Source organism: Streptomyces bungoensis, from assembly GCF_001514215.1.
Classification (GTDB): domain Bacteria; phylum Actinomycetota; class Actinomycetes; order Streptomycetales; family Streptomycetaceae; genus Streptomyces; species Streptomyces bungoensis.
This window is the reverse complement of the sequence record NZ_KQ948852.1, coordinates 124964-180519: the sequence shown is the minus strand read 5'-3', so window position 1 is coordinate 180519 and position 55556 is coordinate 124964. Positions and strand designations below refer to the sequence as shown.

51 protein-coding genes and 4 pseudogenes (2 of these 55 running past the window's edge) are annotated in these 55556 nt (G+C 75.3%); 31 read left to right on the top strand and 24 right to left on the bottom strand.

What is annotated here, in order from left to right:
- From AQJ66_RS05080 to AQJ66_RS05055, 6 genes and pseudogenes are all read right to left on the bottom strand, one after another.
- On the bottom strand, positions 1-379 hold the start of the coding sequence (locus tag AQJ66_RS05080; RefSeq protein ID WP_061917173.1) for a GntR family transcriptional regulator. It extends 389 nt beyond the left edge of the window; the window shows 379 of its 768 coding nt (coding positions 1-379); the start codon lies at positions 377-379; its stop codon lies beyond the left edge, outside the window.
- 147 nt (positions 380-526) lie between these two features.
- Positions 527-1495: an acetylxylan esterase gene (locus AQJ66_RS05075; protein WP_061917172.1), complete on the bottom strand. Its 969-nt coding sequence runs from the start codon at positions 1493-1495 to the stop codon at positions 527-529.
- A gap of 248 nt (positions 1496-1743) precedes the next feature.
- On the bottom strand, positions 1744-2328 hold the full coding sequence (locus tag AQJ66_RS05070; protein ID WP_061917169.1) for an Rv1733c family protein: 585 nt from the start codon (positions 2326-2328) through the stop codon (positions 1744-1746).
- Between the two features lie 118 nt (positions 2329-2446).
- Entirely contained in the window at positions 2447-3229 is a 783-nt protein-coding gene (locus AQJ66_RS05065) for a ferredoxin reductase (RefSeq protein WP_063804015.1), read from the bottom strand.
- Positions 3222-3827 carry a sulfite oxidase-like oxidoreductase gene (locus tag AQJ66_RS05060; protein ID WP_061917166.1) on the bottom strand — a complete coding sequence of 202 codons (606 nt, stop codon included), beginning with the start codon at positions 3825-3827 and terminating at the stop codon, positions 3222-3224. The genes AQJ66_RS05065 and AQJ66_RS05060 overlap by 8 nt, the downstream gene beginning before the upstream one ends.
- Before the next feature lie 64 nt (positions 3828-3891).
- Positions 3892-4176 (bottom strand): annotated as a pseudogene (locus AQJ66_RS05055) (FAD-dependent monooxygenase); the annotation flags it as partial.
- A gap of 334 nt (positions 4177-4510) precedes the next feature.
- Between AQJ66_RS05055 and AQJ66_RS05050 the strand changes: the two are divergent.
- Entirely contained in the window at positions 4511-5434 is a 924-nt protein-coding gene (locus AQJ66_RS05050) for a quinone oxidoreductase family protein (RefSeq protein WP_061917161.1), read from the top strand.
- Positions 5431-6171, top strand: coding sequence for a GNAT family N-acetyltransferase (locus AQJ66_RS05045; RefSeq protein ID WP_061917159.1), 741 nt, complete (start codon positions 5431-5433; stop codon positions 6169-6171). The genes AQJ66_RS05050 and AQJ66_RS05045 overlap by 4 nt, the downstream gene beginning before the upstream one ends.
- 20 nt (positions 6172-6191) lie before the next feature.
- Here the strand turns inward: AQJ66_RS05045 and AQJ66_RS05040 are convergent, their stop codons facing one another.
- A complete protein-coding gene (locus AQJ66_RS05040) occupies positions 6192-6626 on the bottom strand; it encodes a MarR family winged helix-turn-helix transcriptional regulator (RefSeq protein WP_061917156.1) in 435 nt (144 codons plus the stop codon).
- Between the two features lie 397 nt (positions 6627-7023).
- Between AQJ66_RS05040 and AQJ66_RS05035 the strand changes: the two genes are divergently transcribed.
- Positions 7024-7848 (top strand): putative protein N(5)-glutamine methyltransferase, encoded by an 825-nt coding sequence (locus AQJ66_RS05035; protein ID WP_061918277.1) that lies wholly within the window; start codon positions 7024-7026, stop codon positions 7846-7848.
- On the opposite strand, the gene AQJ66_RS05030 is transcribed toward AQJ66_RS05035, so the two are convergent.
- A complete protein-coding gene (locus AQJ66_RS05030; protein WP_107118875.1) occupies positions 7820-9898 on the bottom strand; it encodes a SpoIIE family protein phosphatase in 2079 nt (692 codons plus the stop codon). The two genes, AQJ66_RS05035 and AQJ66_RS05030, sit on opposite strands and share 29 nt — an antisense overlap.
- Positions 9899-10217: 319 nt before the next feature.
- Between AQJ66_RS05030 and AQJ66_RS05025 the strand changes: the two genes are divergently transcribed.
- The 4 genes from AQJ66_RS05025 (at position 10218) to AQJ66_RS05010 (ending at position 14377) form a co-directional block, all read left to right on the top strand.
- Positions 10218-11102: a hypothetical protein gene (locus AQJ66_RS05025; RefSeq protein ID WP_061917153.1), complete on the top strand. Its 885-nt coding sequence runs from the start codon at positions 10218-10220 to the stop codon at positions 11100-11102.
- A gap of 92 nt (positions 11103-11194) precedes the next feature.
- The gene (locus AQJ66_RS05020; RefSeq protein WP_061917150.1) at positions 11195-11566 is read left to right on the top strand and encodes a hypothetical protein; all 372 of its coding nucleotides are present in this window, start codon (positions 11195-11197) and stop codon (positions 11564-11566) included.
- Between the two features lie 176 nt (positions 11567-11742).
- Positions 11743-13758: an NADPH-dependent 2,4-dienoyl-CoA reductase gene (locus tag AQJ66_RS05015; protein WP_061917148.1), complete on the top strand. Its 2016-nt coding sequence runs from the start codon at positions 11743-11745 to the stop codon at positions 13756-13758.
- A 31-nt stretch (positions 13759-13789) separates the two neighbouring features.
- Entirely contained in the window at positions 13790-14377 is a 588-nt protein-coding gene (locus AQJ66_RS05010) for a PadR family transcriptional regulator (RefSeq protein ID WP_061917145.1), read from the top strand.
- A gap of 41 nt (positions 14378-14418) precedes the next feature.
- On the opposite strand, the gene AQJ66_RS05005 is transcribed toward AQJ66_RS05010, so the two are convergent.
- On the bottom strand, positions 14419-14958 hold the full coding sequence (locus AQJ66_RS05005) for a hypothetical protein (RefSeq protein WP_061917142.1): 540 nt from the start codon (positions 14956-14958) through the stop codon (positions 14419-14421).
- Positions 14959-15902: 944 nt separating this feature from the next.
- Positions 15903-16886, bottom strand: coding sequence for a fibronectin type III domain-containing protein (locus tag AQJ66_RS05000; protein WP_061917140.1), 984 nt, complete (start codon positions 16884-16886; stop codon positions 15903-15905).
- A gap of 417 nt (positions 16887-17303) precedes the next feature.
- On the opposite strand from AQJ66_RS05000, the gene AQJ66_RS04995 reads away from it, so the two are divergent.
- A complete protein-coding gene (locus tag AQJ66_RS04995) occupies positions 17304-18014 on the top strand; it encodes a glycoside hydrolase family 75 protein (protein ID WP_061917137.1) in 711 nt (236 codons plus the stop codon).
- A gap of 30 nt (positions 18015-18044) precedes the next feature.
- Here AQJ66_RS04995 and AQJ66_RS04990 read toward each other — a convergent pair whose 3' ends face one another.
- The 4 genes from AQJ66_RS04990 to AQJ66_RS04975 form a co-directional block, all read right to left on the bottom strand.
- A complete protein-coding gene (locus AQJ66_RS04990) occupies positions 18045-18455 on the bottom strand; it encodes a PTS sugar transporter subunit IIA domain-containing protein (RefSeq protein WP_061917134.1) in 411 nt (136 codons plus the stop codon).
- On the bottom strand, positions 18448-19059 hold the full coding sequence (gene dhaL, locus AQJ66_RS04985) for a dihydroxyacetone kinase subunit DhaL (protein WP_061917131.1): 612 nt from the start codon (positions 19057-19059) through the stop codon (positions 18448-18450). Before dhaL ends, AQJ66_RS04990 begins: the two co-directional genes overlap by 8 nt.
- A 41-nt stretch (positions 19060-19100) precedes the next feature.
- Positions 19101-20093: a dihydroxyacetone kinase subunit DhaK gene (gene dhaK / locus AQJ66_RS04980; protein ID WP_061917128.1), complete on the bottom strand. Its 993-nt coding sequence runs from the start codon at positions 20091-20093 to the stop codon at positions 19101-19103.
- A 172-nt stretch (positions 20094-20265) separates the two neighbouring features.
- Positions 20266-21756 carry an AAA family ATPase gene (locus tag AQJ66_RS04975; RefSeq protein WP_061917125.1) on the bottom strand — a complete coding sequence of 497 codons (1491 nt, stop codon included), beginning with the start codon at positions 21754-21756 and terminating at the stop codon, positions 20266-20268.
- A 314-nt stretch (positions 21757-22070) separates the two neighbouring features.
- Between AQJ66_RS04975 and AQJ66_RS04970 the strand changes: the two genes are divergently transcribed.
- The gene (locus AQJ66_RS04970; protein WP_208611286.1) at positions 22071-22754 is read left to right on the top strand and encodes a CBS domain-containing protein; all 684 of its coding nucleotides are present in this window, start codon (positions 22071-22073) and stop codon (positions 22752-22754) included.
- 27 nt (positions 22755-22781) lie between these two features.
- Here the strand turns inward: AQJ66_RS04970 and AQJ66_RS04965 are convergent, their stop codons facing one another.
- Entirely contained in the window at positions 22782-23060 is a 279-nt protein-coding gene (locus AQJ66_RS04965) for a DUF1876 domain-containing protein (protein ID WP_061917122.1), read from the bottom strand.
- A 231-nt stretch (positions 23061-23291) separates the two neighbouring features.
- On the opposite strand from AQJ66_RS04965, the gene AQJ66_RS04960 reads away from it, so the two are divergent.
- On the top strand, positions 23292-24161 hold the full coding sequence (locus tag AQJ66_RS04960) for a universal stress protein (protein WP_061917119.1): 870 nt from the start codon (positions 23292-23294) through the stop codon (positions 24159-24161).
- 554 nt (positions 24162-24715) lie between these two features.
- Here AQJ66_RS04960 and ftsH read toward each other — a convergent pair.
- Positions 24716-26668, bottom strand: a complete 1953-nt coding sequence (gene ftsH / locus AQJ66_RS04955; RefSeq protein WP_061918271.1) for an ATP-dependent zinc metalloprotease FtsH — start codon at positions 26666-26668, stop codon at positions 24716-24718.
- Between the two features lie 388 nt (positions 26669-27056).
- Here ftsH and AQJ66_RS04950 point away from each other — a divergent pair, with 388 nt between their 5' ends.
- Both AQJ66_RS04950 and AQJ66_RS04945 read left to right on the top strand, forming a co-directional pair.
- Complete coding sequence (locus tag AQJ66_RS04950) at positions 27057-27857, top strand: ribosome hibernation promotion factor (RefSeq protein WP_061917116.1); 801 nt, start codon at positions 27057-27059, stop codon at positions 27855-27857.
- Positions 27858-27862: 5 nt separating this feature from the next.
- On the top strand, positions 27863-28966 hold the full coding sequence (locus AQJ66_RS04945) for a baeRF2 domain-containing protein (protein ID WP_061917113.1): 1104 nt from the start codon (positions 27863-27865) through the stop codon (positions 28964-28966).
- Between the two features lie 16 nt (positions 28967-28982).
- Here AQJ66_RS04945 and AQJ66_RS04940 read toward each other — a convergent pair whose 3' ends face one another.
- Positions 28983-29279 carry a hypothetical protein gene (locus AQJ66_RS04940; protein ID WP_061917109.1) on the bottom strand — a complete coding sequence of 99 codons (297 nt, stop codon included), beginning with the start codon at positions 29277-29279 and terminating at the stop codon, positions 28983-28985.
- 123 nt (positions 29280-29402) lie between these two features.
- Complete coding sequence (locus tag AQJ66_RS04935) at positions 29403-30149, bottom strand: PP2C family protein-serine/threonine phosphatase (protein WP_061918269.1); 747 nt, start codon at positions 30147-30149, stop codon at positions 29403-29405.
- A 182-nt stretch (positions 30150-30331) separates the two neighbouring features.
- On the opposite strand from AQJ66_RS04935, the gene AQJ66_RS04930 reads away from it, so the two are divergent.
- A complete protein-coding gene (locus tag AQJ66_RS04930) occupies positions 30332-30775 on the top strand; it encodes a hypothetical protein (protein ID WP_061917106.1) in 444 nt (147 codons plus the stop codon).
- Positions 30776-30961: 186 nt separating this feature from the next.
- On the opposite strand, the gene AQJ66_RS04925 is transcribed toward AQJ66_RS04930, so the two are convergent.
- The 3 genes from AQJ66_RS04925 to AQJ66_RS39945 all read right to left on the bottom strand — a co-directional run bounded on the left by AQJ66_RS04925 (position 30962) and on the right by AQJ66_RS39945 (position 32351).
- Positions 30962-31525, bottom strand: a complete 564-nt coding sequence (locus tag AQJ66_RS04925; RefSeq protein WP_061917103.1) for a hemerythrin domain-containing protein — start codon at positions 31523-31525, stop codon at positions 30962-30964.
- 100 nt (positions 31526-31625) lie between these two features.
- Entirely contained in the window at positions 31626-31829 is a 204-nt protein-coding gene (locus AQJ66_RS39950; protein ID WP_244162749.1) for a hypothetical protein, read from the bottom strand.
- 162 nt (positions 31830-31991) lie between these two features.
- A complete protein-coding gene (locus tag AQJ66_RS39945; RefSeq protein ID WP_244162748.1) occupies positions 31992-32351 on the bottom strand; it encodes a hypothetical protein in 360 nt (119 codons plus the stop codon).
- Positions 32352-32781: 430 nt separating this feature from the next.
- On the opposite strand from AQJ66_RS39945, the gene AQJ66_RS04915 reads away from it, so the two are divergent.
- The 11 genes and pseudogenes from AQJ66_RS04915 (at position 32782) to AQJ66_RS04860 (ending at position 43373) form a co-directional block, all read left to right on the top strand.
- Positions 32782-33795: an NAD-dependent epimerase/dehydratase family protein gene (locus AQJ66_RS04915; RefSeq protein ID WP_061918267.1), complete on the top strand. Its 1014-nt coding sequence runs from the start codon at positions 32782-32784 to the stop codon at positions 33793-33795.
- A gap of 41 nt (positions 33796-33836) precedes the next feature.
- On the top strand, positions 33837-35471 hold the full coding sequence (locus tag AQJ66_RS04910; protein ID WP_061917100.1) for a carbamoyltransferase family protein: 1635 nt from the start codon (positions 33837-33839) through the stop codon (positions 35469-35471).
- Positions 35468-36463 carry a glycosyltransferase family 2 protein gene (locus tag AQJ66_RS04905; RefSeq protein WP_061917096.1) on the top strand — a complete coding sequence of 332 codons (996 nt, stop codon included), beginning with the start codon at positions 35468-35470 and terminating at the stop codon, positions 36461-36463. The genes AQJ66_RS04910 and AQJ66_RS04905 overlap by 4 nt, the downstream gene beginning before the upstream one ends.
- Complete coding sequence (locus AQJ66_RS40930) at positions 36460-37293, top strand: HAD-IIIA family hydrolase (protein ID WP_425264263.1); 834 nt, start codon at positions 36460-36462, stop codon at positions 37291-37293. Before AQJ66_RS04905 ends, AQJ66_RS40930 begins: the two co-directional genes overlap by 4 nt.
- A gap of 375 nt (positions 37294-37668) precedes the next feature.
- Positions 37669-38680: pseudogene (locus AQJ66_RS04890) on the top strand (glycosyltransferase family 9 protein).
- Positions 38677-39450: pseudogene (locus AQJ66_RS39940) on the top strand (glycosyltransferase); the annotation flags it as partial. The pseudogenes AQJ66_RS04890 and AQJ66_RS39940, both read left to right, overlap by 4 nt.
- Positions 39451-39503: 53 nt before the next feature.
- Positions 39504-40007, top strand: a complete 504-nt coding sequence (locus tag AQJ66_RS39935) for a glycosyltransferase family 9 protein (protein ID WP_341849406.1) — start codon at positions 39504-39506, stop codon at positions 40005-40007.
- A 172-nt stretch (positions 40008-40179) separates the two neighbouring features.
- Positions 40180-40526, top strand: a pseudogene (locus tag AQJ66_RS04875) (glycosyltransferase family 2 protein); the annotation flags it as partial.
- Positions 40527-40658: 132 nt separating this feature from the next.
- Positions 40659-41123 (top strand): STAS domain-containing protein, encoded by a 465-nt coding sequence (locus AQJ66_RS04870; protein ID WP_061917089.1) that lies wholly within the window; start codon positions 40659-40661, stop codon positions 41121-41123.
- 139 nt (positions 41124-41262) lie between these two features.
- Positions 41263-42516, top strand: a complete 1254-nt coding sequence (locus tag AQJ66_RS04865; protein WP_061917086.1) for an ANTAR domain-containing protein — start codon at positions 41263-41265, stop codon at positions 42514-42516.
- Positions 42517-42917: 401 nt separating this feature from the next.
- A complete protein-coding gene (locus AQJ66_RS04860; RefSeq protein WP_061917084.1) occupies positions 42918-43373 on the top strand; it encodes an RpiB/LacA/LacB family sugar-phosphate isomerase in 456 nt (151 codons plus the stop codon).
- A 60-nt stretch (positions 43374-43433) separates the two neighbouring features.
- Here AQJ66_RS04860 and AQJ66_RS04855 read toward each other — a convergent pair whose 3' ends face one another.
- Positions 43434-43799 carry a DUF6479 family protein gene (locus AQJ66_RS04855; protein WP_208611285.1) on the bottom strand — a complete coding sequence of 122 codons (366 nt, stop codon included), beginning with the start codon at positions 43797-43799 and terminating at the stop codon, positions 43434-43436.
- Positions 43800-43941: 142 nt separating this feature from the next.
- Here AQJ66_RS04855 and AQJ66_RS04850 point away from each other — a divergent pair, with 142 nt between their 5' ends.
- The 3 genes from AQJ66_RS04850 (at position 43942) to AQJ66_RS04840 (ending at position 48684) form a co-directional block, all read left to right on the top strand.
- On the top strand, positions 43942-44316 hold the full coding sequence (locus AQJ66_RS04850) for a four-helix bundle copper-binding protein (protein ID WP_061918265.1): 375 nt from the start codon (positions 43942-43944) through the stop codon (positions 44314-44316).
- A 514-nt stretch (positions 44317-44830) separates the two neighbouring features.
- Positions 44831-47053, top strand: coding sequence for a serine/threonine-protein kinase (locus tag AQJ66_RS04845; protein WP_061917078.1), 2223 nt, complete (start codon positions 44831-44833; stop codon positions 47051-47053).
- A gap of 65 nt (positions 47054-47118) precedes the next feature.
- Entirely contained in the window at positions 47119-48684 is a 1566-nt protein-coding gene (locus AQJ66_RS04840; RefSeq protein WP_061917075.1) for a phytoene desaturase family protein, read from the top strand.
- 813 nt (positions 48685-49497) lie between these two features.
- Here AQJ66_RS04840 and AQJ66_RS04830 read toward each other — a convergent pair.
- Positions 49498-49953 (bottom strand): hypothetical protein, encoded by a 456-nt coding sequence (locus AQJ66_RS04830; protein ID WP_159052531.1) that lies wholly within the window; start codon positions 49951-49953, stop codon positions 49498-49500.
- A gap of 507 nt (positions 49954-50460) precedes the next feature.
- Positions 50461-51276, bottom strand: coding sequence for an IPT/TIG domain-containing protein (locus AQJ66_RS04825; protein WP_061917066.1), 816 nt, complete (start codon positions 51274-51276; stop codon positions 50461-50463).
- Positions 51277-51779: 503 nt separating this feature from the next.
- Between AQJ66_RS04825 and AQJ66_RS04820 the strand changes: the two genes are divergently transcribed.
- From AQJ66_RS04820 to AQJ66_RS04805, 4 genes are all read left to right on the top strand, one after another.
- Entirely contained in the window at positions 51780-53276 is a 1497-nt protein-coding gene (locus tag AQJ66_RS04820) for an acyl-CoA synthetase (protein WP_061917063.1), read from the top strand.
- An 88-nt stretch (positions 53277-53364) separates the two neighbouring features.
- Positions 53365-54201: an alpha/beta fold hydrolase gene (locus tag AQJ66_RS04815; protein ID WP_061918263.1), complete on the top strand. Its 837-nt coding sequence runs from the start codon at positions 53365-53367 to the stop codon at positions 54199-54201.
- Positions 54202-54398: 197 nt separating this feature from the next.
- On the top strand, positions 54399-54641 hold the full coding sequence (locus tag AQJ66_RS04810; RefSeq protein ID WP_061917061.1) for a DUF397 domain-containing protein: 243 nt from the start codon (positions 54399-54401) through the stop codon (positions 54639-54641).
- 151 nt (positions 54642-54792) lie between these two features.
- A protein-coding gene (locus AQJ66_RS04805; protein WP_061917058.1) for a universal stress protein crosses the window boundary here: on the top strand, positions 54793-55556 show its 5' portion. It continues 139 nt past the right edge of the window; 764 of the gene's 903 nt are visible here — the first part of the coding sequence; the start codon lies at positions 54793-54795; its stop codon lies off the right edge, out of view.

The following is a 55556-nucleotide window of genomic DNA, read 5'->3' as shown; positions in this document are numbered from 1 at the left end:
CCGGCGGCGGCTCCTCCCAGGTCACCGTCGCCCGGTCCACCGCGCACGGGTCGGCGGGCCGGGCGCCGACCGGGAAGGTGAGCGACACCGGGTCCTCCACCGGGCGGCCGGGCAGCGTGGCGTGGCTGCCCCGCCGGTCGGTCGCGACCAGGCCGTCGCGCCGCAGCAGCTCCAGCGCCTGCCGGACGGTCTCCCGGCTGACCTGGAAGTGCCGGGCCAGGTCCCGCTCGCCCGGCAGCCGCTCGCCGGGCGGAATCGTGCCGGCGCGCAGTTCGCCGAGCAGCAGGGACGCGATCCGCCAGTACAGCGGCCGTTCGTCGGCCTCCGGGGGATCGAGCGGGACGTCGGACGGGGGATCGAGCGGGGTGGTGCGGGCCATGCCGCCCCTCCTGTTGGTCACAAGACGTAGCCGTACGGGCTCATTGCGCGACCACATCTAGCATTGGTCTAAACCACGAGGGAAGAGCGGCCTGCCGGTTCGGCCGAAACCGACCGCCTCCGCGAGGGGGCGGCCGGGTGCCGGGCCTCAGGCGTACGACCGCAGCCAGCGCAGCTTGCGCTCCTCCTGGTACGGCCCGCCGCCCTCGTGGTCGTTGAAGTCGTACACCTCGATCGCCTTGTCCTCGTGCGCCCACGCGTTGAAGGCGGCGAAGACCGTCGAGGGCGGGCACGTCTGGTCCTCCAGGGCCGCCGAGAAGAGGGCCGGGACCCGGCCGCGGGCCGCGAAGTGCACGCCGTCGAAGTAGGACAGGGTGCGCAAGGCGTCCTCCGCACGCCCTCGGTGGGTCTTCAGGAACAGCCCGATCTCCCGGTACGGGTGACGGTCCGTCACCGTGGTGGCGCGCGGGAAGTCGCACAGGAACGGCACGTCCGGCGCGACCGCGACCAGGTCGGGCACCAGGCCGCCGACCGCCAGCGTGATGCCGCCGCCCTGGCTGGTCCCGACCGCCACGGTCCGCGCCGCGTCGGTCAGCGGGTGCGAGCGGGCCGCCTCGACCGCGCGCACCGCGTCCGTGAACACCCGGCGGTAGTAGTAGTTCTCCGGCGCCTCGATGCCCCGCGTCATGAACCCCGGGTACGCGGGCGCGGCCCCCACCGGGTCGGCCGTGCCGCCCCCGCCGCCCCAGTTGCTGCCCTGCCCGCGGGTGTCCATCACGAAGTGCGCCCGGCCCGTCGACGCCCACAGCAGGTCCTCGTGCGGCAGGCCGCGTCCACCGCCGTAGCCGATGAACTCCACCACCAGGGGCAGCGGTTCCGCGGCGCCGGCCGGCAGTCGCAGCCAGCCCTTGACCGGGTGGCCGCCGAACCCGGCGAACGTCACGTCGTACACCCGCACCGTGGACAGCCCCGTGTCCACCGGCTCGAAGCGGGCGTCCAGGTCGTGCTCGCGCGCCTCCTGAAGCGTCTTGCCCCAGAAGGCGTCGAAGTCCTCGGGCGCGCTGGACTCGCTGCGGTACGCGCGGAGTTCGTCGAGGGGGAGGTCGAACAGGGCCATCAACAACCGCCTTCGGGAGGGGGACTGCGTGGGCTCACCGTAGGTGGGTGATCGGACGAATCACCAGGCCCGTATCGGAGGCCGGACGGGACGGTCGCCACTCGGCGGCTGCCGGTGTGCTGGCCCAGGGGGTGAAATCGCTTGCTACGGCGTCCGGGCGGGACCAGCGCGCGGGGAGCAGTGGTCGGGTCACCAGGGGCCGTGTCGGCGGACGGCGGGCGTCGCGGAGTGACGGCGCCGGGGGCGGGTCAGGCCCGGGGCTGGTTCCACCGGGGGCCCGTGCGCGCCCACTCCCGCTCCCACTCGGCCAGCCGGTGCCGCAGCGCGATCCGGCGCACCATCGCGTGCCCGAGCAGGACCGCGAGCGCCGTACCGCCGGCCGCGCACACGCCGACCGTGACGGTGTGCTGCCAGACCGCGACGTCACCGGGCGGCGGGGCGACACTGCGCCCCTGGCCGTCGAACCACACGGTCACCCGGTCACCGGGCCGGGTCCCCGCCGGCACCCGGGCCGGCGCGGTACGCGTCCCCCCGCCCGGCTCGGCCCAGCGGACCTGGGCGCGATAGCGGTGCTCACGGGCGCCCTGCACCACGGGCAGCCGCTCGGGCGTGTTGCCGACGACCACCGCGGGCACCCGGTGCCGCTCGGCCCGCTCCGCCACCGCGGCCGACTGCGCCCGGTCGTGGGCGCGCAGCCCCGCAGCCACCCCGACGAGGGGCGCGACCACCAGCAGCAGGACGGCGACGACCAGCACGGTCCACGCCTCGATGACGTCCGCCCGGCGCCTGAGCGGATTGCGCCGCCAGCGCCAGCCTCGCACCCGGGTAGGCATGAGCACCTCCTCGCCGCGGCACACCGAGCGTCCCCATCGGTCACGTACCCCGTACGGCGCACCTCGCTCACGCCGCCGACCGCTGTTTCAGGCCTCCTGGCGCGTCCCCGAGAGGCGGTCAGCCGAAGCGCTCGATGCGGATGCGGTCCACCGGCTGGCCCGCCGCGACCAGCAGCCGGGAGGCGTGCTCGGCGAACCCGTTGGAGCCGCACACATAGGCCTCCCACCCACCCTCGGGCTGCTCGGCCAGGAGCGGCGCCACATGTGCGGCGGCCATACGACCCACCGGCGCACCCGTCGGCGCGCTGCGCGTGAACACGGCCGTCGTCTCCGCGCCGAGCTCACGCGCGTAGATCAGCTCCTCGGGGCTGCGCGCCGACACGACCATCCGCAGCGGCACGGTGAGACCCCGCGCCCGGTGGTGCCGGACCATCGACATCAGCGGTACCACCCCGGAGCCGGCCCCCAGCAGCAGTGCGGGGCGGTCGCCCGGCCAGGCGAAGAAGCCGCTCAGCGGCCCGCGCATCTCGACCGTGTCGCCGGGCCTGGCCACGGTGTGGAACCAGTCGGAGACCTCGCCGCCCGGGACGTGGTCCAGGGTCAGCTCCAGGTGGCCGGAGTCGTCGGGCGCGGACGCGATCGAGTAGTGGCGCTGGGCCGCGTAGCCGTCCGGCGCGGTCAGCCGCAGCATCACATGCTGCCCGGGCAGGTGGCCCGCCCACCGCGGCACCGCGAACCGGAAGGTCGCCGCGTGCGGCGTCTCGCGCCGGATCCCGGTCAGCGTGGCGGTCTGCCACCGCGCCGCCACCTGCTCGCCGACGGCGATGCGCCCGGGCACCGCGAAGCGCGTGGGCGGCGTGAACGTCGTGGTCGCCGTCTCGGTGGTCGCCGTCTCAGTCACCGGAGTACCGCTGTTCCTCCCACGGGTTGCCCCGCTCGTGGTAGCCGTTGCCCTCCCAGAACCCCGGCTCGTCGTGGTCGAGCAGCGTGAGTCCGGCGATCCACTTGGCGCTCTTCCAGAAGTACAGGTGCGGCACCAGCAGCCGCGCGGGGCCGCCGTGCTCGGGCGCGAGCGGCTCGCCGTCGTACTCCCAGACGATCCAGGCGCGTCCGCCGGTGAGGTCGGCGAGCGGCAGGTTCGTGGTGTAGCCGGTGTGGGAGTAGGCGACCGCGTGGGTGGCGGACGCCCGGGGCCGCACCACGTCCAGGAAGGCGTCCAGCGAGACACCGCCGAACCGCACCCCGAACTTCGACCAGCCGGTCACACAGTGGATGTCGCCCTCGTAGGCCGAGGCGGGCAGGGCCCGCGCCGCCTCCCAGTCCCACGTGCGGGGCCGCTCCACCAGCCCGCCGATGCGGAAGGACCAGTCGGCGGGCCGCAGATCAGGGGTGACCTCGGCGGACAGGACGGGCCACTCGTCCCGGGCGTCGTACTGGCCCGGCGGCAGACCGGGATCGGCGACGCGCGGGCGACCCGTGAAGCCTCGCGTGACGTTCATGGTTCAACGGTACGCGTTGGGTGCGGGTGGTCGGATCACGGGACGGCGTTCCCCTTGCACGCGTTCAGGCGGGCTGGAAGAACGCGAGCATCTTCCGGCCGGCGTCGGGCGACGCCAGGATCTCCTGGACGTGCGCGGACTGCCGGCCGGCGGCGCCGGTGCGTTCGAACATCTCGCGTTCGTACTCCGCGACGGCGGCGGGTAGGTCGTCCGGGCGCGCGGCCAGCGCGAGGCCGAGCAGGGCGCCGTCGAGCAGCGCCATGTTGGCGCCCTGCCCCACCGGCGGCATCAGGTGCGCGGCGTCGCCGAGCAGCGTGACGCCCGGTGTCGCCGGCCAGGTCAGGCCGACGCGCTGGCGGCACGCCGTCGGCGGCGGACTCGAACCGTGCCCCGGCGCACCGCGTGTTCAGGGAGGGAGTCCAGCAGCGGATCGCTCGCCACGGTCGTGGGCGATGGTCCCCACCTGGACGCCGACCAGACCTTCCGGAGCGGCCTCGACTTCCTCCTCGACGGCATCGGGGCCCGCGTCTCAGGCTGACGCGAGGCGAAGACGGAGGCAGCGTCCCGGTCGGGGTGGCCGTACCCCGTCCGGGCCGTGCCGGGAATAGCCGTCTGCCGCTCCTCCTTGCCGCTGAGTGCCGGGTGGTGTGGCCGGTGAGAGCGGACGGAAGTGAGGAGCGAGGATGCCCAAGGCGTACGTCTTCACGCGGGACGGCGGCCCGGAGACCGAGGAACTGGCCGATCTGGAGCGGCCGGTCCCCGCTTCCGGCGAGCTGCTGGTCGCGGTACGGGCGGCGGGGGTGAACCCCGTGGACTGGAAACTGCGGAGCGGGTTCCGCCGCCCCGGCGAGAGCGAGCGCCGGTACCCCGCGGTCATGGGCAGTGAGGCCGCCGGTGTCGTGGTGGAGCTGGGCGAGGGGGTGACCGGGTTCGCGCCCGGCGACGCGGTGTTCGGCAACACCGTCGGCGGCGGGTACGCCGAGTACGCCCTGCTGCGGGCCGACGCCGCCGCGCACAAGCCCGCCGGGCTGTCGTTCACCGACGCGGCGACCCTGCCGGTGGCCGCGGCCACCGCCTACGACGGCCTGCGCCAGCTCGCCCTGCCCGCGGGAGCCACCCTGCTGGTGACGGGCGCGGGCGGCGGGGTCGGCACCGCCGCCGTGCAGATCGCCCGCGCCTTCGGCCTGCGGGTCGTGGGCGTGGCGAGCGAGGGCAAGAAGGACTTCGTCGAGTCGCTGGGCGCCGTGCACGTGGCCGGCGGACCGGACCTGGCCGAGCGGGTGCGGGCCGCGGTTCCCGACGGCGTCGACGCCGTGTACGACCTGGTCGGCGGATCCGTGCTCGCCGGGGCGGCCACCCTGCTCACCGACCGGGCCCGGCTGGTCACGGCCGGGGCGCCGGAGGAGACCGTCGCCGCGCTGGGCGGCTCCCGGGTCGCCCGGGCCCGCACCCGCGCGGTGCTGGACGCGGTGGCGGACCTGGTCGTACGCGGCGACCTGGACCCGCACGTCGTCCGCACCTTCCCGCTCGACCGCGCCGGAGAGGCCCTGCGCCTCGTGGAGGACGGGCACGCCCGGGGCAAGACCGTGATCGAGGTGACCGCGTGAGCGATCCGACCGGGGCCGGGGCGCCGCACGTCCTCGACCATCCCGCTCTCGCCGCCCTGACCGGCCCGCACGCCCACTTCGCCGAGCGGCACGGCCGGGTGCTGCGCTACCCCGTCGACGTCACCCCGTGGGTGGCCCTGCCCGACACACCCGGCCCGCGGGACTGGGCGGACCTGGCCGCCCTGGCCGGACCCGGCGCCGAGGTGCCCCTGCTGGGCTTCGGCGGCCGGGTCCCGGACGGCTGGGAGGTGACCTTCCGGATGGAGGGCGTGCAACTGGCCGGCGAGGACGTCGCCGCCGCCCCCGATCCCGAGGCGGTCCGCCTCGGCCCGGCGGACGTACCCGAGATGCTCGACCTCGTCGCCCGCACCCGGCCCGGCCCCTTCCTGCCCCGCACCATCGAACTCGGCATCTACCTCGGCATCCGCCGCGGCGGCGCCCTGATCGCCATGGCGGGGGAGCGGCTGCACCCGCCGGGCTGGACCGAGATCAGCGCGGTCTGCACCGATCCGGCCCACCGCGGCGAGGGCCTGGCCACCCGGCTGATCCTCGCGGTCGCGCACGGCGTCCAGGAGCGCGGTGAGAGGCCGTTCCTGCACGCCAGTGCCGAGAACACGGGCGCCGTCCGGCTGTACGAGACCCTCGGCTTCCGGTTGCGCCGCCGTACCGCGTTCCTGGCGGCCCGGGTCCCCGAGCGCCTGCCGGAGGACGAGCGGGCCGCCGTACCGGTGCCGTAGCCGGCGCGGACGGCGGCCGCTCAGCCGGCGGCCGTCCGCCCGGCGTTGTACCGCTCCAGGTAGGCCGCGAAGCGGACCAGGTCCTCCTCGGGCCAGTCGGCCAGCCGCTCCCGGAAGGCGGCCCGGCGGCTGCGGGTGACCTGGGCGAGGATCTCCCGGCCCGCCGCGGTCAGGTCCAGCACCTGGACCCGGTGGTCCTCGGGGTCCAGGCGCCGCTCGATCAGCCCGGACCGCTCCAGCGCGGCCACCTGCCGGCTCACCGTCGACTTGTCCAGGGCGTAGTGCGCCGCCAGGTCCGTCGCCCGGCGGCCCCCGCTCTCCTCCAGGTGGCCGAGCAGGGTGTACGACACCAGCGACAGCTCGGGGTGCATCCGCCCGGCCGAGGCCCGGGCCCGGCGGGCGAAGACCGTCATCTCGCGCTGGATCGTCTCCACGGCCGTCTCGGCTGCGCTCACGGGACTACCTCCTCCACCGCTCTGGTTGCACAGTACAACTTGCTTGCCGGTCATGCCGCTGCCCCGGAACCGCGGGCGCGCGCTGCCGCACGGGAGGCCGGGAACCCCGTACGGCGCCTGAGGGGGCGTCAGGCGCGCGCCCTCGCGTCGTCCCGAACTCGCGCCGCACCGCGACCCCGCCGGACGCTCGCCGGACGCTGCGATAGGGTGGCCGTCCGGCCGCGCACGGTGCGCGGCCCCGGGCTGTTCGAGGAGGTGAGACCGATTACCGCTGTGTCGGCTCGGGCGCTCTCTCCTTGTGACGGCCTCCTGTGACAAGCGGCCCACCCTCACCGGTGCCCGCGAGAGCGCCCTTCGGCTTCACCCTCCCGAAAGGCCCTCGGCTCCCATGCCCGCCATGCCCTCCCTGCCTCCGCTCTCCTTCTCCGCCGTCGTCACCGCGCTGCGCGCCGCCGGGTGCGTCTTCGCCGAGGACGAGGCCGAGTTGCTCCTCGCCACTGCCCGTACCCCCGCCGAAGTCGCCGAGATGGTCGACCGGCGCGCCTCCGGCCTCCCGCTCGAGCACGTCCTCGGCTGGGCCGGCTTCCACGGCCTGCGCCTCGCCGTCGAGCCCGGCGTCTTCGTGCCGCGCCGCCGTACCGAGTTCCTCGTCGACCAGGCCCTGGCCCAGGCCCCGGACGCCACGGTCGTCGTCGACCTGTGCTGCGGCTCGGGCGCGCTCGGCGCCGCTCTGGCCGCCGCGCTCGGGCCCGTCGAGGTGCACGCCGCCGACATCGACCCGGCCGCGGTGCGCTGCGCCCGCCGCAACCTCGCTCCCTATGACGGCCGTGTCCACGCCGGCGACCTGTTCGAGGCGCTGCCCCCCGGCCTGCGGGGCCGCGTCGGCATCCTCACGGCGAACGTGCCGTACGTCCCCAGCGGCGAGGTGGCCCTGCTGCCGGCGGAGGCCCGCGACCACGAGCCGACGGCGGCCCTCGACGGCGGCGCGGACGGCCTCGACGTGCTGCGCCGGGTGGCCGCGGCGGCCCCCGGCTGGCTCGCGCCCGGTGGCTGCCTGCTGGCCGAGACCAGCGAGCGCCAGGCCGACGCCGCCGTGGCGGCCTTCGCCGCCGCCGGTCTGACGACCCGTCTGGCCGTGTCGGAGGAGCTGCACGCGCACGTGGTGATCGGCGTGCGCGACGGGGTCGGGAGCGCTACGGAAGCTCCTGGGCCCGGGCGATGAGCAGGGCCACGTCGTCGTGGTTGTCGGGGTGGTGCAGCGTCCGCAGGAGCAGGTCGCAGGTCTCCTCCAGCGGGCGGGCCGGGTCGTCCAGCAGGGACAGCAGGAAGTCCAGGCGTTCGTCCAGCGAGTGGCAGCGGGTCTCGACCAGCCCGTCGGTGTAGAACACCAGCTCGTCGCCGGGCTCGAAGTCGAAGGTGACGGTGGAGAATTCGACCCCGCCGACGCCCAGCGGCACCCCGGTCGGCAGGTCGAGCAGCTCCGGCGGCCGGCCCGGGCGGACCCGGGCGGGCGGCAGGTGGCCGGCGTTGGCGATCCGGCACCGGCGCAGGTGCGGGTCGTGGACGGCGTACACGCACGTCGCGATGGAGTGGTCCAGGGCGGAGGTCGTCTTGTCCAGGTGCTCCAGCAGCAGCGCCGGGTCCAGGCCCAGCGAGGCCAGCGTGGTGGTCGCGGTGCGCAGCCGGCCCATCGTGGCGGCCGCGCTGATGCCGCTGCCCATCACGTCGCCCACCACGAGCGCCGTCCTGCCGCCGTCCAGCGGGATGACGTCGAACCAGTCGCCGCCGACCTCGCTGGTGGCACCCGCCGGCTGGTAGCGGGAGGCCACCTCCAGGCCGGTGGTCACCGGCGGATGGCTGGGCAGCAGGCTGCGCTGGAGGGTGAGGGCGGTGTTGCGGGCGTTCTGGTACCAGCGGGCGTTGTCGATCTGCACGGACGCGCGGGCCGCCAGCTCCCGGGCCAGCAGCACGTCGTCCTCGTCGAACGGCGCCGGGTTGCGGGTGCGCTTGAGGTCGAGGGCGCCCAGCACCTCGCCGCGGGCGATCAGCGGCACCGCGAGGTACGAGTGCAGGCCCGCGCGACCCAGCAGCACGGCCGCCTCGGCTGACCGGGCGATGCGCGGCAGGTCCTCGTCCTTCACCCGCGGCACCAGCACCGCCTCGCCGGTGCGCACACACTCGGTGACCAGCCGGTCGGCCGCGTACAGGGCGATCCGGCCGGGGGAGTCGGCGGCCCGTACGGCGTCCGAGCCGTCCTGCGGACGCACCGCTAGCGCCCGGATGACCGCCGACTCCGCCGGGCCGAGCGTGCTGGGCCGGCCCTCCACCACCGCGTCCAGCAGGTCCACGGCGGCCACGTCGGCCAGCTCCGGCACCGCGACCTCGGCCAGCTCGCAGGCGGTGCGCTCCAGCTCCAGCGTCGTACCGATCCGGGCGGAGGCGTCGGCGATCACCGCGAGCCGGCGCCGCGCGGTCTCCGCCTCGACGGAGGCCTGGTGCTGCGCGGTGATGTCGACCAGGGAGACCGCCGCGCCGAGCACGTTGCCCATCGCGTCCTCGAGGCGGTAAAGCGACAGCGACCAGGTGCGGTCCCGGTCCGGATCGGCCGGGGTGCGGCCCACGAGGGGCTCGTCGATGACCGGGGTGCCGGTGTCCAGGACCCGCCGGGCGGCGGCCGCCAGGGCGTCGGTGTCCAGCAGCGGCAGCACCTCGCCGAGGGTGCGGCCCGCGTGCCCGTCGGCCGGGACGCCGGTGATCCGCTCCAGCGCGGGGTTGACCGTGACGAACCGCAGCCGGGTGTCCAGGACCGCCAGCCCCATCGGCGACTGCTTCACCATCCGCTCGGACAGCGCCACGTCCTGCTCCAGGCGCCGCACGGTCGACTGGTCGGCGGCCAGCCCCAGTGCGAAGACGGCGCCCCGGTCGTCCAGCAGCCGCATGTTGCGGAACTCCACCACCCGGGTGCTGCCGTCCTTGCGGCGGATCGGGAAGCCGCCGGCCCAGCTCTGACCGGTGCGCATCACGTCGGCGAACAGCTCGCCCACCAGCTCCAGGTGCCGTTCGTGCACCATCAGCCGGGCGGCGTACTGGCCGAGGGCCTCCTTGGCGGTGTACCCGAACAACTCCTCGGCCTGGGGGCTCCACAGCACGATCCGGCCCTCGGCGTCCAGCACCACCGACGCCACGCCCAGCACGTCGAGCAGCCCGCCCGGCCGCACCGGCCCGCGCACGGGCTCGCCGCCCTCCGCCGTCGGAGCCCCGGCGTCACTCATGCCACGCACCGCCTTCGCCGTCCGCACGGCACGCCTTCGTCCCTGGTGCCGACTCCCCTTGTTCTACCGCGCTCACACCCGACTCTCCGACGCCTGCGACACCTGTCTCCACCATCTCTCGACACGGCGGCGCGTCCGCCGGCGTCACCGCGCCGGCCGCGCACGCGGTGGCGGGGACGCCTGCCGGGGCCGGGCAGGACCGTCCCCGGAGGCGGCGGAGTTCACTCCCACGTTGCTCCATTGGTCTGTACATGACCACCCGGGCGGGCCAGACTGTCCGCCGACCGAGTGCCTCCACCCCCCGCCAGAGGAGTCGCCCATGCCCGTGTCCACGCCGGCCCGGCAGCGCTGTCACACCGTCCTCGCCGGACTCGTCACGCTGGCCACCGCCGTCGTCGTGTCCCTCGCCGCGCCCGTCCCGGCCTCCGCGGCCGAGACGTGGACCGAGACCGGCTCCGACCGCGCCGACCCGCTGACCGAGAGCCAGGGGCTCACCTCGGTGGAGGTCCCGGCGAACAGCCCCAACCGGTACACCGGCATCGGCACCATCCCCCTCGGCGTCTCCAGCCGCGGCTGGAACCACGTCGGCGATCCCGACGCCTCGTACAACGGCTACTACATCGAGCCCTACCAGCGGGACTCCGGCAACTCGAAGATGTTCCGCGTGCAGGCGCCCGGCGGCGGCTGGTCGGAGTACGTCCACACGCTCAGCTCCGGCGAGGCCCTGAACAACTCCTGGGACGCCGTCTCGCCCGACGGGCAGTGGATGCTCTCGGGGGAGTGGGGCACGATGACCCGCCTGCTGGTCTTCCCTACCCCCGGCGTCAACCCGGGCACCTCGCCCTCCGCGAACCTTCCGCAGGCCTCCACCGTCAACCTCGACCACGCCGTCCGCGACGTGCAGGGCTGCGACTTCTCCGGCCCGACCACCCTGCTGTGCTCCTCGGACGACCCCGACGGCTCCCTGTTCGGCATGGCCAAGCCGCTGCTGAGGGTCGACCTCTCGGCCGCGCCGGGCGGCACGGACGTCTCCGGCCACGTCACCGCCCTGCGCCAGCTGCCGCTGCGCAGCGCCTGCTCGGGCGGCTTCGAGGTGGAGGGCATCGACTACGACCGCCGTACCGGCACCCTGCGGGTCATCGTGGTGTCCCCGGGCTTCTGCGTGCTGACGGACAGCAAGACGTACAAGTTCACACGCGGCTGAGGTGTGCCCGCCGGACGGTGGTGCTTTCCTGAGGATGGACGCGGCTGGGCGGGGTACCCCGTTCCACCGCAGCGGCCACGAAAGGAGCGATCATGCAGAGCACGGAGGGGTCGCACCCGGAGACCGTCTCGGTGGAGATCAGCGGCTACTCCAAGGAGGACGCCCGGCTAGTCTTCGAAGCGCTCGCTCGCTGCTTCGGGACCGACCGGGGGTCCGAAGAGGTCCCGCAGCAGCTCCACGAGACCCGTCCGATGGTGTGGCTCGGCACCTACGACGTGACGGACGCCCACGAGGGGGGCTGCCCGCCGGTCCACCTCGACGCCCCCGTCGACGCCGACGTCCAGGGCGGCTACTGGGCCGTCGACCGGTTCCGCACCACCCTGGACTCGATGTTCACCGTCCACGAGACCTCGGCCTCCGGCGACCAGGAACGAGATCTGCACCTGCGCCTGGAGAGCCGCTGACCGTCGGTTCCGCGACGCCCCGGCCGGCCCACCGCCGGCCGGGGCGTCGCGCGTCCGCGGGCCTGCGTACGTCACGGAGTGGCCGGATTCACGTGCGGACGGTTGTGCAACTAGTTGCATAACGGGGTGCGCGTCCTCTAGAACAAGAGGCGACCGCACCCTGCACGGAGGGCCCGATGAGCCGTTACCCGCACCTGATGTCCCCGCTCGACCTGGGATTCACCACGCTGCCCAACCGCGTGCTGATGGGATCCATGCACGTCGGACTGGAGGAGGCCGAGCGCGGGTTCGAGCGGATGGCCGCCTTCTACGCAGCCCGCGCCCGTGGCGGAGTGGGCCTCATCGTCACCGGCGGCATCGCCCCCAACGAGGAGGGGCGGCCGTACGAGGGCGGCGCCAAGCTCACCACGGAGGCGGAGGCCGAGCGGCACCGGACCGTCACCGAGGCCGTGCACCGCGAGGGCGGCCGGATCGCGATGCAGATCCTGCACTTCGGCCGGTACGCCTACCACCAGGACCTCGTCGCCCCGAGCCCGCTCCAGGCGCCGATCAGCCCCTTCGCGCCGCGCGAGATGACCGACGCCGACGTCGAGCGGACCATCGACGACTACGCGCGCGCCGCCCGCCTCGCCCAGCGCGCCGGGTACGACGGCGTGGAGATCATGGGCTCCGAGGGCTACCTCATCAACGAGTTCATCGCTGCGCAGACCAACCGCCGCGAGGACCGCTGGGGCGGCTCCTACGAGAACCGGACGCGCTTCCCGCTCGAGATCGTCCGGCGCGTCCGCGAGGCCGTCGGCACGGACTTCATCATCATCTACCGGCTCTCCATGCTGGACCTCGTCCCCGGCGGCTCCACGCTGGAGGAGGTCGTCACCCTCGCCAAGGCCGTCGAGGCCGCCGGCGCCACGATCATCAACACCGGCATCGGCTGGCACGAGGCCCGCATCCCCACCATCGCCACCTCCGTGCCGCGCGGCGCCTACACCTGGGTCACCAGGAAGCTCATGGGCGAGGTGTCCGTGCCGCTGGTGACCACCAACCGCATCAACACCCCCGAGCTGGCCGAGGAGCTCCTCGCCGGCGGCCACGCCGACATGGTCTCCATGGCCCGCCCCATGCTCGCCGACCCCGACTTCGTCGCCAAGGCCGCCGCCGGCACCCCGGAGGCCATCAACACCTGCATCGGCTGCAACCAGGCCTGCCTCGACCACACGTTCAGCGGGAAGATCACCTCCTGCCTGGTCAACCCGCGCGCCTGCCACGAGACCGAACTGGTGCTCTCCCCGACCCGGCTGCGCAAGCGGGTCGCGGTCGTCGGCGCCGGCCCGGCCGGGCTCGCCTGCGCCGTCACCGCCGCCGAACGCGGCCACGCCGTCACGCTGTTCGACGCCGCGGCCGAGGTCGGCGGCCAGCTGAACGTCGCCCGCAAGGTGCCCGGCAAGCAGGAGTTCGACGAGACGCTGCGCTACTTCCGCCACCAGCTCGACGCGCACGGCGTCGACGTACGCCTGAACACCTGGGTCACCAGCGGCGACCTCGACGGCTACGACGAGGTCGTCGTCGCCACCGGCGTCACCCCGCGCACCCCGGACATCCCCGGCACCGACCACCCCCGCGTCCTCGGCTACCTCGACGTCCTGCGGGGCGGCGCGCCCGTCGGCGACCGCGTCGCCGTCCTCGGCGCCGGCGGCATCGGCTTCGACGTCGCCGCGTACCTCACCGACGCCGGCGACAAGGCGAGCGAGGACCCGGCGACGTACTTCCGCCACTGGGGCGTCGACACGGACTACACCGCGCCGGGCGGCCTCACCGCCCCCGAGCGGCCCGCGCCGCCGCGCACGGTCCACCTGCTGCAGCGCAAGACCTCCAAGGTCGGCGCCGGACTCGGCAAGACCACCGGCTGGATCCACCGCACCGAGCTGAAGCACCGCGGGGTCACCATGGTCCCGGGCGTGCGCTACGACCGGATCGACGACGCCGGCCTGCACGTCACCGTCGGTGAGCAGAGCACGGTCCTGGAGGTCGACACCGTGGTGCTCTGCACCGGTCAGGAGCCGCGCCGCGACCTGTACGACGAGCTCGTCGCGGCCGGCCGGAACGCGCACCTGATCGGCGGCGCCGACGTCGCGGCCGAGCTGGACGCCAAGCGGGCCATCAAGCAGGGCACCGAGCTGGCGGCGGCCCTGTAGGAGCCGGCAGGCACGTCCCTAGGATGAGTCCATGTCCCTCCCGCACGCCATCCTCACCGCCCTGCTGGAGAAGCCGTCGTCGGGCCTGGAGCTGACCCGCCGCTTCGACAAGTCGATCGGCTACTTCTGGTCCGCGACGCACCAGCAGATCTACCGCGAGCTGGGGAGGCTGGAGGGCGAGGGCCACATCCGCGCCCTGCCGGCCGAGCAGCCGGCCCGCGGGCAGAAGAAGCGCTACGAGGTGCTGCCCGCGGGCCGCGCCGAACTGGCCCGCTGGACCGCCGCCGCCCAGGACCCCAAGCCGCAGCGGGACGTGCTGCTGCTGCGGCTGCGGGCCGCCGCGGTGGTCGGCACCGAGGGCCTCGAGGCCGACCTGCGCCGCCATCTCGAGCTGCACCGGCGGCAGTTGAGCGAGTACGAGGAGATCGAGCGGCGCGACTTCCCGCCGGGCCGGGACGCCCCGCAGGACCGGCTGCGCCACCTGGTCCTGCGCGCCGGCATCGACCTGGAGACCTTCTGGACCCGGTGGCTGACCCACGCCCTGGAGGAGTTCGCCGAACTCCCGGGCGCGGCACCGGAAGCGCAGCCGCGGGAACCGGCGCCGGACACGTCCGGCTGAGCGGCGCCGGTGGCCGGGCGGCGGGCCGGCCCGTGGCCCGCTCAGAACCGGTACGGCTTCGAGCGGCGGCGCAGGAACCAGGCCGTGGCGACGACGGCGGAGGTCACCAGGGCGGCGCCGATGCCCAGGGTGAGCGGGCCGTAGTCGCGGGCCGCGCCGCCGATGCCGCCCATCACGCCCCGCGAGGGTGCGGGCGTCGAGGTCGAGGAGATGGTGGGCGCGGACGGCCGGGAGACGATGACGGACTGGGTGCCGGCGGTCACGCCGTTGGAGCAGATCACGATGACCGTGTAGGTACCCGGGCTGATGCCGGACCAGGCGGCGGACTGGCTGACGGTGGTGCCCGAGAGGGCCACCTGCCGGCCCTGGGCGAAGTTCGCCTGGCGGCTGCTGAGGAGTGAGGCGTTGCCCCAGGCGCCGTTGTTCTGGGTGCAGGCGCTGGTGACGACCGAGACCGTGGATCCGGTGGTGCTCACCGAGATCCCGGAGACCGCCGCCGAGGACCCGGCGAGTGCCGCCGGGAGCGTGGCGGCGGCCGCCAGGGTCAGGCCGGAGCGGAGGAGGAGTCGGGAGTTACGCATTGGCTGGCCTCCGGCGGCACGGTTGGCGGTACGTCCCATGCGCCGCCGAGGGTCGGGAAACGTCCGTGCTGCCTCAACGGCAGCAAACGCGGCCCGGACCCGGCACGCACCTGGACCGCACCCGGTCGGGTGACACCGCGCCCCGCGCGCCGGGCCGTTGCCGTCGCCGTTCGCGCTGCACAGGGCGTTCGTCCACGGCGCCGCCCCTGCGGACGGAGCCGTGCGCGGGCCGGTGCTCCGCCCGTGGGTGATTCCGGCCGTCCGCGTGTCCTGGCCGCTCCGTCCGGGCTGAGCCGGTCCGCGCACCCGGTCGGGTGACACCGGGCCCTGCGTGCCGGGCTGTTGCCTGTGGTCGTCGTACGCGCCAGCCGGGCGTCCGTGCGCGGCTGATCGGGCCGTCCGTGTGGCCGGGCCGCTCCGTTCGGGTTGAGCTCGTCTCTGGCCCCGGTCGGGTAACACCGCGCCCTCCGCGCCGGGCTGTCGCCTGCGGTCGTCGTACGCGCCAGCCGGGCGTCCGTGCGCGGCTGATCGGGCCGTCCGTGTGGCCGGGCCGCTCCGTCCGGGCTGAGCCGGTCCGCGCACCCGGTCGGGTAACACCGCGCCCTCCGCGCCGGGCCGTTGCCTGCGGTCGTCGTACGCGCCAGCCGGGCGTCCGTGCGCGGCTGATCGGGCCGTTCGGTAGTCCCGGCCGCTCCGTCCGGACCCCGCCCGTCTGCCGCACCCAGCCGGGTGACACCGCGCCCCGCGCGCCGGGCTGTTGTCCGGGTGCTGTCGCCGTACGCGGCGAACCGGGCGTTCCGCCGGCGTGGGTAGTCCTTCCTGTCGGCAGGTCCGCCTGGCGCTTCGCGCCACCCGGGCCGTCCGGCGCGGCCATCGCTCGGGCCCGGGGCGCCGGCCGGCCGGCTCAGCCTCGTCCGCCGAACGGGCGTACGCGCCTTCGCGGCTCAGCCGTCGCCCGCCGTCATGGTCACCGTCCGCTCCGCCGAGAATCCGCCCCACGTGCCGTCCGGCAGGCGGGCCCGCAGGCGTACGCGGTGTGCGGTGCCGGCGTCCGTCCCGGCGTAGAAGCTGTAGTGGGCCCGGCCGGGCGGCGGGTCGGCGCCCCACACCAGGGAGGTGGCCGTGGCGTCGTCGAGTTGGATCCGGTACTCGGTGACGATCCCGTCGACGGCCGGCGGGTCCCAGGACAGGTCGATGTAGTACGCCCCGCCGGAGCGGTGCGTGGCGGCGGTGAAGCCGGTCGGGGCGGTGTCGCGGCCGTCGTCCGTGCCCGGCGTGGTGAGCCGGACCGGCGCGCTCGCGGGCGACAGGTTGCCGGCGGCGTCCCGAGCCCGCACGGTGAAGACGTACCGGGTGCCGGGCCGCAGCCCGGTGACCACGGCCGCGGTCCGACGCCCGCCCACGCTGTGGATCTTCACGCCGCCCTGGCAGACGTCGTACGACACCACGCTCCGGTCGTCCCGGGAGGCGCCCCAGGACAGCCGCACGGCCCGGCTGCCGGCCACCCGCCCGCCCGGCCGCGACGGGCGGGTCGGCGCCGAGCGGTCCGCCGCCACCAGCGCGGGCGTCCGCGCCCGCACCCGCCGGCTCGGCGGCCCGAGGCGCCCTTCGGTGTCCCGGGCCCGCACGGTGAAGACGTACACGGTGGACGGCCTGAGCCTGGTGACGTCCACCATGTGCTGCGCACCCGGAACTTCGGTGACCTTGGTGGCGCCGCGATACACCTCGTAGGCGCCGATCCCGGTGGCGTCCGGGACCGCGTTCCACATCACGTGCACGCTGTCCGCGCTCCCGGCCGCCGCCATGACGCCCGTCGGCGCGCCGGGCGCCCGGCCGCCGTCGCCCTCGGCCGTACCGCTCCAGCCGCAGCCCGCGACCAGCAGCACGGCCGCGCAGGCCCGCACGGCCGGAAAGGGGATGCCCCGCACGCTGTGCCTCCCCTGGGGACGGAGACGCGGGAAAGGTCCGGACCAATATGGCGCGGGTGGGGCGGCCGCAGCAAGAGGGCCGTGTTGGTGCGCCTCCCGGGGAGTTACGTATGCTGAGAGCTCTCCGCGGCTGAACCACCCTTGGAATCAGGGAAGTTCACGCACCGACGGGCGCGGAAAACGCTGTCGTCGCCGGACCCGCGCCGACGCGGGCGGCCGGCGGATCCGGGCCGACGCCGGCCCGGATCCCCGGCCCCCGCCACCGCCTCACGAAGCGTCGGAGGCGTCAGAGGCGTCAGGGGTGCCGGAAGCGTCAGGACGCTGCTCCATCCGGCCTCAATCGGGGTGATGTGCTCGCCCACCGGCAGCGAATTGTGCATGGTGTCCGGAATGTTCCCTATGAGAGGGTCCCTCAGAGTGCGTGTCCCGTCGCTGACGCTGGCCGCGGCCGGTGCCGCCCTGCTCGCCCCGACGACGCTCCCCGCCGCCGCCGAACCACCCCAGGACCGGCCGGCGGCACGCAGCGAGAACGTCGAGGCGCCTTCGGCCGTCACCGCCGCCGCCCTGCTGGACCGGCTGCACACCTGCACCCGGGTGTCCAGGGGCCGCTACCGCACCGACGACGGCGCCCCCGCGCGCGTCCCGGTCTGCGGCACCCGCACGGCGGTCTACTGGAAGGCCGACCTCGACGTCGACTGCGACGGACGGCCCACCGGACGCTGCAACCGCCGCACCGACCCGTACTTCTCCGCCGCCACCGCCTACCAGGAGTCCGGCGGCCGCTACCTGAACGCCCAGTCGCTGCCCTACATCGTGCTGCCGGCCCCGAGCCGCATCTGGGACCACCGGGCGTCGGGCATCGGGGGCGGCTCCGTCGCCGCCGTGATCTACCGGGGCCGGGTGCAGTTCGCGGTCGTAGGCGACACCGGCCCCCGCGACCTCATCGGCGAGGCCTCCTACGCCACCGCCAAGGGCCTCGGCATCCACCCGGACCCGCTGCGCGGCGGCGCCGACGAGGACGTCACGTACATCGTCTTCAAGGACGCGCGGGTCACCCGCATGGAGGACCGCCGGGCCACGAAGGCGGCGGGGGAGCGACTGGCCCGGCTCTTCGCCCACGGGGGGTGAGCGCGGCCGGGCCCCGTGCCCCGCGGGCGCTCACGTCTTGCGGTAGCCGTACGCCTCCGTGGCCGCCGCCTCCACCGCGTCGAGGTCCGCACCGGTGGCCGCCGTCACCACCGCGGCCACCGCACCCTCCACGAACGGCGCGTCCACCAGCCGAGAGCCCTCGGGCAGCTCGTCGCCTTCCGCGAGGAGCGCCTTCACGGTGAGCACCGCGCTGCCCAGATCGGTGATCAGCGCGACCCCGGCCCCCCGGTCCACCGAGGCGGCCGCCGCGGCGACCAGCTCCGCGCTGGTCCCGACCCCGCCGCCCTCCGTGCCGCCCGCGGGAGCGACGGGCACCGCCTCGGCGCCGCCCGCCAGTCCCTTCGCCATGGCGGCGACGGACGCCGCGACCTCCGCGCTGTGCGACACGAGCACGATGCCGACCCGCTTCTCCTCACTCACCGGACGCCCCCGCCGCCGCTTCCTCCAGTGCCGCGATCAGCAACGCCGAGGACGTGGCCCCCGGATCCTGGTGACCGATGCTGCGCTCACCGAGATAGCTGGCCCGGCCCTTGCGCGCCTGCAGCGGGACGGTGGCGACGGCGCCCTCCTCGGCGGCCGACCGCGCCGCGGGGAAGCCGTCGGCGAGCGCGTCCACGGCCGGGCTCAGCGCGTCGATCATGGTCTTGTCACCCAGTGCGGCGCCACCGAGCGCCATCACCCCGTCCACGCCCGCCCTGAGCGCCTGCGCCAGCTGCTCCTCACTGACCTCGGCGCCGTCCCCGAGCGCCTTGCCCGCCCGGCGCAGCAGGGTGCCGTACAGCGGCCCGGACGCCCCGCCGACCGTCGAGATCAGCCGGCGTCCGGCCAGGGTCAGCACCGCCCCCGGGGTGTCCGGTGCCTCCTTCTCCAGGCCCGCCAGCACGGCCGTGAACCCGCGCTGCAGATTGCTGCCGTGGTCGGCGTCCCCGATGGCCGCGTCGAGGGCGGTGAGCCGCTGCGCCTCCCGGTTGACGGACGCGGCGGTCGCCGTCATCCAGCGGCGGAAGAAATCGGCGTCGAGCACTGGGTCTCCTTGCGTGGTAGGGGTGTCGACCTTGCGCCGTGTCACATACCCCAGCGCAGCGCCGGGGTCTTCACCGGGGCGTCCCACAGTCGCAGCAGCTCCTCGTCGACCTGGCACAGCGTGACCGAGGCGCCCGCCATGTCGAGGGAGGTGACGTAGTTGCCGACCAGGGTGCGGGCGACCGACACGCCCCGCTCGGCGAGCACCCGCTGCACCTCGGCGTTGAAGCCGTACAGCTCCAGCAGCGGGGTGGCGCCCATGCCGTTCACCAGGACGAGCACGGGGTTGCGCGGGGGCATGTCCTCCAGGATGGCGTGCACCGCGAAGTCGGCGATCTCCCCGGAGGTCATCATCGCCCGCCGCTCGCGGCCCGGTTCACCGTGGATGCCGATGCCCAGCTCCAGTTCGCCCGGCGGCAGGTCGAAGGTGGGGCTGCCCTTGGCGGGCGTCGTGACCGCGGTCAGGGCGACACCGAAGCTGCGCGCGTTCTCGTTCACCTGCCGCCCGATGGACTCCACCCGCTCCAGCGGCTGTCCCTCGGCCGCGGCGGCACCCGCGATCTTCTCCACGAACAGGGTGGCGCCGGTGCCGCGCCGCCCGGCCGTGTACAGGCTGTCGGTGACGGCCACGTCGTCGTTGACCAGCACCTTGGCGACCTGGATGCCCTCGTCCTCGGCGAGTTCGGCGGCCATGTCGAAGTTGAGCACGTCTCCGGTGTAGTTCTTCACCACGAACAGCACCCCGGCCCCGCTGTCCACGGCGGCCGCGGCCCGCGCCATCTGGTCCGGCACCGGGGAGGTGAACACCTCTCCCGGACAGGCCGCGGAGAGCATGCCCGGCCCCACGAAGCCGCCGTGCAGCGGCTCGTGGCCCGACCCGCCGCCCGAGACGAGCGCGACCTGCCCGGCCACGGGAGCGTCGCGTCGGACGATCACCCGGTTCTCCACGTCCACCGTCAGCTCCGGATGAGCGGCCGCCATACCCCGCAGCGCGTCCGCGACGACGGTCTCCGGGACGTTGATCAGCATCTTCATGCCTGTCTCCTAGGAAGGTGGAGGGAGCCGTGGCCTCGCTCCTCAGTATCGACCTTGCACCGGGGAAGGTCATGTGCGCCGCCGAATCCCGTAAAAGCCGTCCCGCGACGGGCCGTCCGGACAATCCGGCGGCCCCGACCGAGGGCTGCGAGTACGGCAGGTGAGCGGATCCCTAGCCCAGGCCGTACAGCCGGTCCAGGTCCACGAGCACCACGTGTCCCTCGGCCGCGGCGGCGCGCAGGGCGGGCCCGAAGCCGGCGCCGCTGTAGCAGGCGGGCCGGGCGCGGGTGACGTCCTCGCCGCGGTCGGCGAGGGCCGCGAGGAGGCCGCGCAGGCGTTCCAGGTGGCCGAGGTCCATGACCTCGTCCCACCGGGCCAGGCCCACCGACAGCAGCGACCCGTCGCGGGCTCCTCCGTGGCCGCGTACGACCACGTCCGCGGTGAACTCCGCGCCCCCGGGGTCCGCCGGGCCGGGCAGGGAGCCGTGGGTCGCCGACGTGGGACGGGCGCCGAAGACGTCCGGTCCGGCGAAGCTCAGGACCCAGTCGCGGCAGACCTGGGCGAAGTGGGACCGCGCCACCAGGGAGTCGAAGTCCGGGCGGGCGAGCTTCCAGACCGCGGCCGGGTCCCGCCGGGCCAGGGCCGACCGGTGCGGCCGTACCACCGCGTGCTCGAAGGCCAGCAGCGGCTCGGCGACGCGCAGCCTGACGAGGCCGGGCCGGAAGGCGTCCGCCTCACCGTGCAGCAGGCCGTGCTCCCGCAGCAGCCCCAGACAGCGCGCGGTGTCGGTCAGGGGAGCCCCGAGGCAGTCCGCGACCTGGCCCTGCGTCGAGCAGCCCGTGGCGACGGCGGCGAGGGCGGAGTGGCACAGCGCGCGGTCCTTGTGGTCGATCTCCTCCCGCAGCAGGTGGTAGGCCTCGCGGAACAGGGGCGTGCCGGGATCGAGGACGGTCCTGCACACCCAGGCGTCGAAGTCCTCCCGCTTCTCGGGCACGTCGTCCCGGACGAACTCGTGCCGGTACGCGGGGGTTCCACCGACGACGGCGTGGACGAGCAGCGCGAGGACGGGGTCGTCGATGCCCCAGAACCGCGCGGCCCGCCGATGGTCGAACGGGTGGACGGCGAGGTGCAGGTCGCTCAGTTCGTGCAGCGGGGACGCCGCGCCGAACAGCCGGTGCATCAGCGGCAGGGAGCTGCCGCTCAGCAGGAGGCGCGCCCGTCCCGGCCGGCCGCCGTCGTGGCGCCGGTAGGCGCTGTGCAGGAGCGAGGGCAGGGCGGGGCTCTCCCGGACCAGGTCGGGGAACTCGTCGATGACGACGGGCACCGGACGCCGGTCCCCGAGGGCCAGCAGATCGTCGACGGCGTCCTCCCAGCCGTGCCAGTGAGGCGGGCGGGACGCGTGGGTGTACCGGGCGAAATCGCCGGCGAGGTGGCTCAGCGACTCGGTCTGGGTCCCTTGCCGGGCCGTGAAGTAGAAGCCGCCCAGGGCGCCGGTGACTGCCTCCAGCAGGTAGGACTTGCCCTGCCGGAGCCGCCCGCCGACCACGCCGAGCCGGGCTTCGCCGCGGTCGTCGCAGGCGAAGGCGATGAGCGCCTGCCACTCGGTGTCCCGGTCGAAGACTCGCGGCGGCTTGCCCGGGAGGGGGGTTGCGGACGACGGCACGGCGTTCCCCTCGTTCGGCGGTGCTTGCGCTTCCAGTACAACGCCGGACGCCCGGCCCCGCGACACGCGACGAGGCGCCGGACCGGAGGGGACGCTCAGGTTCGGGATGAGGCGCCGCGAGAATCGAAGGAGGTGGTGGCTTACCGAGCCGAGCGCCCGCCCCTCTGTGCTTCTCCTCCCTCACCGCCGTCCCCAGCTCCCGCGCAGGCATCTCAGAGTTGCGCCGGGCCGGGTTGCGCCGAGCCGGGTTACGGCGATGCTGGGGGCCATACAGCCGAGACGAGCACGCCGGCTCGCCCTTCGAGGACCGGGACATGCCTGACGCCGCGCACATCGTGAGCGATGTGATGACCGAGCCCGCGGTGACCGTCGGGCGCGGCACCCGGTTCAAGGAGATCGCGCGGGCCATGGCGCGGCACCGGGTGAGTGCCCTGCCCGTCGTGGAGAGCGACGGGCGGGTCGCCGGTGTGGTCTCCGAGGCCGACCTGCTGCCCAAGGAGGAGTTCCGGGGCCGCGACCCCACCCGCCTCACCCGCCCGGAGCGGATCCGTCGCCGGGCCGACCTGGCCCGGGCCCGGGCGCTGACGGCCGGGGAACTGATGACCACGCCCGCGGCCACGGTCCGCGGCGACGACACGCTGGCGCGGGCGGCCCGGATCATGGCGGTGCACCGCGTCAAACGGCTGCCCGTGGTCGGCGCCGACGGCCGGCTGCGGGGCGTGGTCAGCCGGGGCGACCTGCTGAAGGTGTTCCTGCGGCCGGACGAGGACATCGAGGAGGAGGTCCGCCGCACGGTGGTGGCCTACCTGTTCCCGGCGCTCGCCCACGCCGTCCGCGTGTCCGTGCGGGACGGAGTCGTCACGCTGCGCGGACCGGTGCACGACACCTCGCTCATCTGGGTCGCCGAGCGCCTCGTCCGCGCCGTGGAGGGCGTGGTCGGCGTCGAGACGCGGCTCAGCGGCACGGCCGCCGGCCCGGGTGGGCTCGAAGCCCCGTGAAGCCGGCTCCCCGGCCCGGCGGCCGGCTCACGCCGTCGTGCGCGGCATGCCCGGCCGCGGCGCGGCCACGCCCTCGATGTCGCGTTCCGCCGTCTGCAGCAGCTGGTGCGCGAGATCGATCATGGCCCGGCCCGCCGCCAGTTCGTCGCCGATCTCCGGCACGTCCGCGTCCGCCGGATGGCGGTGCGCGCTGCCGCGGGCGGTGAGTGCCGTGGTACCGGTGTCCAGCACCACGTGCGCCTTCGTCGTGCCCTCGTCGTCCTCGAACAGATGAAGACGAACCTTCCATTCGGCCGTGTGCGGCATCGTTCTCCTCCTCACCGGCGACACCTCGGGGACGAGACAACCGTCGGACGACGGCGGTCCCCGGCCACAGGGCCGAAGGTCCCTTCGTGGGCGGCTTCCGGTCCCGAGCGGCGCCGGCGCCTCCTCCGCGTGCGGCGGGGAGGGCATCGGGGCGATCATCGAGGGGGAGCACCCACCGTCGTCCATGTCCCGCGTCCATGTCCCGGTTCGCACGAGACGGAGGCCGCCGCCATGCCACCAGTCGTCATCGCGGGCCTGGACGGCTCGCCCGAGAGCCTGGCCGCCGCCCGCTGGGCCGCGGACGAGGCCGAGCACCGGGGCCTTCCCCTCCACCTGCTGCACGCGTGGCCGCTGCTCGCGCCGGAACCGGTCCGGGCGCCCGCTGAGGCCGATCAGAACTACTGGGCGAAGCGTCTCGTCCGCACCGCGGAGGCGGAACTGCGGGCGCGACATCCGGGCCTGACCGTCGTCGGTGACCTGGTGGCCGACGACGCCCAGCACGCGCTGCTCCAGGCGGCCGCGGAGTCGGAGATGATCGTCCTCGGCTCCCGGGGGATCGAACCCGCGGAGAGCTACTTCCTGGGTGACGTCAGCATGCCCGTGGTGGCGCGGGCCGAGCGGCCGGTGGTGCTGGTCCGGGCCGCGCCCGGGGAGGCCGGACCGCCCCGGGCGGCCCCGGGGCGCGTGGTCGTGGCCCTCAAACTGCACGGCTCCTGCGACGACCTGCTCGACTTCGCGTTCCACACCGCCGCGGCCAGGGGCGCCACCCTCATGGCCGTGTACGGGCGGAGCGTGCCGCTGCACGCCCGGGTGCCGTGGGGCGTGGACCACGACGTCACCGACGAGATGACGCGCGACGCGCACGAGGGGCTGAGCAGGGTGCTGCGTCCCTGGCGGGAGAAGTACCCGCGGGTGGAGGTGGCCACCGCCGTCCGTCTCGAAAGCCCCGCCAAAGCGGTCGTGCAGGCCGCCCGAGGCGCCACACTGCTGGTCCTGGGACGCCGCCGGCACCGCCCCGGCCTGGCGCCCCGCCTCGGCCCGGTCGCGCAGGCCGCGATCCACCACGCGCTCTGCCCGGTCGCGGTCGTGCCGCACGAGTGAGCGGGGGCCGGGCGGTGACGGCTGACGTCCAGGACGGCGGAGCCGCCGACGGCCATGCGCGGTCGGCCGAGCCGCCATGCGGTCCAGCACGAAGCGACGGGCGCGCAGCAGCAGGATGCCGCCGCCGCCCTCCGGGCCCGGTCGCCGAGGCCGCCGTCGTCCCGCACGAGCGAGCGGGACCCGGCGGGACCGGGCGGGGTCGGCCGGGTGACGGCGTGACGTCGACGACGACGAGGCCGCCGACGGTCGTGGGCGGTCAGCCGCCCGGTCGGGCGGTCCAGGGTGCGACGGCGAGGGCACGCCGCTGCCCCGGCCCGGTCGCACAGGCCGTCGTCGTCCCGCACGAGCGAGCGGGGGATCAGGACCGGGCGAGGTCAGCCGCTTGCGACGTGACGTCGAGGACGGCGGAGCTGCCGCCAACCGTCGTGGGCGATCGGCCGCCCGGTCGGGCGGTCCAGGGTGCGACGGCGAGGGCACGCCGCTGCCCCGGCCCGGTCGCACAGGCCGTCGTCGTCCCGCCCGAGTGAGCGGGGGAGTGCGGCCGGGCTTGGGGGTCAGGCGCTGACGGTGTGGCCGTCGCCCTTTCCGTCCGCCTTGCTGCGTTCCCGGCGCAGGACGTCGAGGACGGCGGAGCCGTCGACGGTCTCGTGGGTGACGAGCTGCCCGGCCAGGCGCTCCAGGGCGGGACGGTGGGCGCGCAGCAGCGAGATGGCGCGCTGTTCGGCCTGGCGCAGCAGGCGGGTGACCTCCTCGTCGACGATGCGCTGCGTCTGCTCCGAGTACGGCGGCCTGCCGGGCTCGTCGGTGACCTCGCCGAGGAAAACCTGGTGGGGGGAGGCGTAGCCGATCGGGCCGAGTTCCCGGGACAGGCCGAACTCGCGGACCATGCGGGTGGCGATCTGGGTGGCCCCGGCGAGATCGTTGGCGGCACCCGTCGACCCCTCGCCGAAGGACACGAGCTCGGCGGCGCGCCCGCCCAGGCGCACCGCCAGCAGGTCGTTCATGTAGCTCTCGCTGTACAGGTGGCGCTCGGCCTCGGGGAGCTGCTCGGTCACGCCGAGGGTGACGCCGGCCGGCAGGATGGTGACCTTGGCCACCGGGTCCGCGTGCTCGCACAGCGCCGCCACCAGGGCGTGGCCGGATTCGTGCACGGCCACCGACCGGCGCTCCTCGGGCAGCAGCGCGTTGGAGGAGTCCCGCCGCCCCAGCAGCACCCGGTCGCGGGCGGCGTCCAGGTCGTGCCGCTCGATCCGGGTCCGGTCGCCGCGTACGGCGTTGATGGCGCCCTCGTTGACCAGGTTGGCGAGGTCCGCGCCGGAGAAGCCCGGCGTGGCGCGTGCCACGGCATCCAGGTCGACGTCCGGATCGAGGATCTTGTCACGGGCGTGGACGGTCAGGATCGCGGCACGTTCGGCCTGGTTGGGCAGCGGCACGGTGACCTGCCGGTCGAATCGCCCGGGGCGCAGCAGGGCGGGGTCGAGGGCGTCGGGCCGGTTGGTGGCGGCGAGGACGACGATGCCGCTGGACTGGTCGAAGCCGTCCATCTCGGACAGCAGCTGGTTGAGGGTCTGCTCGCGCTCGTCGTTGCCGCCGAGCCGGGGCCCGCCGGACCGGCGCGAGCCGAGCGCGTCGATCTCGTCGATGAACACGATCGACGGGGCGCGCTTGCGGGCCTCGCCGAACAGGTCGCGCACCCGGGAGGCGCCGACGCCGACGAACATCTCCACGAACGCCGAGCCGGTCACCGACAGGAACGGCACGTCCGCCTCGCCGGCGACCGCGCGCGCGAACAGCGTCTTGCCCGTTCCGGGCGGTCCCACCATGACCACGCCGCGGGGTCCCTTTGCGCCGGCGGCGGTGTACCGACCGGGATTGCGCAGGAAGTCGACGACCTCGCTGATCTCCTGCTTGACGCCGTCGTAGCCGGCGATGTCGTCGAAACGGGTCGTGGGCCGCTCCGCCTCGATGATCTTCGCGCGGGACCGTCCGATGGCGCTCAGCCCGCCGCCCATCGACCCTGCCGCCCGGCGCCCCATCCACACGAAGAAGCCGACCAGCAGCAGGAACGGCAGGAAGGCGAAGACGACGGACAGCCATGCCGAGCCGCCGCCGCTGCTCTGGCTCGCCTTGATCTGCACGTGGTGCGACGTGAGCTGCTGCTGGAGCTGGGCCCCGGTGCCCAGGGCGGTGGGAATCTGCGTGGTGAACTTCGTGCCGTCCTTGAGCGTGCCGTCCACCGCCCCCTTGTCGTTGACGTCGACGGTCTGCACCTGGCTGGCGCCGACCTTGCCCTGGAAGTCGCTGTAGGACAGCGCTTCCGAACGGGGCCCGGAGCGGGCGCGCGAGAGCAGCAGGACGATCACGAGCGTCGCCAGGATCCACCAGAACAGCCACCGCCCGCCGACCGGCTGGGGCTGCCCGGCGGGCGGCTTGGGCGGTTCGCGCGGCGGCCCGGGCTTGGCGGGCGGCGTCAGATGCCGGTGCGGCATCCGGATTCGTGTGATCAACGGTTCCACGCCCTTCGTTCGGCACGGCACCCCGTCTACCAGCGTCGGTCCGGCGCTTCCCGGGCGGCAGGGGTCGAACGGCCCTGATGCGTCCCACGACGTGGTTCCGCGGCCGCTGATCCGCCCATCCAGCGGACACCGGCCGCCCGGCACGTCTCGTTGTTCCACGCGTGGCAGCTCGACGGCCGGGGACGGATGTGCCCTACGCGGCCTTCAGGGAACAACTGCGGCTCGTACTGGCGCGCAGCGAATCGGCGTTCATGGGACGCCTGGGAGTCACCGACGACCCGGCCGGGGCCCCCGAGCCCGCGCGGCCGGCGCCGGCCGTGCGTCCGGGCCCGAAGAGCGCGAGGGTGGAAAGGGGCACACACGGCGCAAGGAGGCTGCCATGAAGCGATCGGCACCGCAGCAGGCTCCCGAGATCCAGGTCGAGACCCAGGGGGAGATGCCGCCCGGAGCCGCCGAGTACGCGCAGGAGAAGGTACGGGCGCTCACCGGCCGGACCCGGGAGCCCGTTCTGTACGCCCGCGTCCGGCTGACCCGGATGGCCAACCCCGCCATGCAGCGGCCGGCGATCGCCCAGGCCAACCTGGACGTCAACGGGCGCCCGGCCCGCGCCCACGTCGCCGCCACGACCATGACCGAGGCCGTCGACCTGCTGCAGGACCGGCTCGCCGGACGGCTGGGACGCCTGGAGCAGCACTGGGAGGCCCGCCGCGGCAGGACGCCGGCGCCCGGCCCGCACGAGTGGCGCCACGGTGACGAGCCCGCCCACCGCCCCGGCTACTTCCCGCGCCCGGAGGAGGAGCGGCAGGTCGTCCGGCACAAGTCGTTCTCGCTGGCCCGGGAGACCCCCGACGAGGCGGCCCTCGAACTGGAGGCGATGGACTACGACTTCCACCTCTTCACCGACATCGGCACCGGTGAGGACAGCGTGCTCTACCGGTCCGGGCCCACGGGCTACCGCCTCGCCCAGGTGCACCCGCACCCCCACGTGGACGGCCCCGTGGCCGTGCCGCTCACCGTCAGCGACCTGCCCGCTCCCCGGATGAACGTGGCCGATGCCAGGCAGCGGCTGGAACTGGGGGGCTTCCCGTTCGTGTTCTTCGCCGACGACGCCACCGGGCGCGGCAACGTCCTCTACCACCGCTACGACGGCCACTACGGCCTGATCTCCCCCGTCGAGTAGCGGCCATGCGCCTCTCGTTCCTCGAACCGCTGTACAAGCAGCCCGGCCCCTTCGCGTCCGTCTACCTGGACACGTCCCGCGACGCCGCCGTCGACGACCCCGACGCCGCCGTACGGCTGCGCTGGCGGAGGCTGCGGGACGCCCTGGCGTCCGAGGGAGCGGACCCGGACTCCCTCTCCGCCGTGGCGGGCACCGTGGGCAGCGACACGGACGTGCCCGGCGCGCACGGCCAGGCCGTGTTCACCGCGCACGGGCGCCTCGCCCTGCTCGACGAACTGCCCGCCCCGCCCGCGCGGGACACCGCGCACTTCGGCACGCTGCCGGACACCATGCCCCTGATCGTCCAGCACGCGCCCGGGATCCCCTACCTGGCGGTGCACGTGCACTACGGCGGCCGGCACTCCACCGACGCCACCGGCACCGTGCGGATCGAGGCCGAGGCGGGCACCTGGCCGCTCACCAGGGTCACGCCCGGCCACCGCGTGGACCAGGAGGTCCCGGTGACCGACTGGGCGCGCGCCGCCGGGGAGATCGGCCGCGAGCTGGAGGGGCACGCGCGGCGCATCGACGTCGAGACGGTGGTCGTCGCGGGCGACGTCTGGGCCCGCGGCATCCTCGTCCACCGGCTGCCGGCCGCGCTGCGCGGACGGGTCGTCACCGTGGAGGGCGCCGGTGAGTCACAGCGGGGACGGGCCCTGCTGGAGCGGCCGCTGGAGGGATTCTTCACCGGGCGCATGGCCGCCCGCGACCGGGCCCTGCTGGACGTGTTCCTCGCCGAGCGGGCCCGTGGCGGGGCGTCCGGGGAAGGCCTCGCCGCCGCCGTGTCGGCGCTGCAGCGGGGCCGGGTGAAGGCCCTCTTCCTCAACGACCACCCGGAGTCGCCGTTCCGCCTGTGGGTCGGCCCGGAGCCCGGCCAGACGGCCCTGGCCGCACAGGAGCTGCGCTCCTACGGCGTACGGGAGGTCCGCGAGGAGCGGGCCGACGCCGCGCTGGCGCGCGCCCTCGTCGGCACGAGGGCCGAACTGGTGGTGGTGCCCGAGCGGGAGCTGTGGCTGAGCGAGGGCGTGGGCGTGCTGCTGCGCTACACCGAGCCCACGCTCCCCGCCTGACGGGCCTTTCCGGCGTTCACCGGCGTGCCCCGAGCCGGTCGTGCCGCGGGACGGTGGCGCCGCCGCCGGCCCGCACGGCCTCCACCACCTCCTGGTGCAGGTTCCGGCTGTCCTGCCGGGAGTCGCAGGGCACCGGGCTGCCGGTCAGCGTGAACCACTCGGAGGTGCCGCTGTACTGGACGGCCACCTCGGCCTGCCGGCCGCCCCAGGTGGTGCGCACCGTCAGGTCCCCGGTGAGCGTGCCCCCCTCGTCGGTACGGGCGCCTCCCCGGCCCGTGAACACTCCGGTCGTCGTCCAACATGTGCGGACCATGGCTCTCCGCCTTCCTTGCGGTACTGGCCTTCATGGTGACCGCCCCGCCCGCGCGCGGCCTGTGCCGACCGGCCCGCCGGCCGGGGCCGAACGGCCCTGCCGCCGCGCCCCGCCCCGCAGGCGTCACTCGTCCGCGACGCGGAGCAGGGCGAGCGTGATGTTGTCGGGGCCGCCGGCCGCGATGGCCGCCTTCCACAGTTCGAAGGCCGCGCGGCCGTCGTCGTACTCCCGCAGCAGGCCGTCGAGGACGTCCTGCGGCAGCGGGTCGGTCAGGCCGTCGGTGCAGACCAGGTACCGGTCGCCGGCGGCCACGGGAGCGGCCGTCACATGCGGGGTGACGGCACGGTGGTGCGCGGTGCCGCCGAGGCACTGGGTGACGATCGGGGTGGTGCGCTGCCCCGGTTCCAGCGGCGGGTTGTCGTCCACGCTGACCTGGAGCAGGCCGTCCCTGGGCGCCGCGTAGACCCGGCTGTCGCCCACGTTGAAGGCCACGAGCGAGCCGGACCGGACGACGGCCCCCGCGACGGTCGTGCCCATCGTGGCCAGGGCCCGCCCGTTCGCGTCCGCGGCCGCGTACACCGCGCGGTTGCAGGCGCGCAGCTCCTCGCGGACGTCGTCCTCACCGGTCAGCCCGGGCCCGGCCCGGGCGAGCCGGCGTACCACCAGGGCACTGGCCACCTCTCCGCCGGGCTGTCCGCCGAGTCCGTCGGCGACGGCCACGACGAGCGGCGTGCCGAGCGGGAACACCAGCGTCTGCGGATTCTCGGTCACGGTCGCGCACAGCGTCCACGGCCCCACGACCAGGCTGTCCTCGTTGCGGTCGCGGACGAGTCCGGGATGGCTCAGCGCCGTCACGGCGATGTACGTCAGCGGAGGCCACCGCCTCTCCCTGCGGACCGGCGGGGCGTGCCCCCGCTCGTCTCCATCCTCGCCAGGAGCCCACCGCACCGCCAGCCGCGCCGGGCGTGCGCTTCGGTCCGGCCATCGGGGGGAACTCGGTCGCCCGACGAGGGGGTCGCCGAGGCCATGGGCCGGAGGAGGTGCTGTTTGCCGTGAACGACTGGGACACACCCGACGACGTCCGGCTCTCGCCGCGGGAGCGGCTCGCGCTGCTGCGCATCGAGGCGGACCTGCAGCAGGACCGCCGCCTGGCGCGCGCCATGGGCTCGGTGGAACCCACGGGCTCGGCGCGCCGCACGGGCGCCGCGCCCCGGGACCGTACGGCCCGCCCGGCGGCCGGGCCCGCGCGGCGGCCGCGCCCGAACCGCCGGGCGGAGCGCAGGCGGCGGGGGCTGTGGCTGCCGCTGGCCGTGCTGCTGCTGGGAGCCGCGTCCGTGTTCGTCGCCGTCATGGGCATCCGCACCTCGGACCCCGTTCTGCTGTGGGGCTTCGCCCTGCTGTGGCCGCTCACCCTGCTGCAGGCCTTCCGCCTGCTGTGCCGGGCCACCCGCCCGCCGCGGTCCGGATCCGGCGGCCGGACGTCCCCGTGGCGCTGAGCGCCGGGCGCTCGGCCGTACGGCGCGCGGAAGACCCCCCGGCGCCCGCCGGCCGTGTGTGCGGCCGGCGGGCGCCGGGGGGTCTCGACCGGATCGCGGCGACGGCGGGAGGATCCGGCTCTCGTGGATCGTGGATCGCCGGGTTCCCCGCCCCGCCCGCCGAGCGCCCGCGGGGCGCTCGGTGCGTCAGCTCTCCTTGCCGCGCCCGGACAGCGCGTCGCGCATCCGGTCGACGAGGCCGGCTCCCGGCGCCAGCAGCTTGTTGGCCGGGGGGTGGTCCGGCGCCGCCGGGTGCGGGCGGGTCGGCGCGGTCTTCTTCGCGCGGCGCACCTTGTCGCCCAGCTCGTCCAGCGCCTCGGGCGGGCAGACCGCCTGCAACTGCGGGAAGAGGTTCTCCTCCTCGTCCGTCACATGCGACCGGATCTCGCTCATCAGCCGGGCCATGCACGTGTCGAACTGCGGATCGTCCGGCTCCAGGCCCTCCAGGTCCTTCATCAGCCGCTCGGCCTCGGCGTGGTCCTCGAGTTCCTTGTCGGCCAGGGCGTCCCCGCCCTTCACGTGCATGCGCACCGCCGGGTAGAGGTAGGCCTCCTCGGCCACCGAGTGCCGAACGAGCTCCATCGTGGCCTGGTCGGCCAGTATCTTGCGCTCCTTGGAACCGGGCGGCAGCGCCTCGATGCGACCGAAGATCTCCTCGACCTCACGGTGATCGGTCGTCAGTTCCTGGATGACGTTTCCGCCGTGACCCATGACGTTACCTCCTGCATGCGCGCGGCGGCCGTGTGCGGCCCGCCGGTGGAGGCGTCGAGTGCCCCGTCCGCAAGGCGTTACACGGGCGTACGCGGTGCCCTCAGCCCATCGAGTGGCGGCCTGCCGCCGCCCGGCCCTGCTCCGACAGCGCCCACCGCCACCAGTGGTCCAGGATGCGCGGCGCCGGCGCGCCCGCGTCCACCAGCGCCGGCCGGCCCACCGCCCGGGCCTGGGCGGTCATCTTGGCACCGCCCGCCACCGGGTCGACCGCGAGCACCGGGGTCCCGGTGCGCAGGCCGAGCACCAGGCGTGCAGCCGGGTCGTGACGACCGCGTCGAAACGGGAGACGAGCGCCAGGAACTGCTCGCCGGTGGCGCACAGCCGCAAGTCGTCCGTGGCCGGCCGGGTGTCGGCCGGCACCCGGGCGCAGTCCTTGCCGGCCGGCCGGCCGCGGTCAGCCGCTCGTTCATCTCCTCTTGCCGCCGCCGCGCGCCGTACTCGCCCTGCCCGGAGGACAGCGCCGGTCGGGCCGGGCGGGGGTCCCGGTGCCGTCGCGGGCCAGCACCTCGTGGAAGCCGGTGACCGCCGGATCCGCCGGATCGACGACGCTGACCCCGGCGGCGAGTCGTCTACAGATTCTGAACCCTGCATGGAGCGCGGCTACCTGCGGCCCGTGCACCGGACCGCACACGAAGAGCAGCGTGTCGTAGGCGTCCGGCCGCGCCGCCTCCGGCGTCAGCGCACCCGCCCGGAAGCCGGGGCCCCACGCCGTGCCGTACGGGACGCCCGCGCGTTCCAGCAGCGCCGAGGCGTGCCGCTGCGCCAACAGGTCGCCGGCGGTGGCCTCTCCGTGCAGGAAGCCGAACCAAGCCGGTGAGCAGCGGGCCCCCGGGCAGCCGCCCGGAGGCGCGCAGGGTGCACAGCAGGACCGCCGCGAGGTCGTCGTCCATGAGCCGTCTCCACCGTGCCGAGCGGTCACCTGCAGTCGCGCGAGTACTCATCGTTTCGGACAATAAGGATCAAAAGTGTGAAACCGGCTGGCACGGGAACCCCGTGCCGGTGCCGTCCAGCCAGCGGCGGCCGACCAGGGCGGTCCTCCGGAACGTGGGGACCCGGGCCCTGACGCCTCCCCTCCCACAGTCCTTCCCCGACGGGCCGATTCCCCCGGGCCCGGGGACACGGCACGCGCCGAACGCCTGACAGGAGCGTTCCCCGGGCGCACGCACGTGGACGACCTGGACGAAGGAGTGACCCCCATGACCGGAGAGACCCGGGCCGCCGCACGGCGGCGCGCCGTCGTGACCGGCGGCGCCGGCTTCCTCGGCTCCCACCTGTGCGAACGGCTGCTGGATTCGGGAGCCGAAGTCGACTGTGCGGACAACCTGGTCTGCGGACGGCGCGAGAACGTCGCCCACCTCGAAGGAAGGCCGGGCTTCCGCTACGTCCACTGCGACGTCTCGGACCCCGGCTGCCCGCGGCTGCTGCCCGGACCCTACGACCTGGTACTGCACTTCGCCTGCCCGGCGTCCCCCGCCGACTACCTCAGGCTCCCCCTGGAGACCCTGGACGCGGGCAGCCTCGGCACCCGCAACGCCCTGGCGCTGGCCGAACGCGACGGCGCGCGCTTCCTGCTCGCCTCCACCTCCGAGGTGTACGGCGACCCGCTCGTGCACCCCCAGCACGAGGGCTACTGCGGCAACGTCAACCCCGTCGGCCCGCGCAGCGTGTACGACGAGTCGAAGCGGTTCGCCGAGGCCCTGGTCACCGCGCACGCCGGAACCCGCGGCACCGACGCCGGGATCGTCCGGCTGTTCAACACCTACGGACCGCGCATGCGCGCCCACGACGGCCGGGCCGTACCCACGTTCATCAGCCAGGCCCTGGCCGGCGAACCGGTCACCGTGACCGGCGACGGCAGCCAGACCCGCTCGCTGTGCTATGTCGACGACACCGTCGACGGCGTGCTGCGGGTGGCGGCCAGCCGGTCCGTGCGGCCCGTCAACATCGGCGGCGCCGACGAGATCACCATGGCCGACCTCGCCCGCCGGGTGGTCGCCCTGTCCGGCTCCCGCTCGCCGATCGCCTTCATCGACCGGCCCGTCGACGACCCCGGCCGGCGCCGCCCCGACACCAGCCTGGCGCTCGAACTGCTCGGCTGGTCACCGCAGGTGCCCTGGGAGGAGGGCCTGAAGCAGACGATCGCCTACTTCGCCGCCCTCCCGGCGGGCGACGCCCCGCCCCCGGACGGGGAGGCGGCCGCGCAGTCCTGACCACTCGCCCGACCGCCGTCCAGGAGCCCAGGAGACAGCGCATGCACGTCCTCGGTATCAACGCCCTCTTCCACGACCCCGCCGCGGCCCTCCTCACGGACGGCAGCGTGGTGGCGGCCGCGGAAGAGGCACGGTTCTCCCGCCGCAAGCACGGCAAGCGGCCCGTTCCCTTCTCCGCCTGGGAACTGCCCGAGCAGTCCGCCCGCTGGTGCCTGGAGCAGGCCGGCCTCACCCCCGCCGACCTGGACGCCGTCGCCTACTCCTGCGACCCCTCGCTGGCCCGGCCCGCCGAGCAACTGGGCCTGGACGACCCCTGGGACCACCTGCGCCAGGAGTACGCCCGCCAGGCACCCGGCTTCCTCGCCGAGGCCCTGCCCGGCCTGGACCCGGCCAAGGTGCGGTTCGTCCCCCACCACGTGGCGCACGCCGCCTCCGCCGGGGCCGTCTCGCCGTACCCCGACTGCGCCGTCCTCGTCCTCGACGGCCGCGGCGAGTGCGGCTCCCACCTGGCCGGCCGCTACACCGACCGGGAACTGACCGTGCTCGGCACCCAGCAACTGCCCGACTCCCTCGGCCTGTTCTACGAGGACCTCACCCAGCACCTCGGATTCCTGCGCAGCAGCGACGAGTTCAAGGTGATGGCCCTCGCGTCGTACGGCACCCCGCGCTTCGCGGGCCGGCTGCGCGAGTACGTCCACGCCGACGTCCGGGGCGGCTTCCGGGCCCGCCCGGTGCCCTGGACCGAGCTGGTGCCCCCGCGCCCGGCGGGCGGGGCCTGGGACCAGGACCACGCCGACCTGGCGGCCAGCGCCCAACTCTGCCTGGAGGAAGCCATGCTGGCGCTCGCCCGGTGGCTGCGCGAGCGCACCGGCGAGGACGTCCTCACCCTGGCCGGCGGTGTCGCCCTCAACTGCGTGGCCAACACCCGGCTGTGGCGCGAGAGCGGCTTCCGGCACGTGTGGGTGCAGCCCGCCGCCGGAGACGCCGGAACCGCGCTGGGCGCCGCGGCGCACGTCGCCGGGCAGAAGGACACCCTGGAGCCGATGCCGACCGCCGCCCTCGGGCGCGGCTGGAGCGACGCCGAACTGCGCGCCCGGCTGGAGCGGGCGGCCGTGCCGTACGAGGAGCCGGCCGGCATCGCCGAGACGGCCGCCGAGACGCTGGCCGCCGACGGCATCGTGGCCTGGTTCCAGGGCCGCAGCGAGTACGGCCCGCGCGCCCTCGGCCACCGCTCGCTGCTCGCCCACCCCGGACGCGCCGAGAACGTGGAGCGGCTCAACGCCGTCAAGGGACGCGAGGAGTTCCGGCCCGTCGCGCCCATGGTCCTGGCGGAACGGGCGGCCGAGCTGTTCGACGGGCCGCTGCCCAGCCCGCACATGCTGTTCGTGCACCACGTGGCGGCCGGCTGGGAGGACCGCATCCCGGCCGTGGTCCACGTCGACGGCACGGCCCGCGTCCAGACCGTGGACCGGGCTCAGGAACCCCTCGTGGCCCGCGTGATCGACGGGTTCGAGCGGCGGACCGGACTGCCGGTGGTGGTCAACACCAGCCTGAACACCGCCGGGCGCCCCATGGTCGACGACCCCCGCGACGCCCTGGAGTGCTTCGGCTCCGCACCCGTCGACCTGCTCGTCCTCGGACCGTTCGCGATCCGGCGAGGGAGGGCGTTCGCGTGAGCACCGCACCCGCCTACACCATCGTCATACCCACCATCGGCCGGCCCTGCCTCGCCGAGTGCCTGCGCGCGCTGGCCCGGGCCGAGGGACACCCGCCGCACGAGGTCGTGGTGGTCGACGACCGCCCGGCGCCCGACGCGGGCCTGCCACTGGAACCGGCGGGGATGCTGCTCGACCGCGTCCGCACCCTGCGCACCGGCGGCCGCGGCCCGGCCGCCGCCCGCAACGCCGGGTGGCGCACCGCGCGGACGCCGTGGACGGTCTTCCTGGACGACGACGTCCAGGTGCTCCCGGACTGGTCGCGGCGGCTCGCCGAGGACCTGCGGGACGCCGGCGAGGACGTCGGCGGCGTCCAGGGCCGGCTGGAGGTCCCGCTGCCCCCCGACCGCCGGCCCACCGACTGGGAACGGGGCACCAAGGGCCTGGAGAACGCGGCCTGGGCCACCGCCGACATGGCGTACCGGACCGCCGCGCTCATCCGGGTCGGCGGCTTCGACGAGCGCTTCCCGCGGGCCTTCCGCGAGGACGCCGACCTCGCGCTGCGCGTCGAGCGGGCGGGCTGGACCCTGCGCCGCGGCACCCGGACCACCCGGCACCCGGTCCGCCCGGCCCACTGGTGGGCCTCACTGCCCGCGCAGCGCGGCAACGCCGACGACGTCCTGATGAGCAGGCTGCACGGGCGGGACTGGTGGGCGCGGGCCCGGGCACCTCGGGGCCGGCTGCCCCGGCACCTCGCGGTGACCGGTGCCGCGCTCGCCTCCGCCGTCTGCGCGCTGGCCGGCCGGCGCCGGGCCGCCACCGCCTGCGCGGCCCTGTGGACGCTGGGCACGGCCGAGTTCGCCCTCGCCCGCATCCTGCCCGGGCCCCGCAGCGGGCGCGAGATAGCCGGGATGCTCGGCACCAGCGTGCTCATACCGCCCCTCGCGGTCCGGCACTGGCTGGCCGGGCTCGTCCGGCACCGGACCGCCGCACCGCTGGGAGGCACCGAGTGAGCACCGAGAGCCCGCTGCCCGTCCAGGCCGTGCTGTTCGACCGGGACGGCACGCTCGTGGCGGACGTGCCGTACAACGGCGACCCGGACCGCGTCCGCCTGCTGCCCGGCGCGGCGGGGGCGGTGGCGCTCGCACGCGCCGCGGGCCTGGCCACCGCCGTGGTCAGCAACCAGTCCGGCATCGGCCGGGGCCTGCTCAACGCCGGCCAGGTCGACGCCGTCAACGCCCGCGCGGACCGGCTGCTCGGCGGCCTGGACACCTGGCTCTACTGCCCGCACGCCCCTGACGCCGGCTGCCCCTGCCGCAAGCCCCGCCCCGGCCTGATCCTCACGGCGGCCGCCCGCCTCGGCGTCCCCCCGGCCCGGTGCCTGGTGATCGGCGACATCGCCGCCGACATCGAGGCCGCCCACGCGGCAGGCGCCCGAGCCGTCCTGGTCCCCAACCCGGCCAGCCCCCGACGAGATCACCCGGTACGCGCCCCTCACCGCCCGAGACCCCCTGACCGCACTGCGCACGGTGCTCGAGGAGCGAACCAGCGGCCGGGACACGTCCCCGTACGCGCCCTCGGGCGCGCAGAGGCCCGGTGGGTCCGCCGGCCGGCGGGCGGAGGCGATCCGGAGCGCCGAGCGCGGCGACGGTCGACCGGACGTGCCCCACGCTTCCCCCGGTCCCGGCGGCGGCCCGGACCCCCAGCAGTCCTCCGTCCCTGCACCGGCAGACCCGTCCGATCGGTCGGGCCGCGGCTGGAGCGACGCGGAACCGAACCCGCCCATGGACTGTGGCGGGAGGTCTCGCGGCACGCACGCCTTCCTGCTCTCCAGCGGCGGTGAGCCGGATGCCCACGGATCCAGGGCCCCCGGCGGCGGTGGGCTCGACACGCCGCAGGCGCCCCCGGTCTCCGGCGGGCCCGGGCCCCGCGCGCAGGCGCCGGCCAGGTCTGCCCGCCGGCGGGACGAGACGCCCGGGCACCGCGAGCCGGGCGGCAGCGGGAGGGAAGCACGGCAAGCGCCCCGTGTCCCGGTGAGCCGCGGGCCCGTCGGGCGGCCGGCGGGCGCGGACGGACACGGCGGCCCCGGCGGGACGGAGGCGCACACGGGCCTCGGGGCCCGCGCCCGGGCCGTGCGGACCGATGCGCGCCACCGCCACGACGGCACGCGGCCGGAGCCGGAGCCGACGGCCCTCCGCCGTGACGGGGGGTGGCCGCGGTGAAGGCGCTCGTCGTCCGGCTCGACAGCTTCGGGGACGTGCTGCTCGCCGGTCCCGCCGTCCGCGCCGTCGCCGCGCGGTGCTCGCACGTGACCATGCTCTGCGGGCCGCGCGGTGCGGACGCCGCGCGGCTGCTGCCCGGCGTCGACGAGGTGCTGGTGTGGGAGGCGCCCTGGGAGGGGTTCGACCCGCCGCCGGTGAGCGCGGCGGACGTCGAGGGGCTGCTGGCCCGCCTGCGCGCCGCCGCCTGCGACACCGCGCTCGTCCTCACCTCCTTCCACCAGAGCCCCCTGCCGACCGCCCTCCTGCTGCGGCTCGCGGGCATACGGCTCATCGGCGCCGACAGCGTCGACCACCCCGGCCGGCTGCTGGACGTGCGCCAGCGGCGGCGGGAAGGGCGGCACGAGGCCGAGGCCGCGCTCGACACGGCGGCCGCCTTGGGCTTCCCGCCCCCGCCCGGCGACGACGGCCGCCTGCGCGTGCTGCGCCCGCCGGACACCAGCGCCCTGACCGGCAACGGCCCCTACGTCGTGCTGCACCCCGGCGCCAGCGCCCCCCGCCCGTGCCTGGAGCCCGCGCCGCTGCGCGGAGGCCGTCGCGCTGCTCACCGACGCCGGGCACCGCGTGGTCGTCACCGGAGGGCCCGGCGAGACCGCGCTCACCCGCGAGGTCGCCGGCTCCCTCGCCGTGGACCTCGGCGGCCGCACCACCCCGCGCGCCCTCGCCGGAGTGCTGCGCCTGGCCGACGCCGTGATCAGCGCCAACACCGGCCCCGCCCACCTGGCGGCAGCCGTCGGCACACCCGTCGTGTCGCTGTTCGCGCCGGTGGTCCCGGCCGGCCGCTGGGCACCGTACGGCGTCCCCGCCATCCTGCTCGGCGACCGGTCGGCGCCGTGCGCGGACACCAGGGCCCTGACCTGCCCGGTGCCCGGACACCCCTGCCTGGAGGAGGTCACCGGACAGGACGTGCTGCGCGCGGTGCACAAGCTCATCCAGGAGCGGCGCTCATGAACATCCTCGTCTGGCACGTGCACGGATCCTGGCTCACCGCATTCGTGCAGGGCCCGCACACCTACCTGGTCCCGGTCACCGGCGACCGCGGCCCCGACGGACTCGGCCGGGCGGTGACCTGGGACTGGCCGAGGACCGTCGAGGAACGCGCCCCGGCGCAACTCCGGGACGCCGACATCGACCTGATGGTGCTGCAGCGCCCGCACGAACCCGAGCTGGCCCGGCGCTGGACCGGCCGCCGCCCCGGCGTGGACGTGCCCGCCGTGTACGTCGAGCACAACAGCCCCGACGAGAGTCCGGAGCGCCAGGTCCACCCCCTCGCCGGGCAGACCGAGATCCCCGTCGTCCACGTCACCCACTTCAACCGGCTGATGTGGGACAACGGCAGGGCCCCCACCGAGGTCGTGGAGCACGGCATCATCGACTCCGGCCCCTTGTGGACCGGCACCGAGCGGCGCGCCGCGGTCGTCGTCAACGAACCCGTGCGCAGGGGCCGCACCACCGGAACCGACCTGCTGCCCCGCTTCGCCCGCTGCGCGCCCCTGGACGTCTTCGGGATGCGCACCGAGGGCCTGCCCGGGCACCTGGGCCTGCCGCCCGAGCGCTGCCGCGCCCGGGACCTGCCCCAGCACGCGCTGCACCGGGAGATGGCGCGCTGCCGGCTCTACCTGCACCCCGTGCGCTGGACCTCGCTCGGCCTGTCCCTGCTGGAGGCCATGCTCCTGGGCATGCCGGTCGTCGCCCTGGACACCACCGAGGTCCGCGAGGCCCCCTCGACCTGTGCCTGCCCCGTCCCGCCGCGCCGTCCCCGGCGCCGGGCGCGGTGCTGGTGCACCCGGGCGCGGCCTCGGGGTCCCGCCGCTGGCCGGGGGAGCGGTTCGCCGCGGTCGTACGGTGCCTGCGCGCGACCGGGCACCGCGTGGTCCTCACCGGCGGCCCCGGCGAGGACGCCCTCGTACGGTCGGTCGCCGAGCGCAGCGGGCTCCCCGCGTCCGACGTGCTGGCCGGCGGCCTGCCCCACGCCGAGCTGTCGGCGCTGGTGGCCGAGGCGGCCCTGATGCTCAGCGGGGACACCGGCCTTGCCCACCTCGCCGTGGCCCACGGCACCCGCTCGGTCACCCTCTTCGGACCGGTCTCCCCACGGCTGTGGGGCCCGCCCCCCAGCCCGGACCACCTGGCCCTGTGGCGGCCCGGACCGCCCGGCGACCCCCACGGCCGCATCCCCGACGCCCGCCTGCTGCGCCTCGGCACCGGCGAGGTGGCGGCCGCGTGCCTGATGCAGCTCCGGTCGGTCCGTACGGCTGTGGAGGTGGCGCAGGTCCAGTGAGCACGCTCCGGGCATCGCGCGGGGGACCGGTCCGCCGAACGTGGGCGTGCGCGGTGCCGCGGCGGTCGCGCATGACCATGGGCAGGGTCCCGGCGTTCCCCGCCGTCCCGGCCGGACGAGCGTGGACGCCGTCCCCACCCCCTGACGCCCGTCCGCCACGCCCCCGCACTGCGACCTGCTCCGGCAGGGCTGGTGGCTCGCCCACGGCGAGGACCTCACCGTTCACCACCAGGCGTCCGGCTGCGCGACAGCACCGCTCGCCGCGTCCTCGGCCTGCACGACAACACCCTGTGGTTCACCTGGCTGCGTCGGCCCCTGCTGCCCGCCCTGGGCCGGACCGGCCACCTGATCCGCACCGTCCCGCACGACGCCGCGTCCGTGCGCGCGTTCGCCCACGCCACCGCCGGACTGCCCTGGGTGCTGCGCCGGCGCGACCCCGTGCCGCCCGAGCTCGAACACCGGATCGCCACGCTCGGGCTGGCCCGCCGCGCCTCGCCGGCCCGGCGGTACGTCGGGTGAGCGGGCGGCCTCCGGCCGGGCCGCGACACGCCCGGACCTGTCGTTGCACCGGGCATCCCCGAGGGGCACAGTGGTCCCCTCCCGGTCAAGACGCGGCCGGCTGATCCCCTCCCGAGCAGGAAGCCCCTTCCCATGGAACAAGGTCAGCTGTCCTCCGCCCGCGTCCGCCCGGCCGGCCCCGCTCCGCTGCACCTGCGGGCCGTCCGGGAGCGCCGACCCGGCGGAGGCGGCATCACCGTGCTGAAGGCACGCGGCACCGTCGACGCGTCCAACGCCGCCGAGTTCTCCGAGTCCCTCGCCGGCCATCTCGCCGAGGCCGACCGGGCCGGGGAAGCCGCGGTACTGGACATGGCCGAGCTGTACCTGGCCAGCGCCGTCGCCGTGCGCTCGCTGGACCGGGCCACCGGCGGGCTCGCCCTGGCCGGCCGCTGCCTGCCGATCGTGCAGCCCAGACCCCATGTGCGCGAGGCGCTCCGGCTGGCCGGCCTGCCGGGCGTCCGCGCCCACGCCACCCTGGCGTCCGCCGTGCACTCCCTGGAGGCGCAAGCGCAGGCGGGTGCGGGGCAGGGACCGGGGGCCGGCCCGGCCGGCGGCTGAGCGCGGCCACGGAGGCCGGCCCGGCCGGCCGCCGGCACGGCCTCGCTGCGGTTGAGAGCCGAACGGCGACCGTGCAAGGTGGTTCAAGGTCAGGAAGAGGCCTTGCCAGTTCCCTGTGACGTCCTGGTGTGGTGTTGCGATGAAACGTTCTTCCGGCCGCCCGGGCCCACCGGCCCCGCTCGTCATCGAGTCGTCCGTCGTCGAGGGCCCGCCCGCCGAAGGCGCCCTGCTCCTGCGCCTGTCCGGCACCCTGGACGCGCTCGGGGCGGCGGAGTGGTCGGACGCCCTGCGCACCCACCTGGAGCAGGCCGACCGCGCCGGGCTGCGGCCCGTCCTCGACATGGGGCACGTGCAGCTCGGCGGCGCGGCGGTCCTGCGCACGCTCAGCGAGACCGCCCGGGCCCGCACCGGCCGCCCCGACCTGATCATCGTGCGGGCCCGCCCCGGCGTCCGGGAGGCGGTGCACCTGGCCCGCCTCGACGGCGTCCGGCTGTACGCCACCCTCGACGAGGCGCTGCGCGAGCCGGCCCGTGCGGCGTCCCAGGCGGAGGACCTGCCGGTCTGGCACTCGCAGATCGCCGACCCGCTGCGGCCTTCGTACGAGGACCTGCACAAGGAGGTCCGCGCCCTGCGCGCCCGGGTGCGCACCGCGCCGGTGATCGGCATGGCCCAGGGCACCCTCATGGCCCGCTACGGCCTGCCCGACTCGGCGAGCGCCTTCCGGGTGCTGCGCGAGGCGTCCCAGCGGTTCAACGTGCCGCTGCGGGTGCTGGTCTCCGCCGTGGTCGTGGCCCGCGCCCCGGAGGGCGGGGTGTGGTTCCCCGGGCGGCGCCCGCTGCCCGTGCCGCCGCTGCGGACGCTGGTCCGCGGCAGCCGGGACCCGCGCTGCCGGCGGCAGATGATCGACGCCGTGCTGCACGAGGCGCTGGCCCTCGGGCGGGCCCCCGCCGGGTACGTCCAGCTGGTCGACCCCGCGGTGAACGCCCTGATGCTGGAGACCCACCACGGCTGTGACGAAAGGTTTCTCGACCACCTCGTCCGCGGCCGGGCCGAGGGTTCGGCCGACGCGGCCGCCCGGGCCCGGGGCCGCCCGGTCACCGTGCCCGACGTGGCCGGGGAGCCGCTGCTGTCCGACGAGGTCCGGCGCGCCCTGCTGGTCACGGGCGCCCGCGCCCTGCACACCGTCCCGGTCGTCTCCCCGGCCGGCTTCTGCACCGGCGTGATCACCCTGCTCTGGACGGTGCCCGGACACCGCGCCACGGCCGCGCGTGCCGAGGCCCTCGGCCTGCTGGCCGCCGACACCGCTGCCTGGCTGAGCTGGTACCACCGCTCGGTCCTGCTCGACGCGCTGGAGCATCTGCACCGGACGCTCGCGGAGCGACGCGTGTCCTGAGGCGACGCACGTGCGAGGGCGGCCGTCCGACGGCGTGCGTCAGCCGCCCCCCGTGGGGACCCGGCCGGACCGCGCACGGAACACGTACACCCGGAGGGAGCCTCGCGCCTGTCCCATCCGCAGCAGCCCGGACAGCGGCGCGGTGACAAGGGAGGCGCCACCCCGCAGGACGGCGGCGAACTCAGGGCCCGCCGGACGACCGGACGCGGCGCGGGCGCCCGCCCCCACGGCTCGGACAAGGGCGTCAAGGGCGACGGCAGGGGCTGCGGAGTGCCGCCGCGCAGCAGCCCGAGCACCCCTGAGCCCCACCTGGCGCCCGCCACTGGCAGCGGCTCCGGAGGCGTCACCGGACGCCTCCGGAGCCGCTTCATGCCCGGCGACGGACCGGATAGGCTCGCCGTATGCGGATCTCCGTCTCCTCCGACATGGACGAACCCGTCGCCCGTCTCCTCGTCGGGGAACTGCGCAGGCGCGGCCACGAGGTGCGCGAGCACGGCGCCCTGCGGCCCGGCGCCGACGCGCAGTGGGCGGTCTGCTCCGAGGCGGCCGCCCAGGACGTGGCCCAAGGTGCGGCCGACCAGGCGGTGGTGTGCTGCTGGACCGGCACCGGCGCCTCCATCGCGGCGAACAAGGTGCCGGGCGTCCGCGCGGCCCTGTGCACGGACGCCGCGACGGCCGAGGGCGCGCGGCGCTGGAACGACGCCAACGTCCTCGCGCTCAGCCTGCGGCTCACCTCCGCCGCGGTCCTGACGGAGATCCTCGACGCCTGGTTCGCGGCCGAGCCCAGCCGGGACCCGGAGGACGTGCGCAACGTGGCCCGCGTCGGCCGCCTGGACGCCGTCAGGCTGGGTTCCTGACGGTGCGGGGCGGCCGACGCGGGCCGTTCGAAGGCTGATCGTCCGTCGCCGGGGTCCGGTTCAGTGGGCGCCGAGCCCGCCACCGCCGAACGAGCCGCTCGACCCCTTGCTCCAGCGCGGGCGCTCCTTGGAGTCGGAGGGCCTGGTGTCCATGTTGGACAGCTCGTACGGCGTGAGCGCCCGGCCGCCCTCGGGGGTGCGGGGAATCTCCTGGGACTCCCGGTTCTCCCGGACCTCGTGCACCGCGCCCTCCGGTGGCAGGCGCGGCTGTTCCTCGGGACGCGGGCGAGGGGGCTCGCGGTACTTGACGCGGGAGTTCATCCAGAATCCGCCGGCGAGCAGCGCCAGCAGACCGACGGCTATACCGAAGAGCACGAGGCTCATCAGACCGCTTGCCGCGGCCAGCTGCATCTGTGCGGTACTCATAGCACTGGAATACCCCACCCAGACAGGGACGAACCGGACACCTTGCGTGCGCGTGCGCCGACGCACGGCGACCCGCCCGGTTGCGGCGAGGCCCGGCCCGTTGTACGCGTTTGCGGCGCCCTGGGTCGGCTACCCGCCCGGTGTGACACCGCCGACTTCGCAGCAGCAGCTCTACAGGTTCCTGGAGGACCGGTTCACCTGCGCGCAGGCGTGCACGGAGTGCGCCAGGGCGTGTGCGGTGCGCGCGAGCCTTCTGGATCCGGACGGCACCGAGGGGCAGGAGCGAGTGCGCCGGCTGGGCATCATGTGCGCCGAGGTGTGCGACGCGACCTGCCGGGTGCTGTCCGAGGAGATCCGTCAGGACGAGGAGGGGATGAGGATCCAGCTGGAGTGGTGCCGCTCGGTCTGCCTGGAGTGCGCGCACGCCTTCGACGAGCAGTCCGGCGCCGAGTCGGCCGCGAGCGCCTGCCGGGCCTGCGCCGTCGCCTGCACGGACTTCATGGCGGCACTGGACTGAGCCCCGGCGGAACCGGGAACAGCCGCACCCCGTGTCCGCCTGCGTCCCCCGTCGCCTGTGTCGGCCTGGGGATGCCCCGGGCGCGCGGCCGGCTCCCGGCCGTTCCCGACTGCCTCCTCCGTCCGCCGGCGCACCCCCTCTCCTGCCCGGCGCGCGAGGCGCCATAGCGGCGCGTGGCGCGGGCGGCGTACGCCGCGATGCCTCCGTACGTCCACGAACCGCGCCGCAGGCCGGCCCCGCATCCGCCGCCGTCACCCGCCGGCCGCGCGGCGTGTGCGTGCCGGTGCGTCACGTTCCCGCAGATCAGGGTCGCGAGCAGTCGTCGAAACGCCTCCCGGGAGCCGTGCCGGGGCCCGGTCCGGGCGTGGGAACGGCCCCGTACAAAACGGGGCGATCGACCGCCATACTGGGCGAGCAGGGGGGTGTCACGGGTCGGGCCGGGTTCCGCGCGGCCGCGGCGCCGTGGCGCCGTTCCCGGGGGCGGAGCGGACGGCGACGGGGGCGACGGCGCGCGATGGGGGAGAACAGGCTGGTCCAGGGCCGTTACCGGCTGCTCGACCTGGTCGGGCGGGGCGGCATGGGCGAGGTGTGGCGGGCCCGGGACGAGTCCCTCGGCCGGCAGGTCGCGGTCAAGTGCCTCAGGCCGCTCGGGCCGCAGGACGATCCGTCCTTCACCCGCGTACTGCGGGAACGGTTCCGCCGGGAGGCGAGGGTCGCGGCCGCGCTCTCGCACCGCGGGGTGACCGTGGTGCACGACTTCGGCGAGGACGACGGCATCCTGTACCTGGTCATGGAGTTGCTGCAGGGCCGCGACCTGAGCCGGCTGCTGGAGGACAACAAGGGGCATCCGCTGCCCGTGGACGACGTGCTGGACATCGCCGAGCAGGTCGCCGCGGCCCTCGCCTACACCCACCGGCAGGGCATAGTGCACCGCGACCTCAAGCCCGCCAACATCGTCCGGCTGACCGACGGCACGGTGAAGATCTGCGACTTCGGCATCGCCCGCCTCGGCCACGGCATCGGCTTCACCGCCCGGCTGACCGGCACCGGCATCGCACTGGGCACCCCGCACTACATGTCCCCCGAGCAGATCGGCGGCGCCGAGGTCGACCAGCGCAGCGATCTGTACTCGCTGGGCTGCGTGCTGTACGAGATCGCGACCGGGGCACCGCCGTTCGACCTGGACGACACCTGGGCGATCCTCCTCGGGCACCGCGACACCCCGCCCCGCCCGCCGCGCGAGCACCGGCCCGAGCTGCCCGAGCCCTTCGAGCGGGCCGTCCTCGACCTGCTGGCCAAGCGCCCGGAGGAACGGCCGTACGACGCCCGGGAACTGGGGCTCCGCCTGACCGCCGGACGCACCGCACCGCCATACCGGCCGGGCACCGCGGCGGGCCGGCCGCGCCCCGGCGACGCGGCGCCGCGGGAACGGCGGCTGCCGTTCTGGACCCTGGGCATGAACACCGGCCACAAGGCGGTCGGGACCGGCCTCCGCGCGCTCCCGCCCGACCCCGGTGCCGCCCTGACCGGCGCCTGGACCGCCCGCCCGGCCGACGCGCGGGCCGGTGCCGCGGTCCTGTCCCGGCCGTCGCCGGACGCCCTCGCCGCCCTCACCGCACGGCGGCAGCAGGGCCTCGCCCTGGCCCGGCGCGGCCGATGGGTCGAAGCGTGTGAGATTCACCTGGCCGTCGCCGGTGAACGGGCGGCCCTGCTCGGCCCGGACCACCCCGAGACCCTGGCCGCCCGCTGCGAGGCCGCCTTCGCCCTCGGCCGCGCCGGCCGCGCCGCCGACGCGCTGGACGCCTACACGGCCGTCGCCGAGGCGAGGGAGCGGACCCTCGGCCCCGACCACCCCGACACCCTGGCCGCCCGTCAGGAAACCGCCTACGTCCTCGGCCGGCTGGGCCGCCACTTCGAGGCCCACCAGGGCTACGCCTCGGTGCTGGCCGCCCGCGTGCGGGTCCTCGGCCCCGACCACCCCGACACCCTGCGCTGCCGCCACAACCTCGCCTTCAGCCTCGGCCGGCTCGGCCGCCTCGAGGACTCCTGCCGCACCGCACTCGACGTGGCCGCCGCCCGCGCCCGGGTGCTCGGCCCCGATCACCCCGACACCCTGGTCACCCGGTACGAGGTCGCCTACGCGCTGGGCCAGCTGGGGCGCTGGGAGGAGGCCCTGGACACCTACCGCGAGGTCGCCGGGGCCCGCGCCCGGACCCTCGGCCCCGGCCATCCGGACACGCTCGCCGCCCGCTACGAGGAGGGCATCAGCCTCGGCCGGCTCGGCCGCGGCGCCGAGGCCCTGCGCGTCTACCGCGCGCTGGTCGAGGACCGCACCCGCCTCCAGGGCCCCGTCCACCCCGAGACCCTGCGCGCCCGGCACGGCCTCGGCGTCAACCTCGGCCGCCTCGGCCGCTGGGAGGAGGCGCTCGCCGAGGCCCGCGACGTGTGCGCGCAGCGGGAGCGGGTCCTCGGCACCGACCACCCGGACACCCTGGTCAGCCGCCGTGAGGTCGCGGTCGCCCTGGGCTGGATGGGACGCTGGCCGCAGGCGCTCGCCGAGTACCGCGCGGTCGCCGCCGCCCGCGAACACGTCCTCGGCCCCGGCCACCCCGACACCCTCGCCAGCCGCAACGACGAGGCGCACTGCCTGGAACAGCTCGGCCGGGGCGGGGAGGCCGCGGAGCTGTACCGCAGGGTCGCGGTCCTGAGCCGGCAGCGGACCCCCGGCGGCCCCTGACCCGTCGGCCGACCGCGTCCGGCACGCCTCTGGCCGTCGTCGATCATGACGTGTTACGAAGAACCATGCCTGCCAACGAGGGAACCCGGACGTACGACGCCGTCGTCGTCGGCGGCGGCCACAACGGCCTGGTCGCCGCCGCCTACCTGGCCCGGGCCGGCCGCTCCGTGCTGGTCCTGGAGCGCCTCGGCCACACCGGCGGCGCCGCCGTCTCCACCCGGCCGTTCGCCGGGGTCGACGCCCGGCTCTCGCGCTACTCCTACCTGGTCAGCCTGCTGCCGCGGAAGATCGTGCGCGACCTCGGACTGGACTTCCGCGTCCGCGGCCGCACCATCTCCTCGTACACCCCCGCCGAACGCGGCGGCCGGCCCACCGGGCTGCTCGTCGGCGGCGGGGAGCGGCGCACCCGGGAGGCCTTCGCCCGCCTCACCGGCGGCGCGCGCGAGTACGAGGCCTGGCAGCGCTTCTACGCCATGACCGGCCGCGTCGCCCAGCGCGTCTTCCCGACCCTCACCGAGCCCCTGCCCGCCCGGGAGGAACTGCGCCGCCGCATCGACGACGAGGAAGCCTGGCGGGCCCTGTTCGAGGAGCCCGTCGGCGTCGCCATCGAGGAGCGCTTCGCCGACGACCTGGTGCGGGGCGTGGTCCTCACCGACGCGCTGATCGGCACCTTCGCCGACGCCCACGACGCCTCCCTCGCCCAGAACCGCTGCTTCCTCTACCACGTCATCGGCGGCGGCACCGGCGCCTGGGACGTGCCGGTCGGCGGCATGGGCGCCCTCACCGACGCGCTGGCCGGCGCGGCGCGCTCGGCGGGCGCGGTCCTCGCCACCGGGCACGAGGCCGTGCGCATCACCACGGACGGGCGCACCGCCGAGGTCGGCTACCGCACCGCGGACGGGGAGGGAGTCGCCGCCGCCCGGCACGTCCTGGTGAACGCCTCGCCGCGCGAACTGGCCGCGCTGACCGGGGACGAGGCACCCGAGCCCGCCGAGGGCGCCCAGCTGAAGGTCAACATGCTGCTGAAGCGGCTGCCCAGGCTGCGGGACGTGGCGGTCGACCCGCGCGAGGCCTTCGCCGGTACCTTCCACATCGCCGAGGGCTACCGTCAGCTCGCCACCGCCCACGCCCAGGCGGCCGCCGGGGAACTGCCCGCCGCGCCGCCCTCGGAGATCTACTGCCACTCCCTGACCGACCCCACCATCCTCGGCCCCGGCCTCGCCGAGCGCGGCTACCAGACGCTCACCCTGTTCGGCCTGCACACCCCCGCCCGGCTCTTCGCCCGCGACAACGACGCCGTGCGCGAGGAACTGCTGAAGTCCACCCTCGCCCAGCTCGACGCCCACCTCGCCGAGCCCCTCGCCGACTGCCTGGCCACCGACGCCGACGGCCGGCCCTGCATCGAGGCCAAGAGCCCGCTCGACCTGGACCGTGACCTGCGCCTGCCGGGCGGCAACATCTTCCACCGCGCGCTGTCGTGGCCGTACGCCCAGGAGGGCACCGGCCGCTGGGGTGTGGAGACCCGGCACACCAACGTGCTGCTGTGCGGCGCGGGCGCGGTGCGCGGGGGAGGGGTGAGCGGGGTGCCGGGGCACAACGCGGCGATGGCGGTGCTGGAGGAGACCGCGTGAACACCGCGTGACCTCGGGCGCGGAGACGATCCGACGACGACCGGGGCGAGGAGGCCAGGGCGTCGGGCGCGAGCCGGGCCCCGCCCCCGCGCCGGCCTCGTTCTGTCGGCCCAACTAGATGCCCCGAGCGGGTCAGTTCTGTGTGCTCCGGTCCGGCGCGGCTGCCTGGTGAGGGTAAGGCTCCCCGACAGATGACCGGATGAGGAGCAAGGAGCTGACTCGTGGGACGTGTGCATACCCCTCGCCGATGGGCGGGTGTGACCGCAGCGGCGCTGGCTGCCGTGGCGGCCACCGCCTCGCCGGCGGCCGCTGCCGGGTCGGTGACGACCGTGACCGCTTCACCGGCGGCCGTGTCGTCGGCGCATCGGTGCAGTTGACGGCGACCGTCGTCCCGGTGATCGTGACGAGAGTCCCGCCGCCGGTCGAGCCCTGATTGGGCGTGATAGGCATGACAACGCTCCTCGCTGCGGTTTGACGATGCCGTGAACCGGCGCTGCAGCGGCGCTGTCACACCCGGCCCACGGTGTGGGTCGGAACAGGGTGTGGGATCTACGCGGCGCCGTGCCGCTACATCGGAGGCGTGAGGGGCGATTGCTGCGACGTCCCGCGCGTACGGGCACCGGCGGACGCCGCCAATCCCTCTCTCTCCGGTACGGGAGGGCGGCCCGCCGGTTCGTATCACAAGTGACCCACGAAGCCGCTTAGGCGACAAGGGAGTTGGCGGCGACGGCACCCGAATGGAGCAATGGAAGGTGCGGTGCCCTGGGCGCGGAGTCTCTCGGGAGGGGCGTCTGTCTCAGCCTGCGTGCTGACTCACTCCGGCAGTGAGCGCTGCAGCCGCAGGCTCCGCAAGGTCCGGCGCACGTCGGCCTCCATGGCCTGCCACGAGACGAGCCGGTGCCACTCCGGGTCGACGGCGCCCGGAACCGCCGCGCCGCGCTCCCGCCACTCGTGCAGGAGCGCCGCGTACAGCGGGGTGAGCCTCAGGTCGCCGCCGGGGCGCGGGAGTGCGTGGCGAGGCGTGGCGGGTCGCCGTTGCGGCAGCGCCGGCGCGGGTGTCCGCACCGTGTCGCGTACTCCTCGCACGGCCTGCGGTGACGACTCGTCAGCTGCGGCGGGTGCCGTCGTCGCCTCGGCGGCCCACTGCGGGGATCCGCCCGGCCCGATGCCGGCGTGCTCCGGCCGGACCGGGGTCGACGCGTCCGGCCACGGCAGGGGGGCGGTGAACCACTGCGTCTGCGTCGGTCCGGGCGTCAACGGAGAGCTCATGAACTGAGCAACGAGGCCGAGGGCTTGGAGAAACTCCGCCGGACGGGTTACGCCCCGGTGGCTCGCCGTCCGGTTCGGCGGCCCGGAAAACCGACAAGTCGGTGCCACTCGCATGGCACCGACTGCCGATCCAACTCCCCCTCGAGGGTGCCCATCGCGGCTTCGGTACGGCTCGGACATCTCAACCCGTATGAAAAGGCCGAAGGCCCCACCGCAGTCGCGCCCCCCGGGAGGGATGGGCGGCCCACCGGTTGGATATGTCCAGTGACGCAGCATTACGGCATATGCCGCAAGGGGTGTATCGGATCACCACTCGTTTGGATGAGCGCATCGCGAGCGCGCGATCGGAGCGCACCGGCGCGGTGCTGGAGCCCGGAACGCCCGTCGCCCGCCGCCAGGCCGCCGCCGTGGCAGACGGCGCCGGCCAGGCCGATGTCGCACCTCGCCGTCCGCGCACGCCGACACGCCCGTGGCCCGGCGCGTCCGCCGGGCCACGGGACGGATGTGTCACTGGTAGGTGAACCCGCCCGTGACGGTGGCACTGCCGGTCGGGGTGGTCACGACCACCGCGACATTGCCGGCGGCTCCCGGCGGGGTGAGCCCGGCGGCGATGGTGCCGGTGGCGTCGACGACCACGTTGGTCGCCGCCACGCCGCCGAACGTCACCTGGGCCCCGGTGAGGTTGGAACCGGTGAGGACGAACGGCGTGCCACCCGCGGTGGTGCCCGTCGACGGGGTGATGGACGCCACGACGGGCAGGATCGGCGTGATGTAGGTGAATCCGCCGGTGACGGTCGCCGTGCCCGCGGGAGTGGTGACCTGGACGGCGACGTTGCCCGCGGTTCCGGGAGGCGTCAGACCCGTCAGCACCACTCCTCCGATGACGTTGACGTTGGTGGCCGGCACACCGCCGAAGGTGACCGAGGCACCGGTGAGGTTGGTGCCCACGATGAGGAACGGCGTACCGCCCGTGGTGGGACCGGTCTGCGGAGCGATACCGATGGCGGTCGGCGGCTGCGGGGGCGGCGGAGCCACGTAGGTGTAGTTGGCGGGGGTGCTCGCACCGGCGGCGGTCGTGACGACCACGGAGACGTTGCCGGCGGCGTGGGGAGGGGCGACGACCGCGATCAGGAACCCGAAGGGGTCCTGGGAGAGGATGGTCGCCGGGACGCCGCCGAAGGTGACGGAGGTGGCTCCGCCGAGGTTGGCGCCGATCAGCAGCACGGTGTTCCCTCCGCCGGTGGGCCCGAAGCCGGGCACCGCCGCGAACAGGGTCGGCTGCGACAGGATGGAGGGCAGCCCTGGGGTCAGTTCCACGGACATGGTGGTTCTCCTTGTGGGAGTGGGTGGTTGATGCGCTGGATGCCGCCGGGTTCGCGTCCGGGCGCAGAGTCGGCAGAGTCCTGCCGGGCCGGTGACGGGAGACGAGTGCCGTGAGCGAGGCGCAGTCACCGGGGGCCGGGCCGGGCGCCGAGCGGTGCGTGGCTACGGCCGGCTGAGGGGGATCCGCGGTCCTGGCGACGGGCGGCCTGCCGTACCGCTGCGCAGGCGGAGCAGCGATCGGAGAGGTCGGTTCGCCCTCCGGGGCGAACAGCCCCGCGGACATCCGCGATGTCGCCGGCCACTCTGGGCTGGCGGGCCGGTACTTCAGTGGTAGTAGGGCCATGCGGTCGGGGACAAGACCGCTGCACGCACATCACTCTCAGGAGGGAGCGTGCGGGGGTGAGCCGGTTCCCGTCGGCGTACCACCGGTGGAGCCTGCCCGGCGCGTTCGGGCAGGGCGGCCAACTTGACCGCGTCGGGCGGCAGACCGAGGATCGGGTGCCATGACGCCTGGGCACGGAAGCACGGTCGACGGAGTCCTGCGACGCAGCGCGCGGCGCACCCCCGCGCGGGTCGCCCTCGCGTACCGGGAACGCTCCTGGACCTACGAGGACCTCGACGAGGCGGTCTCCCGCGCGGCGGCCGTCCTGCTCGCCGAAGGGCTCGCTCCCGGCGACCGCGTCGCCGCCTACGGCCACAACTCCGACGCCTACCTCATCGCCTTCCTCGCCTGCGCCCGCGCGGGCCTGGTGCACGTGCCGGTCAACCAGCACCTGACCGGCGACGACCTGGCGTACCTCGTCGGCCAGTCGGGCAGCACGCTGGTCCTCGCCGACCCGGACCTGACCGGCCGGCTGCCGGGCGAGGCGGCCGTCCTGCCGCTGCGCGACGCCGACGGCTCCCTCCTCGCCCGGCTGGCGGGCACCCCCGCGTACGCGGGCCCGGAGCCGCGCACCGAGGACCTGGTGCAGCTGCTGTACACCTCCGGCACCACCGCCCTGCCCAAGGGCGCGATGATGACCCACCGGGCCCTCGTGCACGAGTACCTGAGCGCGATCACCGCCCTCGACCTCAGCGCCGGCGACCGGCCCGCCCACGCCCTGCCGCTGTACCACTCGGCGCAGATGCACGTGTTCCTGCTGCCCTACCTCGCCGTCGGCGCGACCAACCTCGTCCTGGACGCCCCGGACGGGGACCGGCTCCTCGGCCTGATCGAGGAGGGCCGCGTGGACAGCCTGTTCGCGCCGCCCACCGTGTGGATCGGCCTGGCGAACCGGCCCGACTTCGCCACCCGCGACCTCGGCGGGCTGCGCAAGGCGTACTACGGCGCCTCGGTCATGCCCGTTCCGGTGCTGGAGCGGCTGCGCGCACGGCTGCCGAAGCTCGCCTTCTACAACTGCTTCGGGCAGAGCGAGATCGGCCCCCTCGCCACCGTGCTCGGCCCCGACGAGCACGAGGGCCGGCCGGCCTCCTGCGGCCGTACCGTCCTGTTCGTGGACGCCCGCGTGGTGGACGAGACCGGCGCGGACGTGCCCGACGGCACGCCCGGCGAGATCGTCTACCGCTCACCGCAGCTGTGCGAGGGCTACTGGAACAAGCCCGAGGAGACCGCCGAGGCCTTCCGGGACGGCTGGTTCCACTCCGGCGACCTCGCGGTGCGCGACGCGGACGGCTACCTCACGATCGTCGACCGGGTGAAGGACGTCATCAACTCCGGTGGCGTGCTGGTGGCTTCGCGCCAGGTCGAGGACGCGCTCTACACCCACGAGGCCGTCGCCGAGGCCGCCGTGATCGGCCTGCCCGACGAGCGGTGGATCGAGGCCGTCACCGCCGTCGTCGTCCCGCGCGGCGAGGTGACCGAGGACGAACTCGTCGCCCACGTCCGCGACAAGCTCACCGCGTTCAAGGCGCCCAAGCGGGTCCTGTTCGTCGACGAACTGCCGCGCAACGCCAGCGGCAAGATCCTCAAGCGGGAACTGCGGGACCGGTTCGGGGCTTAGCGGGCCGCCGCCCCTCCCGGGTCGGTTCCGGCGCCGGACGACGCAAAGGCGTTGCGCGCGGCCGGGCGGGCCCCGGATGATCAACCCCATGCCCGCCTTCACCGCCGCCGACGGAACCCGGCTCGCCTACCACCTCCGGGGTGCGGGCGCGCCCCTCGCCGTCCTTCCCGGCGGCCCGATGCGCGCCTCCGCCTGCCTCGGTGACCTGGGCGGCCTCGCCGAGCACCGCCGGCTGGCCCTGCTGGACCTGCGCGGCACGGGGGACTCGGCGATCCCGGCCGACCCGGCGACGTACCGCTGCGACCGGCTGGTGGACGACGTGGAGGCGTGGCGGGACCACATGGGCCTGGAGCGCATGGACCTGCTCGCCCACTCCGCGGGCGCCTGCCTCGGGATCCTCTACGCGGCCCGCCACCCCGACCGGGTCCGGCGGCTGCTGCTGATCACCCCGAACCCCTCCGCCCTCGGCCTGCGGGCGACTCCCGAGGAGCGGCTGGCCGCGGCGCGGCTGCGGGCGCACGAGCCGTGGTTCGCCGAGGCGTTCCCCGCGTTCGAGGCCTGGCTGGCCGGCGAGGGCGGCTTCGACGAGGTCTTCATGCCGTTCTTCTACGGCCGCTGGGACGACACCGCCCGCCGCCACGACGCGGCCGCCGACGAGCAGACCAACGACGAGGCGGGCGAGCGGTACTTCGCCGAGGGCGCCTTCACTCCGGAGGCCACCCGGGCCGCGCTCGCCGCCCTGACCGCACCGGTCCTGCTGTACGCGGGCGGACTCGACGGCGGCCCCCGCCCCGACCTGGTCCGGCGCGCCGCCGAGGCCTTCCCCGACGCCGAGGTCGCCGTCCAGCCCGGCGCGGGCCACTACCCGTGGCTGGACGACCCGGACCACTTCGTGCGCCGCACGCTCGCCTTCCTGGACAGGTGAGTCCCCGCGGGTTCCGGAAGGCATGCGCCCCGGTGCCAGGGGGAGCCGGCCGCCCTGCCAGGGCGCCCACCGGGGCTCGTGGGAGCCGAGCCCCCCGACCCGGGTCCGCAGCCGGAAAGTCCTCCTCACGTGGCCTGTCCGCCGTAGGGACCGGTCGCTAGGCTGGCCGCGGACGACGAACCGGGAGGAGCACGGACGTGGCCGAGACCATCACCCAGCACAAGCCGCTCGCGGGCTGGGACAAGCCGGAGCTGGATCTCAGCGAGGCCGAGTGGCAGTCCAGCAGCCGAGGTCTGGGCGATGTCCAGATCGCCTTCGTCGAGGGCTTCATCGCGATGCGCAACAGCGGCCGCCCCGAGAGCCCGTCCCTGATCTTCACACCCGCGGAATGGGGCGCGTTCGTGTCCGGGGCGAGGGAAGGGGAGTTCGACCTCACCTGAGCGATCAGCCGAGCGATCCGGCGCCGGGAGCCGCACCGGGGTGTTCCCCGCGGAATTCCGGACACGCGATCAGCAGCGCCCCGCGCGGGCCGGCGCCTGAGCGGGGCCGGCCCGGGCAAGGGGGAAGATCGCGTTCCGGAGGTGGGCCACGATGAGCACGGCGCCGGTCGTCGCCGCGGTCGACGGATCCGAGGACAGTCTGCGCGCCCTGGAATGGGCCCTGGACGCCGCCCGCCGCCGCGCGGCCCCGCTGCGGGTGGTGCACGTACGGCAGTACGCCGCCTGGGGACAGGCCGACGTCCTGGTCGCCGGGCCGCCCGACGCCGGGGGCGACCCCGTGATCGACGAGGTGCGCGCCCGGCTGCGGGACCGCGCGGACGCCCCGGCCGCGGAGTACCTCGCCCTGGAGGGCGTACCGGGCGCGGTGCTGCCCGGACTCGGCGCGGACGCCCAGCTGCTGGTGCTCGGCTCGCGCGGCCGGGGCGGCTTCGCGAGCCTGCTGCTCGGCTCCAACGGGCTCGCCGCGGCGCGGGACGCCGAGTGCCCCGTGGTCGTCGTGCCCCGGCCCGGCCGCGAGGTGCACGGGGAGGAGCCCGCCGAGCCGGGTCCCCGGGTGGTCGTCGGCCTGCACGCCGACAGCCCCGACGAGGCCGTCCTCGGCTTCGCCTTCGCCGAGGCCGCCCGGCGCGAGGCCCGCCTGGAGGCGGTCGCCGCCTACCCGTGGCCGGTGCAGACCTGGTCCGCGCCCGGCCGGCTCGTGCCGCCCCCGGTCGACCAGGACGCCGTCGAGCGGGAGACCCGCTCCCTCGCCGAGGGCTTCCTCGCCCCGCACCGCGAGCGGCACCCGGCGGTCCGCGCCGACGTCCGGATCCTGGCCGGCGACGCGGCCGGCCACCTCGTCGCCGCCTCCCGCGA

What these genes read in the sequence shown, in the direction of transcription:
- AQJ66_RS05005 (WP_061917142.1), bottom strand. Translation starts at nt 14,958, where the DNA reads ATGCGTAACTCCCGACTCCTCCTCCGCTCCGGCCTGACCCTGGCGGCC.
- AQJ66_RS05070 (WP_061917169.1), bottom strand. Translation starts at nt 2,328, where the DNA reads ATGCCTACCCGGGTGCGAGGCTGGCGCTGGCGGCGCAATCCGCTCAGG.
- AQJ66_RS04965 (WP_061917122.1), bottom strand. Translation starts at nt 23,060, where the DNA reads ATGCCGCACACGGCCGAATGGAAGGTTCGTCTTCATCTGTTCGAGGAC.
- AQJ66_RS05035 (WP_061918277.1), top strand. Translation starts at nt 7,024, where the DNA reads ATGCCCTCCCTGCCTCCGCTCTCCTTCTCCGCCGTCGTCACCGCGCTG.
- AQJ66_RS05010 (WP_061917145.1), top strand. Translation starts at nt 13,790, where the DNA reads ATGTCCCTCCCGCACGCCATCCTCACCGCCCTGCTGGAGAAGCCGTCG.
- AQJ66_RS05020 (WP_061917150.1), top strand. Translation starts at nt 11,195, where the DNA reads ATGCAGAGCACGGAGGGGTCGCACCCGGAGACCGTCTCGGTGGAGATC.
- AQJ66_RS04830 (WP_159052531.1), bottom strand. Translation starts at nt 49,953, where the DNA reads ATGAGCTCTCCGTTGACGCCCGGACCGACGCAGACGCAGTGGTTCACC.
- AQJ66_RS04865 (WP_061917086.1), top strand. Translation starts at nt 41,263, where the DNA reads ATGAAACGTTCTTCCGGCCGCCCGGGCCCACCGGCCCCGCTCGTCATC.
- AQJ66_RS05060 (WP_061917166.1), bottom strand. Translation starts at nt 3,827, where the DNA reads ATGAACGTCACGCGAGGCTTCACGGGTCGCCCGCGCGTCGCCGATCCC.
- AQJ66_RS04840 (WP_061917075.1), top strand. Translation starts at nt 47,119, where the DNA reads ATGCCTGCCAACGAGGGAACCCGGACGTACGACGCCGTCGTCGTCGGC.
- AQJ66_RS04970 (WP_208611286.1), top strand. Translation starts at nt 22,071, where the DNA reads ATGCCTGACGCCGCGCACATCGTGAGCGATGTGATGACCGAGCCCGCG.
- AQJ66_RS04870 (WP_061917089.1), top strand. Translation starts at nt 40,659, where the DNA reads ATGGAACAAGGTCAGCTGTCCTCCGCCCGCGTCCGCCCGGCCGGCCCC.
- AQJ66_RS04855 (WP_208611285.1), bottom strand. Translation starts at nt 43,799, where the DNA reads ATGAGTACCGCACAGATGCAGCTGGCCGCGGCAAGCGGTCTGATGAGC.
- AQJ66_RS05015 (WP_061917148.1), top strand. Translation starts at nt 11,743, where the DNA reads ATGAGCCGTTACCCGCACCTGATGTCCCCGCTCGACCTGGGATTCACC.
- AQJ66_RS05030 (WP_107118875.1), bottom strand. Translation starts at nt 9,898, where the DNA reads ATGAGTGACGCCGGGGCTCCGACGGCGGAGGGCGGCGAGCCCGTGCGC.
- AQJ66_RS04815 (WP_061918263.1), top strand. Translation starts at nt 53,365, where the DNA reads ATGCCCGCCTTCACCGCCGCCGACGGAACCCGGCTCGCCTACCACCTC.
- AQJ66_RS04910 (WP_061917100.1), top strand. Translation starts at nt 33,837, where the DNA reads ATGCACGTCCTCGGTATCAACGCCCTCTTCCACGACCCCGCCGCGGCC.
- AQJ66_RS04960 (WP_061917119.1), top strand. Translation starts at nt 23,292, where the DNA reads ATGCCACCAGTCGTCATCGCGGGCCTGGACGGCTCGCCCGAGAGCCTG.
- AQJ66_RS05075 (WP_061917172.1), bottom strand. Translation starts at nt 1,495, where the DNA reads ATGGCCCTGTTCGACCTCCCCCTCGACGAACTCCGCGCGTACCGCAGC.
- AQJ66_RS05050 (WP_061917161.1), top strand. Translation starts at nt 4,511, where the DNA reads ATGCCCAAGGCGTACGTCTTCACGCGGGACGGCGGCCCGGAGACCGAG.
- AQJ66_RS04945 (WP_061917113.1), top strand. Translation starts at nt 27,863, where the DNA reads ATGCGCCTCTCGTTCCTCGAACCGCTGTACAAGCAGCCCGGCCCCTTC.
- AQJ66_RS04820 (WP_061917063.1), top strand. Translation starts at nt 51,780, where the DNA reads ATGACGCCTGGGCACGGAAGCACGGTCGACGGAGTCCTGCGACGCAGC.
- AQJ66_RS04825 (WP_061917066.1), bottom strand. Translation starts at nt 51,276, where the DNA reads ATGTCCGTGGAACTGACCCCAGGGCTGCCCTCCATCCTGTCGCAGCCG.
- AQJ66_RS04845 (WP_061917078.1), top strand. Translation starts at nt 44,831, where the DNA reads ATGGGGGAGAACAGGCTGGTCCAGGGCCGTTACCGGCTGCTCGACCTG.
- dhaK (WP_061917128.1), bottom strand. Translation starts at nt 20,093, where the DNA reads ATGAAGATGCTGATCAACGTCCCGGAGACCGTCGTCGCGGACGCGCTG.
- AQJ66_RS04915 (WP_061918267.1), top strand. Translation starts at nt 32,782, where the DNA reads ATGACCGGAGAGACCCGGGCCGCCGCACGGCGGCGCGCCGTCGTGACC.
- AQJ66_RS04925 (WP_061917103.1), bottom strand. Translation starts at nt 31,525, where the DNA reads ATGGGTCACGGCGGAAACGTCATCCAGGAACTGACGACCGATCACCGT.
- AQJ66_RS04940 (WP_061917109.1), bottom strand. Translation starts at nt 29,279, where the DNA reads ATGGTCCGCACATGTTGGACGACGACCGGAGTGTTCACGGGCCGGGGA.
- AQJ66_RS04950 (WP_061917116.1), top strand. Translation starts at nt 27,057, where the DNA reads ATGAAGCGATCGGCACCGCAGCAGGCTCCCGAGATCCAGGTCGAGACC.
- AQJ66_RS05025 (WP_061917153.1), top strand. Translation starts at nt 10,218, where the DNA reads ATGCCCGTGTCCACGCCGGCCCGGCAGCGCTGTCACACCGTCCTCGCC.
- AQJ66_RS04860 (WP_061917084.1), top strand. Translation starts at nt 42,918, where the DNA reads ATGCGGATCTCCGTCTCCTCCGACATGGACGAACCCGTCGCCCGTCTC.